This is a genomic window from Rhodovulum euryhalinum, from assembly GCF_004342445.1.
Taxonomy (GTDB): Bacteria; Pseudomonadota; Alphaproteobacteria; order Rhodobacterales; family Rhodobacteraceae; genus Rhodovulum; species Rhodovulum euryhalinum.
Window position 1 is genome coordinate 219,940 of record NZ_SLWW01000002.1, and the last position, 55,394, is coordinate 275,333.

Below are 55,394 nucleotides of genomic sequence, written 5' to 3' on the forward strand. Positions count from 1 at the left end.
CAGGAACTCGTTCAGATACCGCCGCATCGACCAGTAGTCGTAATTGTCCGGTGTGCCGAGGTTCGCAAGCAGAATGCCCACCTTCTCGCGCGGGATCTTCGGGTGGTCGGCCGGGGCATGGGCGGGGCGCTCAGCCATCGCGGCGGCGGACGCAGTGCTTTTGCTCCCGTCGTGCTTGGAGTCGAACATCGTGTCTTTTCCGGGATCTCTGTCAAACTTCAACTTGGAATTCCTCAAGCACATAAACGGATTCTGCCGGGGGTCAATCGGCGGCCGGGCCGTCCCGACCCGCGAACCCCCGCTCGCTCGTTCCCAGGGCCTCGGCCAGCCGGCTCCGCGCCGAACCGGGGCGCAAGGGCCTTGGTTGAGTGTCGGCGGGTGCCCACCCCGCAAGGTAGATCATCTCGACGGTCGCGGGGATGCGGCCATCCGGCCCGGCATGGGCATTTTCATATCGGCGGGCCGCCTCGGCGAACAGGGCACGGGGTGGCGTCCGGCGGTGGCGCGCGGCCAGCGCGTTGGTCTCGCCCATCGCGCGAAGATCGCGCAGCAGGTGGAACGGGGTTTCGTAACTGACTGTATGCGTTGTCGAATCAGCGACCGGCAGCGCGAATCCGGCGCGCTGCAACAGCGCGCCAAGGTCGCGGATTTCACCCATCGGCAGAACGCGCGGCGACAGCCCGGCGGTCAGCGCGATTTCGGCCTCGGCCAGGGCGGTGCGTAGTTCGTGCAGGCTGCGTCCGCCGAACAGAACGGCCAGGAACAGCCCGTCGGGCTTGAGCGCGCGGCGGCACTGGACAAGCTGGCCGACGGGATCGTTCGCCCAATGCAGGCACAGCGCGTGGATCACGAGATCGTGTGCCCCCGGATCCAGCGCCAGCGTTTCGGTATCGTCGACGATCACCGCCCCCGGCAGGCCTTCCTGCCAGAGTTCGGGGAAACCGGTGACCACGGCGGGCGCCGTAAAGGTTCTGTTAACCTCGGTGAGCCTTTCCTGAAGCTCGGCCAACGCGAGTCCCTGCAGGAAAGGTTCGGGCGCGCGGCGGGCGCGGGCGCGTTGGCGGATCAGTGCCGCACGGTCGGTAAGGTCAGGTGGGCTCTGCATCGGGTCTCCCGTGATCGAAACCGCAATGTAGGGTCGGGGGGACAATGTTTCAAAGCGCGCTGCGACTGATCTATCCACCCCGCTGCGTATCCTGCGGCGAGATGGTCGAGCGTGACTTTGCGCTGTGCGCGACGTGCTGGGGCCAGATGGACTTCATTTCCGGCCTGGTCTGTGATTGCTGCGGCACGCCCCTTCCGGGCGAGGAAAATGGCGAACCCGAGTATTGCGACGAGTGCCTTGCCCGCCCGCGGCCCTGGTCGCGGGGGCGCGCCGCGGTTCTCTACCGCGACAAGGCGCGCAAGCTGGTGCTGGCCTTCAAGCATGGCGACCGGACCGACCTTGCCCGCCCGGCGGCAGACTGGATGCTGCGCGCGGCCCGGCCGATCCTGAGCCCCGGCATGGTGGTGGCCCCGGTGCCGCTGCATCGCTGGCGGATGGTGACGCGGCGCTACAATCAGTCCGCCCTGCTGTCGCAGGCGATCGCCCGGAACGCGGGGTTCACCCATTGGCCCGACCTGCTGGTGCGCACGCGCAAGACCCGGGTGCAGGACGGGATGGGGGCCGAGGAACGTTTCGCCAACCTTGCCGGCGCCCTTACGGTCCACCCCCGCTATCGCGAGCGGTTGCGCGACCGCATGGTTCTGCTGGTTGACGACGTGATGACCTCGGGCGCGACGCTGTCCGCGGCGGCGGACGCCTGTCTTGCTGCGGGCGCCGACGAGGTTCGCGTGCTGGTTCTGGCCCGCGTTGCGAAAGCGCCCTGATCACCTATAGTGCACCCGAGGCAAGGGAAACGGATCATGCGACCGGTGGAAATCTACACTTCGCCCTATTGCGGCTATTGTCATGCTGCCAAGCGGCTGCTGGACCAGAAGGGGGTCAGCTATTCGGAAATCGACGTGGGGACGCAGCCCGCGCTGCGCCAGCAGATGATGGCCCGCGCCCATGGCCGCCACACGGTGCCGCAGATCTTCATCGGCGAGACCCATGTCGGCGGCTGCGACGAACTTTACGCGCTGGACCGGTCGGGCAAGCTCGACCCGCTGCTGGCGGGCTAGGGTCCAATGCGCGCGGCGCTGATCCAGATGACCTCGGGCGACCGGCCCGACGCGAACATCGCGATGGCCTGCGGTATGGTCCGCGAGGCTGCCAGCGGGGGCGCGCAGTTCGTGCTGACGCCCGAGGTGACGAACTGCGTGTCCTCAAGCCGGGCACACCAGGCGCAGGTGCTCTGCCACGAGGAAGACGACGCGATGCTGTCCGCCCTGCGCCAAGAGGCGGTCAATGGGCGCATCTCGCTGCTGATCGGATCGCTGGGGCTCAAGACGCACGATCCGGATGGGCGCTTCGCCAACCGGTCCTTCCTGATCGCACCGGACGGGTCCATCGTCGCGCGCTATGACAAGATCCACATGTTCGATGTGCAGATCACCGAGACCGAAAGCTTTCGCGAATCAGAAGGCTACCGCCCCGGCGACCGTGCCGTGCTGGCCGAGACGCCGTTCGGCAAGGTGGGGCTGTCGATCTGCTATGACCTGCGCTTCCCGCATCTTTTTCGCGCGCTTGCCCATGGCGGCGCCGAGATCCTGACCGTGCCGGCCGCCTTTTCGCCTGTGACGGGCGCCGCACATTGGGAAACGCTGCTGCGGGCCCGCGCCATCGAGAACGGCTGCTATGTGCTGGCCCCCGCGCAATGCGGGCTGCACCCGGCGACCGAGGGGCGCCCACGCCGGACCCATGGCCATTCGCTGGCCATCGCGCCCTGGGGCGAGGTTCTGGCCGATGGCGGTACCTCACCCGGAATCACCTATGTCGAGATCGACCGGCAGGAGGTGGCGCGCGCCCGGGCCCGCGTGCCCTCGATCACGCACGACCGGCCCTTTGCGCCGCCGACGTGACCGAGATCGGCGACAGTCTGGCCGTGACGCTGTTCAGCGAGATCTTCATGGCTGACCAACTGGCGCGGAACCGGATCGCGCGGGCGTTGCCCAAGGGGATGGAACTCAGCCATTTCTCGGTGTTGAACCACCTGGCCCGGATCAACGAGGAACGCAGCCCCGCGCAACTGGCCGCAACGTTCCACGTCACCCGCGGCGCGATGACCAACACGCTGAACCGTCTGGACTGGGCGGGCCATGTGCATATCCGCCCAGATTGGGACGATGCCCGGCGCAAGATGGTTTCGATCAGCCCGTCCGGCCGGTCGGCGCGCGATGTGGCGATCCAGGCGATCGCGCCCGTTCTCGCCGAGGCCGTGGCCGATATAGGCGAGGACCGGCTGCGCGCGGCGCTGCCGGTCCTGCGGATGCTGCGCCAGAAGCTGGAGGGCCGGCGCTAGGCCGGTTTGACCGACGCCGTGACGTAGTTCACGCTCAGGTCGCGGCTCGACAGCGACCAGCCCCAGGTCAGCGGGTTGAACACGAACCCGGTCCGGTCCACAGGTTTCAGCCCGGCCTGTTCCAGCAACTGGCACAACTCGTCCGGGGTGATGAATTTCGACCATTCATGCGTGCCCTTGGGCAGCCAGCGCATCACGTATTCCGCGCCCACGATTGCCATGGCGAAGCTTTTCGGGTTGCGGTTGATCGTGGAACACAGGTGCAGGCCACCCGGTTTCAGCAATTGCCGACAGGCGGCCAGGTAGGTCAGCGGGTCCGACACATGCTCGACCACTTCCATGTTCAGCACGATGTCGAATTGTTCGCCCGCCGCGGCCAGATCCTCGGCAGTGGTGTGGCGATAGTCGATTTCCAGCCCCGATTGCTCGGCATGGATGCGCGCAACGGGGATGTTGCGGGGCGCGGCGTCGGCCCCGACCACTTCGGCCCCCAGCCGCGCCATCGGCTCGGACAACAGCCCGCCACCGCAGCCGATATCCAGCAGGCGCAGCCCCTTGAACGGCGTTTCGGCCGACAGGTCGCGGTCGAACTCCGCGGCGATCTGGCGCGTGATATAGTCCAGCCGGCAGGGGTTCAGCATGTGCAGCGGCTTGAACTTGCCGTTCGGATCCCACCACTCGGCGGCCATCGCCTCGAATTTCGCGACTTCGGCGGGGTTGACGGTGGTTTCGGCTGCTTGCATCGCGCGCTCCGTTCCTGTCTTCTGTCTGCACACCCTTGGGGCGTGTCGCTCGGGCGTTATATAGGCGGCTCATGGACAAATCCGCAGGCCAAAAGCGCGCATCGCAACTTCTTTACCCGCCGGTCGATCCGTTTGACCAGCGGATGCTGGATGTGGGCGACGGCCACCGGATCTATGTCGAGCAATGCGGCCATCCCAAGGGCATCCCGGTCATAGTGCTGCATGGCGGCCCCGGCGGCGGCTGCAGCCCGGCGATGCGGCGCTATTTCGACCCCGAGGAATTCCGCGTGATCCTGTTCGACCAGCGCGGCTGCGGCCGGTCGCGGCCCCATGCCAGCGTGTCGGCCAACACGACCTGGCATCTGGTGAGCGATATCGAGACGATCCGCAGCACGCTTGGCATCGAGCGCTGGGTGCTGTTCGGCGGAAGCTGGGGCGCCACGCTGGCGCTGATCTACGCCCAGACCCATCCCGAGCGTGTGGCCTACATGGCGTTGCGGGGCGTCTTCCTGATGACGCAGGCGGAACTGGCCTGGTTCTACGGTGGCGGCGCGGGGCAGTTCTGGCCCGATCTCTGGTCCCGCTTTGCCGAGATCATCCCCGAGGACGAGCGCGCCGACATGATCGGCGCCTATCACCGCCGCCTGTTCTCGGGCGACATGATGCTGGAAACCCGCTATGCCCGCGCCTGGGCGGCGTGGGAGAACGCGCTGGCCTCGATCGACCATGACGGCCCGATGGGCGAGGCCCCGGCAGACTACGCCCGCGCCTTTGCCCGGCTCGAGAACCACTATTTCAGCAACGCAGGCTTTCTTGACCGCGACGGCCAGATCCTGCAGGACGTGGCCCTGATCTCGCATATCCCGGCGACCATCGTGCAGGGGCGTTACGACATGGTGTGTCCGCCCGCATCGGCATGGAAACTTGCCGAACGGTGGAGCCGCGCGGATCTCAGGATGGTTCCGCTGGCCGGCCACGCCCTGTCGGAACCGGGTATCAGCGCGGAACTGGTGCGCACCATGAAAGGCGTGCAGCGGCAGGCGGTGGCACTGGGGTTGTAGGCGCATGAGCGTGAATGTCCGTTTCTGGGACCGGCTGGCCCGGCGTTACGCGCGCATGCAGGTGCGCGATCCCGAGGCCTATGACCGCAAGCTGGCGATGACGCGAGCGCATTTCCCGCCTGATGCAAGGGTCTTCGAATTCGGCTGCGGCACGGGGACGACCGCGCTGAAGCACGCGCCCCATGTCGGGCATGTGACCGCCATCGACTGTTCGGCCAACATGATCGGCATCGCGCGCGAAAAGGCGGCGGCCGAGGGGATCGGCAACGCCACCTTCAAGGTCGCATCGCTGGAGGACATGCCCGAGGCGCCGGGCGCCTGGGACATGGTCATGGCGCACAACGTGCTGCACCTGCTGCCCGACCGGCAGGGCGCGCTGGCCCGCGTCAACCGCATGCTGAAACCGGGCGGGGCGTTCGTGTCCTCCACCGCCTGCGCCGCCCGCGCGCCCTGGCTGTTCCGCGCGATCCTGAAGACCGGCCACGCGCTGCGCCTGTTGCCGCTGTTCAACTTCCTGACCGAGGCGCAGCTGAAGGCCGAGATCGAGGCCGCCGGGTTCGAGATCGCCGAGGAATGGCTGCCGCCCGGCGGCCGGTCGGCGCTGTTCCTGATCGCGCGGAAGAAAAACGAACTACCGAGAGGTCCATCGTAGAGAGGGAGAGCCATGAAAGGCGAAGGCTGGAGTCTTGGCCCTGTGTGGGTTGGCCTAATTTCGTTGGTTGTTGCTACGGTCTCCTTTTTTGTTGGTGTCAATCAAGGCATTGAGGCCGCGCCAGAAGTGGCAGCAGCCGAGCGCGAAAGTGCAGAGTCATTCCAGCGCTGGGTGGAGGAAGAATCAGAAATAAGGCCTTGGTATCCTAGCGACCGATACGAGGCTTGTGACCGGATGTTTGAGTGGGCAGTGGACATCATTGATCAGGAGAGAATGGAGCAGATGCGGAACGAAGAGCCAATTGGCGATCCATATCGTGATCGCTAGCGGCTTGCGTCATTGATCCCGCCGAACAATCTCCTTGCACCTGCGGCCCATTCCGCCTATATCGCCCTCAACAACGGCGGTTCGGCCTCCACACCCGATCCTCCACCGGTGATCTTCGCACGGGCCGTTGGCCCGTTTTTTTTGTGTCTGGACGCCAGATGAACGACCTTGTCGCCAAGACCTCCATCGACCGGCGCCTCGCCGAGATCCTGACCCCCCTGATCGAGGGGATGGGATATGAACTGGTGCGCATCCGGCTTATGGGTGGCAACACCAAGACGCTCCAGATCATGGCCGAGCGCCCCGAGGGTGGCATCGAGGTGGACGACTGCGCCAGGATCTCGACCGCGGTGTCGGCCTTGCTGGATGTCGAGGACCCGATCGAGGATGCCTATACGCTGGAGGTGTCGAGCCCCGGCATCGACCGCCCGCTGACCCGGCTCAAGGATTTCGAGACCTGGGAAGGCCACGAGGCCAAGATCGAGACGACCGAACAGATCGACGGCCGCCGCCGCTTCAAGGGGATGCTGCAGGGCACCGAAGGCAACGAGGTTCTGATCGAGATCGACGGGCCTGATGGCGCGCCGGTGACCATCGGGCTGGAATTCGAGTGGCTGTCGGACGCGAAGCTGGTGCTGACCGACGAGCTGATCCGCGAGATGCTGCGGGCGCGCAAGGCGGCGGGCATCATCGACGAAAGCGACTTTGACGAGATCGAGACGGACGAGGGTTCCGTCGCGCAGGAGGACTGAGACATGGCGATTACCTCTGCCAACCAGCTGGAACTGCTGCAGACCGCCGAGGCGGTGGCGCGGGAAAAGATGATCGACCCCGATCTCGTCGTGCAGGCGATGGAAGAGAGCCTCGCCCGCGCGGCCAAGTCGCGCTACGGGTCCGAGATGGACATCCGGGTCAAGATCGACCGCAAGACCGGCCGGGCCAGCTTTACCCGCGTGCGCACCGTGGTCGAGGATGATGCGGTCGAGAGCTACCAGGCCCAGCTGACCGTGGCGCAGGCGAAACAGTATCTCGACGATCCCAAGGTGGGCGACACCATCGTGGACGAGGTGCCGCCGGTGGAACTTGGCCGGATCGCCGCGCAGTCGGCCAAGCAGGTGATCCTGCAGAAGGTCCGCGAGGCCGAGCGCGACCGGCAGTACGAGGAATTCAAGGACCGCGTCGGCACCATCATCAACGGCCAGGTCAAGCGCGAGGAATACGGCAACGTCATCGTCGATATCGGGCGGGGCGAGGGCGTGTTGCGCCGCAACGAGAAGATCGGCCGCGAAAGCTATCGCCCGAACGACCGCATCCGCTGCTACATCAAGGATGTCCGCCGCGAGGCGCGTGGGCCGCAGGTGTTCCTGTCGCGCACGGCGCCCGAGTTCATGGCCGAACTCTTCAAGATGGAAGTGCCGGAAATCTATGACGGCATCATCGAGATCAAGGCCGTGGCCCGCGATCCGGGCAGCCGGGCCAAGATCGGGGTGATTTCCTATGACAACTCGATCGACCCGGTGGGCGCCTGCGTCGGCATGCGCGGCAGCCGCGTTCAGGCCGTGGTGAACGAGCTTCAGGGCGAGAAGATCGACATCATCCCGTGGAACGAGGACCAGGCCACGTTCCTGGTGAACGCGCTGCAACCGGCCGAAGTGTCGAAGGTCGTGATCGACGAGGAGGCCGGCAAGATCGAGGTCGTGGTCCCCGACGACCAGCTTTCGCTCGCCATCGGCCGACGCGGCCAGAACGTCCGGCTGGCGTCGCAACTGACCGGGCTTGATATCGACATCATGACCGAAGCCGATGAAAGCCAGCGCCGCCAGGCCGAGTTCGAGGAACGCACCCGGCTCTTCATGGACACGCTGGACCTGGACGAGTTCTTTGCCCAGCTTCTGGTGTCGGAAGGCTTCGGCAATCTCGAAGAGGTCGCCTATGTCGATATCGACGAGCTTCTGACCATCGAGGGTGTCGACGAGTCCACCGGGGCGGAACTGCAGGCGCGCGCCCGCGACTACCTGGAAGAGCAGAACCGCAAGGCGCTGGAACATGCCCGCGAGCTGGGGGTCGAGGACAGCCTGGTTGAATTCGAGGGTCTGACGCCCCAGATGCTTGAGGCATTGGCCGAGGACGGCATCAAGACGCTGGAAGACTTCGCCACCTGTGCCGACTGGGAGCTTGCCGGCGGCTGGACCACCGTCGATGGCCAGAGGGTCAAGGACGAGGGTATCCTCGAGAAATTCGACATGTCGCTGGAAGAGGCGCAGACCCTGGTGATGACCGCGCGGGTCATGCTGGGGTGGGTCGATCCGTCGGAACTGACTGGCGAGGCCGAGGAAGAGCCCGAGTCCGAAGACGAGGAGGAGGCCGGGGCCTGATCCGGGGCGGAACGCATGACCCGTGGAGGTGCGCGAAAACCGGCTGACGAACCGGAACGGCGCTGCATCGCGACCGGCGAGGTGCAGCCCAAGGCCGGGCTGATCCGCTTTGTCGTCGGTCCCGACGACCGGATCGTGCCCGACCTGCTGGGCAAGCTGCCGGGCCGCGGTATCTGGGTCACCGCCGAGCGGACGGCGCTTGAGACCGCGGTCAGGAAGCGCCTTTTCGCCCGGGCCGCCAAGCGCGCGGTCACGCTGCCCGAAGATCTGGTCGATCAGGTCGAGGCCGGGCTGGTGCGGCGGGTGGTCGAGGCGCTGTCGCTGGCCCGCAAGGCCGGGCAGGCCGTCGCGGGCTACGAGAAGGTCAAGGGCTGGCTCGACGGGGGCGAGGCCGCCGTCCTGATCCAGGCGTCGGACGGGTCGGAGCGGGGCAAGACCAAGCTCAGACCGCCGCGTCCCGAGGGTGCCTATATCGGCTGTCTGACCGCCCGGGAAATCGGTTTGGCTTTCGGCCGGGAACATGTGATACATGGCGCGCTTGCGGCTGGCGGACTCACTGAACGTGTAGTAGAGGATGCCGCCAAGCTTTCGGGCATCCGCAAGAAGATTGGGGGCGGGACCCCCTGAAAGGGTTGAAGGCCTTATGGACGACACTGACGGCAAGAAGACACTCGGTTTGCGCGGCGGCCCGCGGTCCGGTCAGGTGAAGCAGAGCTTCAGCCATGGCCGCACGAAGAACGTGGTGGTCGAGACAAAGCGCAAGCGCGTCGTCGTGCCCAAGCCCGGAACCGCGAAATCCGGTGGGGCCGCGACGGCCGGCGTGTCGGGCAGCGATCCGGCCAAGCGTCCTGCGGGGATTTCCGATGCCGAGATGGAGCGGCGCCTGAAGGCGTTGCAAGCCGCCAAGGCGCGCGAGGTCGAAGAGGCCGCGCAGCGCGCGGCCGACGAGCGCCAGCGCGAGGAAGACCGCCAGCGCCGCCGTGAAGAGGCCGAGGCGAAGGAGCGCGAGCAGCGCGAGATCGAGGAAGCCGCCCGGCGCAAGGCCGAGGAAGAGGACGAGCGCCGCCGCGCGGAGGCCGAGCCCGCCAGCAAGCCGGCCGCCGCGCCGCCGCCCGCAGCGGTTACGGCCACGCCGATGGCCGATGCCGACAAGGGCGCGGCGAAGCCCGTCGCGCGCAAGGTCGACCGCGAGCGCGAGCGCAGCGACGAACGCACGGCCCGTGCCAAGGTCAAGGACGACGCGCGCCGTGGCGGCAAGCTGACCCTGAACCAGGCGCTCGACGGCGAGGGTGGGCGGCAACGCTCGCTTGCCGCGATGAAGCGCAAGCAGGAGCGGTTGCGCCAGAAGGCGATGGGCGGGGCCGAGTCCCGCGAGAAAGTCGTGCGCTACGTGCAGGTGCCCGAGACGATCGTGGTGTCCGAGCTGGCCAACCGCATGGCCGAGCGCGCCGCCGACGTGGTCAAGGCGCTCATGAAGATGGGCATGATGGTGACGCAGAACCAGCCGATCGACGCGGACACCGCCGAGTTGATCGTCGAAGAGTTCGGCCACAGGATGCAGCGCGTCTCGGACGCGGATGTCGAGGACGTGATCGACAGCGTCGAGGACAAGCCCGAGGATCTGACGACGCGTCCCCCGGTTGTGACCATCATGGGCCACGTCGACCACGGCAAGACCTCGCTTCTGGACGCGATCCGTGACGCCAAGGTGGTCGCGGGCGAGGCCGGGGGCATCACCCAGCATATCGGCGCCTACCAGGTGACGACGGACAGCGGCTCGACGCTGACCTTCCTCGACACGCCGGGCCACGCGGCCTTTACCTCGATGCGCGCCCGGGGTGCCCAGGTGACGGACATCGTGGTGCTTGTGGTCGCGGCCGACGACGCGGTGATGCCGCAGACCATCGAGGCGATCAACCACGCCAAGGCGGCCAAGGTGCCGATGATCGTGGCGATCAACAAGATCGACAAGCCCGCCGCCGACCCGCAGAAGGTGCGGACCGACCTGCTGATGCACGAGGTCGTGGTCGAGAAGATGTCGGGCGAGGTGCAGGACGTCGAGGTTTCGGCCAAGACCGGCGAGGGCCTTGACGAACTGCTTGAGGCGATCGCGCTGCAGTCCGAGATTCTCGAACTCAAGGCCAATACCACCCGCGCGGCGCTGGGCGCCGTGATCGAGGCCAAGCTCGACGTGGGCCGCGGCCCGGTCGCGACGGTTCTGGTGCAGAACGGCACGCTCAAGCAGGGCGACATCTTCGTCGTAGGCGAGCAGTGGGGCAAGGTGCGCGCGCTGATCAACGACAAGGGCGAGCGCGTGGAAAGTGCCGGGCCCTCGGTTCCGGTCGAGGTGCTGGGCCTGAACGGCACACCCGAGGCCGGCGACGTGCTGAACGTGGTCGAAACCGAGGCGCAGGCCCGCGAGATCGCGGAATACCGTCACGCGAAGTCCAAGGAAAAGCGTGCTGCCGCCGGGGCCGCCACGACGCTGGAACAGCTCATGGCCAAGGCCAAGGAGGACGCGACCGTTGCCGAGCTGCCCATCGTGGTCAAGGCCGACGTGCAGGGCTCGGCCGAGGCGATCGTCCAGGCGATGGAGAAGATCGGCAACGAAGAGGTCCGGGTGCGCATCCTGCACGCGGGTGTGGGTGCCATCACCGAGACCGACGTGGGCCTTGCCGAGGCATCGGGCGCGCCGGTCTTCGGCTTCAACGTGCGGGCCAACGCGCCGGCGCGGAACGCCGCGAACCAGAAGGGTGTGGAAATCCGCTATTACAGCGTGATCTACGATCTGGTCGACGACGTGAAGAAGGCGGCATCCGGCCTGTTGTCGGCCGAGATTCGCGAAACCTTCATCGGCTACGCGCAGATCAAGGAGGTCTTCAAGGTCTCTGGCGTGGGCAAGGTCGCGGGCTGTCTGGTCACCGAGGGCGTGGCGCGCCGGTCGGCGGGCGTGCGTCTGCTGCGCGACAACGTGGTGATCCACGAGGGCACGCTGAAGACGCTGAAACGTTTCAAGGACGAGGTGTCCGAGGTCCAGTCGGGCCAGGAATGTGGCATGGCGTTCGAGAATTACGACGATGTCCGGCAGGGAGACGTCATCGAGATATTCGAGCGGCAGGAGGTCGAGCGCACGCTCGCCTGAGTCTGCGGTCACCGAAGATTGGAAAGGGCGCTCCGTTGGAGCGCCCTTTCATTTCGCGTGAGTGGTGTGGTTTGGCCGCTTCAGGCGGCCTTGTTGACCGGACGGCCCTCATAAAGCCGATCGCCCACGCGGACGACGATCCGGCCATCCGGCCGGCGCGCAACAAAGGCGCCTTGAACCGATACGCAAGACCCAAGCACGATCGTTTCGATCATCTGTTCGTCCCTCGTGTAGAAACTTACCTTTTGTAATTCGGGAACGATTCGGCGCGACATTTTATTTCGCCGCAGGCCGCGCGCATGCGCGGATTCCTGCCGAAGCGGATCCAAAGGCCCCCGGTGGCCTTGTCCTCTGGCGGAACGGTTCCGCCTAAAGCAAGTCCCTCAGGAACGGGATAAGCGGCAGATCGGCCGGCGGCATCGGATAGGTGCGCAGGTCCTTCGGACGCACCCAGGCTAGCGCCTGGCCCTCGTGGCCATGCGGCTGGCCCTGCCATTTCCGGCAGACGAACAGCGGCATCAGCAGGTGGAAGTCCTCGTAGCCATGGCTTGCAAAGGTCAGTGGCGCGAGGCAGCTGGACCAGGTGTCGATCCCCAGTTCCTCTTTCAGCTCGCGCATCAGCGCCGCCTCGGGCGTCTCGCCGGGCTCGACCTTGCCACCCGGGAACTCCCAGAGCCCCGCCATCGCCTTTCCCTGGGGGCGCTGCGCAAGCAGCACCCTGCCGTCCGCATCGACCAGCGCGACCGCCGCCACGAGGACGATCTTCATGACCGGTAGTCGGCGTTGATGTCGATGTAGCGATGCGTCAGGTCGCAGGTCCAGACCGTGGCCGCGCCGGTGCCAAGACCCAGATCCACGCCGATCACCAGCTCATCGCGCCGCATGTAGGCGGCCCCCGCCTCTTCGGCATAGCTTTCCGCGACCCAGCCCTTTTCCGCGACGAGGATGTCGCCGAAGCGAATCGATAGCCCGTCCCGATCCGCCTTGGCGCCCGACTTGCCCACCGCCATCACGATCCGGCCCCAGTTCGGATCCTCGCCCGCGATTGCGGTCTTGACCAGCGGCGAGTTGGCGATCGCCATGGCGATCTTTCTGGCGTCGGCTGCGCTGGCCGCGCCGGTTACCGCGATTTCGACGAACTTCGTGGCGCCTTCGCCATCGCGCACAACCTGGTGCGCGAGATCCATCATCACCCGTTTCAGCGCGTCCTGGAACGCCCGCGCCGGCGCGCTGCGCAGGTCGGTGATCTCGGGCGCCCTGGACTTGCCGGTAGCGGCCAGAAGCAGCGTGTCCGAGGTCGAGGTATCGCCATCGACCGTGATGCAGTTGAAGGTCTCGTCGGTCAGGCGGCCCAGCATCCGTTGCAACGGTGCCTGCGCGATCCTGGCATCGGTGAAGATGTAGACCAGCATCGTCGCCATGTCGGGCGCGATCATGCCCGAGCCCTTGGCGATGCCCGCGATCCGCACCTCGTGACCGTCGATCTCGACCGTGGCCGTCGCGCCCTTGGGGAAGGTGTCGGTCGTCATGATCGCGCGCGCCGCCTGGGGCATCCCCTCGGGCGACAGCCGCGCGGCAAGATCGTCAAGGACAGCGGTGATCCGGTCATGCGGCAGCGGTTCGCCGATCACGCCGGTAGAGCTGGTGAACACGCGTGCCTCGGGCACGCCTGCCGCCCGGGCCACGCCCGCACAGATCGCCTGCACCGCCTCGACGCCCTTCGCACCGGTGAAGGCGTTGGAGTTGCCGGAATTCACCAGGATCGCCGCACCTTGGCGCGGCCCGGCCGTGGCGCCGATCTTGGCCTCGCAGTCGAGAACGGGCGCCGAGCGCGTGGCCGACCGGGTAAAGACCCCGGCAACCGCCGAGCCGGGGGCGAGCCGTGCCAGCATGACGTCCAGCCGGCCCTTGTAGCGCACGCCTGCCTCGGCGGCGGCGAACTCCACGCCGGCAATCACCGGCAGCGCGGGAAAGCCGTTCGCGGGTGCGAGTGGCGACAGCGCCGGGCCGCGGGACGCCGGTGCTGCGGTGCCCGCCAAGTCCAGCGCCTCGCGCAGCCGTGCGACTTCGCGCTTCAGCGGCTTGACCTTCGCCTTGGTGATCTTCTTTTCGAGCTTCTTCTTTTTAGACTTGGCCATCGCCGTCCCTTTCGCGCGCCTTGGACCTATTCGCCCAGCAGATCGCGGTTCTTCAGAATGGCCGGGTCGATCTCGATCTCGGTACGGGTGATCTCGGCCTCGGCCGTGTATTTCTCGAGCGCCGCCTCCATCGCGTCACGCTGAAGCTGCTGGACGATGTCCGCCCGCACCTCGTTCAGCGGGGGGGCGTCTTTCAGGCGGGTCTCGTTCAGCTTGATGATGTGCCAGCCGAACTGCGTCTCGACCGGCCCGGAGACCGTGCCGGGCTCCATGGCGAGGACGGCATCCTCGAAGGGCTTGACCATCATACCAGCGCTGAACCAGCCCAGGTCGCCCCCGTTGGGGCCCGAGGGGCCCACGGATTTCGACTTGGCAAGCTCGGCGAAATCGGCGCCGTTCTCCAGTTCGGCCAGCACGGCCTGGGCCGCCTCCTGGCTTTCGAGGAGGATGTGGGCCGCCTGGAATTCCGTCGTGGGCTCGGCCGCGGCATAGGCCGCCTCATAGGCCGTTTGCACCGCCTCGTCGGTCGCCGCCTCTTCGGCGACGCGGGCCAGTGCCTCGCCAGCGAGGTAAGACCGCTGCTCGTTCTCGAGCGAGAGCCGCGCACCCAGCGACAGTTCGGTGCCGATCTGCTCGGCCACCGCGCTTTGGCGGATCAACTGGTCAAGCACCGCCTGGTAAAGTACGTCGTCGGGCAGTTGCTGGTATTCCGCGGGCAACTGGGCACGCAGCACGATCATGTGACCCAGCGTGATCTCGGTGGCGCCGACGCGTGCCACGACGGTATCGGGACCGATCTCCTCGGCGGCGGCGGGCAGGGCGAACCCGGCCACCAGGGCAAGCACAAGCAGCGGTTTCGAGGCTTTGGGCATAGGGGCAACTCCTTTCCTGCCGCGCGCTTGGGCGACGTTGACACCATTCTGACCGGCCCTTACATCGCAGGTGGTCCTTAGGGCCGGTCCTAAGTCTTAGGCCACTTCTTATTGCCGCATCGACAGGCGGGCAAGGCGTCCGTCGAACAACATCCCTTGAGACAGCCGCCGCGGAGAGAACATGCTGGGCATCGGAACAGTCAGCCGCAAGGTCTTCGGCACGAAGAACGACCGAATGGTCAAGAAGGTGCGCCCGCTGGTGGCCCGCATCAACGAGCTGGAGCCCGAGTTCAAGGCGCTGTCCGACGAGGGGATCAAGGCGAAGACCGAGGAGTTCAAGCGCCGGATCGCAGGCGGCGAGGAACTGGACGACCTGCTGCCCGAGGCCTTTGCCAATTGCCGCGAGGGCGCGCGCCGGGCGCTGGGCCTGCGCGCCTTCGACATGCAGCTGGTGGGCGGCATCTTCCTGCACCGCGGCAACATCGCCGAAATGAAGACCGGCGAGGGCAAGACGCTGGTCGCGACGTTCCCGGCCTATCTGAACGCGCTGACGGGCAAGGGCGTGCACATCGTCACCGTCAACGACTACCTTGCCAAGCGCGACGCGGAATGGATGGGCAAGGTCTATGCCCATCTGGGCATGACCTGCGGCGTCGTCTATCCGTGGCAGCCGGACGCCGAGAAACGCGCCGCCTATCGCGCCGACATCACCTACAGCACCAACAACGAGCTGGGCTTCGACTATCTGCGCGACAACATGAAGTCCGAGCTGTCCGACATGGGCCAGCGGGGCCATTACTTTGCCATCGTCGACGAGGTGGATTCGATCCTGATCGACGAGGCGCGCACGCCGCTGATCATCTCGGGCCCCAGCCAGGACCGGTCGGAACTTTATCTCTCGCTGGACAAGGTGGTGCCCGATCTGACCGAAGAGCATTTCAAGCTCGACGAGAAGGTGCGCAACGTGACCTTCACCGAGGACGGCAACGAGTTCATGGAACAGCGGCTCCATGAGCTTGGCATCCTTCCCGAGGGTCAGTCGATGTACGACCCCGAAAGCACCACCATCGTCCACCATGCGCAGCAGGCGCTGAAGGCACACAAGCTGTTCCAGCGGGACAAGGACTACATCGTCCGCGACGGCGAGGTGATGCTGATCGACGAATTCACCGGCCGGATGATGCGGGGCCGCCGCCTGTCCGAGGGCCTGCATCAGGCCATCGAGGCCAAGGAAGGCGTGCAGATCCAGCCCGAGAACGTCACGCTCGCGTCGGTCACGTTCCAGAACTATTTCCGCCTCTACGAGAAACTCGCCGGGATGACCGGCACCGCCGTGACCGAGGCCGAGGAATTCATGCAGATCTACGGCCTGGGCGTGGTTGAGATCCCGACCAACCGCCCGGTGGCGCGCCGCGATGAACACGACGCCGTCTATCGCACCGCGCGCGAGAAATACGAGGCCATCGTCGAGACGATCAACGAGGCTTACAAGCGCGGCCAGCCAATCCTGGTCGGCACGACCTCGATCGAGAAATCCGAGATGCTGTCGGCCCGGCTCAAGGCGGCGGACATCCCGCATAACGTGCTGAATGCCCGCCACCACGAGCAGGAGGCCCAGATCGTCGCCGATGCAGGCCGGTTCGGCGCAGTGACCATCGCCACCAACATGGCCGGCCGCGGCACCGACATCCAATTGGGCGGCAATGTCGAGATGAAGGTGATGGAGGCGCTCGCCGCCGACCCCGAAGCCCATCCCGACGAGATCCGGGCCCGGATCGAGGCTGAACATGCCGACGAGAAACGCCAGGTGCTGCACGCTGGCGGCCTGTTCGTCCTCGGCACCGAGCGCCACGAATCCCGGCGCATCGACAACCAGTTGCGTGGCCGGTCGGGCCGGCAAGGCGACCCGGGACGGTCGGCGTTCTTCCTGTCGCTCGAAGACGACCTGATGCGGATCTTCGGGTCGGAACGGCTGGACAAGGTGTTGTCGACGCTGGGAATGAAGGAGGGCGAGGCGATCGTCCATCCCTGGGTGAACAAGTCGCTGGAAAAGGCCCAGGCCAAGGTCGAGGGGCGCAACTTCGACATCCGCAAGCAGTTGCTCAAGTTCGACGACGTGATGAACGACCAGCGCAAGGTCATCTTTGGCCAGCGACTGGAGATCATGCAATCCGCCGACCTGTCCGAAATCGTCCAGGATATGCGCCACCAGGTGATCGACGATCTGGTGGAAACCTACATGCCGCCCAAGACCTATGCCGACCAGTGGGATACCGACGGCCTGCGCGAGGCGTTGATCGACCGGTTGAATCTTGACGCCCCGGTCGCCGTCTGGGCCGACGAAGAGGGCGTGGATGACGACGAGATCCGCGAGAGGCTGTATACCGCCTCCGACGAGTCGATGGCGGTCAAGGCCGCGCAATTCGGCCCCGAAACGATGCGCAACATCGAAAAGCAGGTGCTGTTGCAGACGATCGACGGCAAGTGGCGCGAACATCTGCTGACGCTGGAACATCTGCGATCGGTCGTGGGATTCCGCGGTTATGCACAGCGCGACCCGCTCAACGAATACAAGACCGAGTCCTTCGCGTTGTTCGAATCGATGCTGAATGCACTGCGTGAGGAGGTCAGCCGCAAGCTTGGCCAGATCCGTCCCCTGACCGAGGAAGAGCGCGGCGCGATGCTGCGCCAACTTGCCGAGCAGCAGCAGCGCATGACCGAGGCCGCGGAGCAAGGCACCGCCGAACATGCCGATGAGCCCGCACAGGCGCCGCAGATGGCCGAAGGCTTTGACGATACAAGGCCGGAAACCTGGGGCAACCCGGGGCGGAACGACCCGTGCCCCTGCGGATCGGGACGCAAGTTCAAGCATTGCCACGGTCAGCTCGTCTGACTCAGCTTCGCCCGGCGGTCGTCGCCGGTTTCCCGCAAGGCTGCCACGTCCTCGCCGCTTTTCCCGCTTAACCAGGATGCAATCTTGGTACGGCAGGAAAGAGCCATGGGCAGACGAAGAAAACTGTGGCTTCTGGCGATCGGGCTGGCCTTGCCGGGCCTGGTGGCCCTTGGCCGGCACATGGACCTTGGCGACCCGATTTCGGTTGGCGAACCGGCCCATCGCTCCGCATCGCTATCGGGCCTCGAACCTCTGGCTGCGCGCGCCGGGGGCCTGCCCACCCTGCCCGACGACCCGGCCGGTCCTGCGGTCCTGCACCCGATCCCCGTTCGTCTTGCCATCGGAACAGACGACCTTGTGACCGGCGCGCAACTCGCCATGCCGGCCTATGGCGTCTCGGGCCTGCCTTGCCGCCCCAGCCTTGTGGCCACCCCGATCGGCGCGGCGGTGGTGCGGCTGGTCCTGTCGGCGCCCTGTCGCCCCGGCAGCCGCGTCACCGTTCACCACGATCTGATCAGTTTCACCGAACGGACCGACCAACTGGGCCTACTTAGTGTCGAACTGCCTGCGATGACCCCAACTGCCGCCTTCCTGGCCGAGTTCGACGACGGTGTCACGGTGCGCGACACGGTCTCGGTTCCCGCGGCAGCCGGGCTGACCCGGGCCGCGCTGATCACGCGGGGCGATAGCGGCATGCACCTTCACGCCTTCGAGGCGGGCGCCGGGTTCGGCGGCGGCGGCCATGTCTGGGCTGACGCACCCCGGGGTGATGGCGCTGCGGGGACGATTCGCATCCTCGGCGATCCTGCAGTCGAGAACGGACACCGGGTCCAGATCTACACCGCCCCGGCCGCTACCCCCGTCCCCCGCCTGTCGGTCGAGGTCGAGGTGACCCGGGCCAACTGCGGCCGGCGGGTCGAGGCCGAAACCGTGCTTCCCGACGCTGACGGGCGAATGGGTACGGGGGTCGTCACCTTCACCCTGCCAGGATGCGAGTCGGTGGGGGAATTTCTGGTGTTGAAAAACCTGCCCCAAGGCCGGAAACTCGCCACGAACTGAGGCGGTCCGGTCCCTGCAGACATGCGTTTTTTCGGATGCGCGGTGGTCCTCGCCGCGCTGTGTCATTCCTTCTGCCCCTCCCCCGCTCGCGCGCAGGACGTCACGCTGACCTCGCGCGACGGGTCGGTCGAGATTAGCGGCACGCTGATCGGCTTCGATGGCGAGTTCTACAGGGTCGATACGATCTATGGGCCCCTGACCCTGGACGGTCAGGGCGTGGTCTGCACTGGTCCCGGCTGCCCGGACATGGAGGCACATGTCGCGCGATTCCGCCTGTCCGGCGCGCCCGCTCTGGGCGAGGTGCTAATCCCCGCGCTGATCGAGGCCTATGCGGTCCAGCGCGGGCTTGCCGTCACGCGGGACCGGGCCGGGACGGATACATCCTTGGTGCTGACTGACAGCGATGCGGGGTACGCGGTGGCCGAGATCGCCGTGGGGGTTGGCAGCACCGAGGAAGGCTTTGCCGATCTGCTGGCCGATGCGGCGGACATCGTGATGGCCGCGCGCGAGCCCCGGCCCGAAGAATTGCGGCGGCTGGTCGAGGCAGGTTATGGCGACCTGTCCGATCCGGCGCGGCGCCTTGTCGTCGCGCTGGACGCGATCGTGCCGGTGGTGGCGCCGGGCCAGCCCGTTCAGGCGCTGGCCATCGACGACCTGATCGGCATCGTCACGGGCAAGATCGTCGACTGGGCGGCGCTGGGCGGCCCTGACGCCCCGGTGAGCGTGCATCTTCTCGACCGGCAGAACGGGATGCAACAGGCGGTGGTGCTGCGGCTCCTCTCGGGGGCGCCGCCCGCCCCGTCGGCCCGGCGCCACAAGGGCACGGCCGCGCTTGCCCAGGCGGTGGCGCGCGATCCCCTGGGGATCGGCCTGACCCGGCTTTCGGCGCTCGGCGCGGCGCAGCAAGTGCCGCTGATCGGCGGCTGCGGGATGCGCCTTGTTGCCACGCGCCAGTCGGTCAAGACCGAGGACTACCCCTTTGTCGCACCGCTGTTCCTGTACACGCCCGCGCGCCGTTTGCCGCTTTTCGCGCGCGAGTTCCTTGACTGGCTGGACACGCCCGCGGCGCAACTGGTGATCCGGCGGGCGGGCTTTGTCGACCAGTTGGCCGATACCATCCCCTTCGGCCGCCAGGGTGACCGGCTGGGCCAGGCGATCGCCACGGCCGGCCCCGAGGTGCCGCTGTCCGAGCTTCAGCGCCTCGTGGCGGTGCTGTCGGGGGCCGAGCGGCTGACCAGCACCTTCCGGTTCCGCGAGGGCGGGTCGGCCGAGCTTGACGCGCAGTCCTACGGCAATGTCGGCGCGCTGGCCCGGGCGGTCGAGGCAGGACGGTTCGACGGGCGAGAGTTGATTTTCGCGGGCTTCAGCGATGGCGAGGGGCCGGCCGAGGCCAACCGCCGCCTTGCCCGGACGCGGGCCGAGGCGGTGCGGGACGCCGTGCGTGCCGTGGCAACGGCCGCGGATCCTTCGCGGGTAAAGCTGCGGGTCGAGGCCTTTGGCGAGGCGTTGCCCATCGCCTGCGACCAGAGCGCGTGGGGCGGGATCATCAACCGCCGGGTCGAAGTCTGGCTGCGCTAGCGGCTACAGATAGCCCTCGGCCCGGAAACTCAGCTCGCGCTCCTTGCCGACGATGAGGTGATCGTGCAGCACGATCCCGAGCGCGGTGCAGCCCATCGCGATCTGCTCGGTCATCAGGATGTCCGACTCAGACGGCGTGGGATCGCCCGAGGGATGGTTGTGCACCAGGATCAGCGCCGAGGCATTCAGTTCCAGCGCGCGCTTGACGACCTCGCGGGGGTAGACCGGCACATGGTCGACGGTGCCGCGCGCCTGTTCCTCGTCGGCGATCAGGACGTTCTTGCGGTCGAGAAACAGGACGCGGAACTGTTCGGTCTGGCGATGCGCCATCGACGCATGGCAGTATTCAAGCAGTGCGTCCCAACTGGAAATCACCTGGCGGTGCATGACGCGGGCCCGCGCCAGCCGGTGTGCCGCAGCCTCGACCAGCTTGAGTTCGACCAGCACCGACTCGCCCACGCCCTTGACCTCGCGCAGCCGGGCCACGGGCGCCGACAGGACACCGTTGAAATCGCCGAAGGTCTCCAGCAGCGCGCGGGCCAGCGGTTTTACGTCCTGCCGCGGGATGGCGCGGAACAGCACCATCTCGAGCAATTCGTAATCCGGCATGGCATCGGCCCCGCCCTCCATGAAGCGGGTCCTGAGCCGCTGGCGGTGGTCGCGCAGGTAGGATGGCAGCCGGTCGCCCCGCGACAGCGGGACGGGCTGCGCGTCGGCGAAGATCGGCAGCGGCGGCTCGGAGAAACGCGTGGTGTCATTCGGGCGAGTCATCGCCCCGAGCCTAGGGAAATCATCCTGAACGAAGCGTTAACGCCGCAGCGGATTTTGCGGCGTCAGCTCTTCATCCCCTCCCAGAAGCTCTTGACCTTGCGGAAGAAGGACGACCCCTCGGGGTTGTTCTCCTCGCTCAGTTCCTCGAACTCGCGCAGCAGCTCTTTCTGCCGGGCCGTCAGGTTCACCGGGGTTTCCACCGCAAGTTCGATCAGCAAATCGCCATGCCCGCCACCCCGAAGCGCCGGAATCCCCTTGCCGCGCAGGCGCATCTGCTTGCCCGACTGGCTGCCCTCGGGCACCTTCACGCGCGACCGGCCGCCGTCGATCGTGGGCACCTCGATCTCGCCGCCAAGCGCGGCGGTGGTCAGCGACACCGGCACCCGGCAGAACAGGGTCACGCCATCGCGTTCGAAGATCGGGTGATCCGCCACCTCGATGAAGATGTAGAGATCGCCCGGTGGCCCCCCCCTCAGCCCCGCCTCGCCCTCGCCGGCCAGGCGGATGCGCGTGCCGGTCTCGACGCCCGGGGGGATGTTGACCGACAGCGCCCGGTCTTTCTCGACCCGGCCCGCGCCGCCGCAGGCCTTGCAGGGATTCTTGATGATCTGGCCCATGCCGCCGCAGGTCGGGCAGGTCCGTTCCACGGTGAAGAAGCCCTGCTGGGCCCGCACCTTGCCCATGCCTGAACAGGTCGGACAGGTGGCCGGTTCCGCGCCGCCCGCGGCCCCCGTGCCGCTGCAGATGTCACATGCGACCGAACCGGGCACGTTGATCGTCTTTTGCAGGCCGCGATAGGCGTCCTCCAGCTTGATGCGCAGGTTATAGCGCAGGTCGGATCCGCGGGTGGCCCGCTGCCGCCCGCCCGGGCCGCCGCCCATGAAATCGCCGAACAGGTCGTCGAACACGTTCGAGAAGGCCGAGGCGAAATCGCCGCCACCGCCAAAGCCCGGTCCGCCCGGGCGTGGCCCGCCACCCATGCCGCCTTCGAAGGCGGCATGGCCGAAGCGGTCATAGGCGGCCTTCTTGTCGGGATCCTTCAACGCCTCGTAGGCCGCGTTCACTTCCTTGAACTGGGCCTCGGCGTTGGGGTTGTCCGAGTTTCGGTCGGGATGCAGTTCCTTGGCCTTCTTGCGATAGGCCTTCTTGATCTCGTCGGCCGAGGCGCCGCGGGCGACGCCGAGAACCTCGTAGAAATCGCGCTTTGCCATCAGCTATCCCTCTGTCCGGAACACGCGGGCCGGCCCGGTTTCCCGGACCGGCCGCCTGACATCCGGTCGTGTCCTACGAGCGCTTCCTGTCGTCGTCCAAGTCCTCGAACTCGGCATCGACGATGCCCTCGTCCACGCCACTGGGACCGTCGTCGTCATGGGCGGCGCCTTCGGCCTGCTGCTGCTGGGCCTTGTAGATCGCCTCGCCCAGCCGCATCGCCGCCTCGGAGACGTTCTGGATGCCGCCCTTGATCTTGCCGACATCCTCGGTTTCCAGCGTGTCCTTGAGCGCGGCGATGGCCAGTTCGATCGCCTCGACGGTCGAGGGGTCGACCTTGTCGCCATGCTCCTCGATCGACTTCTCGGTCGAATGGACAAGGCTTTCGGCCTGGTTGCGGGTCTCGACCAGTTCGCGGCGCTTCTTGTCCGCCTCGGCATTCGCCTCGGCGTCCCGGACCATCTTGTCGATCTCGTCGTCCGACAGACCGCCCGAGGCCTGGATCGTGATCCGATGCTCCTTGCCGGTGCCCTTGTCCTTGGCGCTGACCGACACGATGCCGTTCGCGTCGATGTCGAAGGTCACCTCGATCTGCGGCATGCCGCGCGGCGCGGGCGGGATGTCTTCCAGGTTGAACTGGCCCAGCATCTTGTTGTCAGCCGCCATTTCACGCTCGCCCTGGAACACCCGGATCGTCACGGCGTTCTGGTTGTCCTCGGCGGTCGAGAAGATCTGCGACTTCTTCGTGGGGATCGTGGTGTTGCGGTCGATCAGGCGGGTGAACACGCCGCCCAGCGTCTCGATCCCCAGCGACAGCGGGGTGACGTCCAGCAGCACCACGTCCTTGACGTCGCCCTGCAACACACCCGCCTGGATCGCGGCACCCATCGCCACGACCTCGTCGGGGTTCACGCCCTTGTGGGGTTCCTTGCCGAAGAACTTGGTCACCTCCTCGATCACGCGGGGCATCCGGGTCATGCCGCCGACAAGGACCACCTCGTCGATATCCGAGGTCGACAGGCCCGCATCCTTCAGCGCCGCCTGGCAGGGCTTGATCGAGTTCTTGATGAGATCGCCCACCAGACTTTCCAGCTTGGCGCGCGTCAGCTTCATCACCAGATGGAGCGGCGTGCCCGAATCCTTGTTCATCGAGATGAACGGCTGGTTGATCTCGGTCTGGCTGGAGGACGACAGCTCAATCTTGGCCTTCTCGGCGGCTTCCTTGAGCCGCTGAAGCGCCATCTTGTCCTTGGACAGGTCGACGCCGTGCTCTTTCTTGAACTCGTCGGCCAGGTAGGCGACGATCCGCATGTCGAAATCTTCACCGCCAAGGAAGGTGTCGCCGTTGGTGGATTTCACCTCGAACAGGCCGTCGTCGATTTCCAGGATGGTGATGTCGAAGGTGCCGCCGCCCAGGTCATAGACCGCAATGGTACGGGTTTCCTTCTTGTCCAGGCCATAGGCCAGCGCGGCCGCCGTCGGCTCGTTGATGATGCGCAGCACCTCTAGGCCCGCGATCTTGCCGGCATCCTTGGTCGCCTGGCGCTGGGCGTCGTTGAAATAGGCGGGTACGGTGATGACGGCCTGCGTCACGGTCTCGCCGAGGTAGCTTTCGGCGGTTTCCTTCATCTTCTGCAGGATGAAGGCGGAAATCTGGCTGGGCGAATACTTTTCGCCGCGCACCTGCACCCAGGCATCGCCATTGCCGCCATCGACAATGGTATAGGGGACGTGCTTGCGGTCCTTCTCCACCTCGGGGTCGTCGGCGCGGCGCCCGATCAGGCGCTTGACCGCGAAGACCGTATTGTCGGGGTTGGTGACCGCCTGCCGCTTGGCCGGCTGGCCCACGAGGCGCTCGGTTTCGGTGAAGGCGACGATCGAGGGGGTCGTCCGCGCGCCTTCGGAATTCTCGATCACCCGGGGTTGCGAGCCGTCCATGATGGCGACGCAGGAGTTCGTGGTCCCAAGGTCGATCCCGATGACTTTGGCCATGTCTGTTACCTCTTCTTCGGCGATGTTGAGGAGAACAGACCCTGAAAAGGCCTCTGCCCTCCGATCCCAGAATTCGGCCGGGAACTTGTCCCGGCCCCATGTCTCGGGCGTATATAAGGAGGGGTCCGGAGCCCTGCAAGCATGGCTTGTGACAGAAATGTGAGCGTGGTGAACGATGTCCGAAACAGGTCAAAGCGGTCGTCCGGCGCCCGGACTGGTGGTCCGCGGGGTCGAGCTCTACCCGGGCTGGCTGGACCCGCCCGCCCAGCAGGCGATGGTCGAGGCGCTGCGTGCCGTGGTTGCCGCCGCCCCGCTGTTCCAGCCCGAGACGCGGTTCGGGCGCAAGATGAGCGTGCGGATGACCTCGGCCGGGCGGTTCGGCTGGGTGTCGGACCGGCGCGGCTATCGCTACGCGCCGATGCATCCCTCGGGCGGGGCCTGGCCGCCGATCCCGGCCCCGGTTCTGGCGGTCTGGGACGCGATCACCGGCCTCGACCGGCGGCCCGATTGCTGTCTGCTGAACTACTATGCCGAGGGCGCGCGGATGGGGATGCATCAGGACCGGGACGAGGCCGATTTCGGCTGGCCCGTGCTGTCGATCTCGCTGGGCGACCAGGCGCTGTTCCGGATCGGCAATCTCGATCGCGGCGGGTCGACCGAAAGCCTTTGGCTGAGCTCGGGCGATGTACTGGTGATGGGGGGCGAGGCAAGACTTGTCCACCACGGCATCGACCGGGTGCGCGCGGGGTCATCGACGCTCTTGCCCGGCGGCGGACGCATCAACCTGACGCTCCGGGTTGTGGACTAGCATCCGGTCCGGAGGGGGCCGCCCTTTGCGACCCCCCGGGGGCAAGGCTTGTCTCGTTGCGCCACGCCGGACGGCCGGCCGACCTGACCGGCCGGATCTGCCTCTATGGCTGGACCGTGACGGCGATCGGCTCGGACATCACCGGGGGGTCGTGCGGCAGATGCGCCGCATCGCCAAGCAGCAGCCACAGCGAATGTTCGCCCGCGGGCAGGTCCAGCGTCACCTCGGTCTGGCCGCCCCCGAAATGGATGTGGGCGTCGTCGGCTGGTACGGCCACCGAGAAATCGTAGTCCTCCTGCGGAACGTTGATGATGAGGTGGTGGTGGCCCGTCCCCTCGGCCATCGTCCCCGCGGGGGCGACGCCCATGCCTTCCAGACCGAACCGGATCGTCACCGGGTTCGAGACGGTGGCGCCATTCTCGGGGCTGATGATGTAGGCGCGGGCTCCCTCGGGGGCTGGCGTTCGGTCCTGCGCCGCGGCGGGCAGCGCCAGCGTGGCGCAAAGCGCGATGGCGCCGGGGCGCAGCAGTGTAGTGCGGATCATGGCAGACTCCTCCCTGTCTGACGATGTCTGTCCCCCGAGATCCTCTTGCGGGATCGTGATGACCGGAAGAATAGGCCGGGCCGCCCGCCGTTCAATCCTCGGCGGGGGCGGCCGGTGCGCGGGGCGGGATCGGGATCCACAGCCCCGTGACATGCACGTCCACCAGTTCGTCGCAGTGGAACAGCGTGTAGGTGAAGATCGTCTCGGGCTTGCGCATGATCCGCGGCCCCGAGGTCAGCAGGCCGGCCGGTTGCGGGCGCACGCCGGGCTGCATCCGCGGGCCATGGATCCGCTGGGCGGGCGAGACCACAACCTCGGCCAGGGGCAAGCCGGGACCGAAGGCGCCGGGCCGGATCAGGATCGGCAATGCCTCGGGATGGCAGGCCAGAAACGCCTCGTCCAGAACGTAGCGGTCCAGCCAGACGATGCGCTTGAACGGTCCGCGGCGGGTACGGACCCGGTCTCCGACGCGCAGCGTCTGCGCCGGGAAGTCGCCGAAATCGGTCGTGATGCGGGTCATCGGGCCAAAGCCGGGCAGAGTCCATGCCGGGGGCTGACACCGCGTGCCGGACGCCTGTCCCGGCGCAGAGAGTGGGGCGGCGGGGCTGGACACGCCCCTGGTGGAATACGGGTCGGACATCGTCTGCCTTCACGCCGTGGCTGCCGCAATGCTACGCGTCCGCCAATCGAGGGCGGTACCCGCACTGCGTTGGGGTGCACAGGACCGAACAAACCGAAGGCCCGTGCACCCCAAGCAACCACACCACTGGTTACAAGCCCCGAAGGGCCCCCACCCGGGACCGGACGATGCCGTCCCGCGGGTGAGTACGCTCTCGGAATAGGTCAACTCTCGGGTGGAGTCCTGCCGCTTTGTGGAGCTTTGGTGACGTGGCTTCCACAAGGCCGCGAAAGCCGTTTCGGGCCTGTCGTCGCAACGGCGACAGTTGGACCACGCAACCTGACGGAAAGTCAGGTCGATGCCGGTGCCATCCCTGTTTTCGTTTCCCGATGATCAACAATGGATGATGGCAGTTTCGCCACCTTTCGGTCGTTCGCGAAGCGTGGACAAACCGTTTCCGGCGATTTTTCGACGTCTCTTCGGAAAATCCAAGGGGATTCCCTGCCGCACGGACCGCGACTCACCCCAACCACTGCGCCGCCTGACCGCTTCCCCCCCGCGCCGGTTTCGCCTATATGCGCTCCACCATGGCAAAAGCGAAATCCGATCCCAACTACAAGGTGATCGCCGAAAACCGGCGGGCGCGCTACGATTACGCGATCGAGGACGACCTCGAATGTGGGATCATGTTGCAGGGCTCCGAGGTCAAGTCGCTGCGCGAGAACGGCGCCAACATCGCCGAAAGCTATGCCAGCGTCGAGAACGGCGAGTTGTGGCTGATCAACGGCTATATCCCGCCCTACGAGCAGGCCAAGACATGGGGCCACGAGGAACGGCGCCGCCGCAAGCTTCTGGTCAGCCGCAAGGAACTGGCCCGACTCTGGTCCGACACCCAGCGCAAGGGCTACACGCTGGTGCCGCTGGTTCTGTATTTCAACCACAAGGGCGTGGCCAAGCTGAAGATCGGCATCGCCAAGGGCAAGAAGACCCAGGACAAGCGCGCCACCGAGGCGCAGCGTGACTGGCAGCGCCAGAAACAACGCCTGTTGAAGGACCACGGCTGATCGCCTTGCCAGGCGGGCGGCACCGTTTTAAGTGGGAACGGTGCTGCGCGAGGCGGAGGGGTGCATGGCCTGTGACGATCCGAAGACGCTGGTCTCGACCGAGTGGCTGGCGGCCCACCTGAAGGACCCCGACCTGCGCATCCTCGACGGGTCATGGTACCTGCCCACGATGGGCCGGGATGGCCGCGCGGAATACGCCGCCGCCCACATCCCCGGTGCGCGGTTCTTCGACATCGACGAGATGTCGGACCAGCGGTCCGAGATCCCGCACATGGCACCCCCGGTGGAAAAGTTCATCAGCCGGATGCGCGCGATGGGCGTGGGCGACGGCCACCAGGTCGTGGTCTATGACGGTGCGGGGCTGTTTTCGGCCGCGCGGGTCTGGTGGACCTTCCGGCTGATGGGCAAGACCGACATCGCGGTGCTGGACGGCGGGTTCCCGAAATGGCTGGCCGAGGGGCGCCCGGTCGAGGACATGGCGCCCATGGTGCGCGACCGGCACATGACGGTGCAGCGCCAGGCGCATCTGGTCAAGGACGTGACCCAGGTGGCGGCGGCCTCCAAGCTGGGCGATCACGAAATCATCGACGCCCGCAGCCCCGGCCGCTTCGAGGGCCGCGAGCCCGAACCGCGGCCGAACCTGCGGTCGGGTCACATTCCGGGGTCGAAGAACGTGCATTTCGCCACGCTCCTGAACCCCGACGGCACGATGAAGTCGCCCGACGCTCTGCGCGCGCTGTTCGCGGCCGCGGGCGTGGACCTGAAGAAGCCCGCGATCACGTCCTGCGGGTCGGGGGTGAACGGGGCGATGCTGAACCTCGCGCTGGAACTTGTGGGCCACCGCAACCACGCGCTTTACGACGGGGCCTGGACGGAATGGGGCATGTATAACGATCTGGCGGTCGAGACGGGGCCTGCGAAATGCTGAACCTGCTGTCCCCGCAGACGCCCGACAAGATCATCGGCCTGATGCAGGCCTTCCGGGCCGATCCGCGAACGGACAAGATCGACCTGGGCGTGGGGGTCTACCGCGACGACGAGGGCCGGACCCGGGTGTTGCGTGCGGTCAAGGCCGCCGAGGAACGGCTGTGGCGCAGCCAGGACACCAAGGGCTATGTCGGGATCGAGGGCGATCCGGCTTTCCTCGACGCGATGCGGGGGCTGGTGCTGGGCGGTTCCGTGGCGCCCGAGCGGGTGGCGGCGGTCGCCACGCCCGGCGGCACGGCGGCGGTGCGGATCGCGCTTGACCTGGTCCGGCTGGCCAACCCCAAGACGCGGGTCTTCGTGCCCGATCCGAGCTGGCCGAACCATGCGGCGATCATCGGGTTCGTCGGCCTCGAACGGGTGGATTACCGGTACTACGATGCCGTGGGACGGACGCTCGACATGGCCGGCCTGCTGGCCGACCTGGAACGGACGGGGCCCGGCGATGTCGTGATCCTGCATGGCTGCTGCCACAACCCGACCGGGGCGGATCTGAGCGCGCGGGACTGGGCCGAGGTGGGCAAGGTGCTGGCGCGGACGGGTGCGCTGGTGATGGTGGACCTCGCCTACCAGGGGTTCGGCGCGGGGATCGAGGCGGATGCGGCCGGGCTGCGCGCGCTGGCGGCCAGCCTGCCCGAGATGCTGGTCGCGGTGAGCTGTTCCAAGAATTTCGGTCTTTACCGTGAACGGGTTGCGGCGATTCTGGCGGTGTCGGCCGATGCGGCGACCGCGGGGTTGGTGCGGGGCAACCTGTCGAACCTGAACCGGCAGACCTATGCCTTTCCGCCCGACCATGGCGCGCGGGTCGTCACCGAGATATTGGGGGACGCGGCGCTTTGCGATCAATGGATGGTTGAGCTCGACTCGATGCGGTTCCGGATGCAGGAGTTGCGCACGGCGCTGGCTGAAACCCTGCGCGACATCAGCGGATCGGACCGGTTTGCCTATCTGGCGGGGCAGCGGGGCATGTTCTCGCTGTTGGGTGCCAGTCCCGTGCAAGTCGCGAAAATGCGTGACGAAAAAGGGGTTTACGTGATCGGGGATAGCCGGATGAACGTGGCCGGCCTGACCGAGGCGAACATCCCGCGGGTGGCCGAGGCGATGCTGGCTGCGGGGCTTTAGGGCGCCGCGACCGATTATCGGAATTCCATATGGCAAAACGGCGGGGCCTTGGCCCCGCCGTTCGCGTTTCGCACGACCCCTTCGGATCAGCTGTGATAGGCCGCCTCGCCGTGGCTTGTGAGGTCGAGGCCCTGACGCTCGCTGTCGCTGTCGACCCGCAGGCCCACGGTCATGTCCACGAGCTTGTACAGGACCAGCGAGACCAGGCCGCACCACACGATGGTGACGCCCACGGCCTGTGCCTGGATGATGGTCTGGCCGATCGCCGAATAGTCGTCGCCACCCTGGCCGCCGAACATCGAGCCGCCGAACAGGCCGGTGCCCAGCGCGCCGACGATGCCGCCGATGCCGTGGATGCCGAACACGTCCAGGCTGTCGTCATAGCCGAACTGGTGCTTCACCTTGGCCACGAAGAGATAGCAGATCGGCGACACGATCAGACCCAGGAGGATGGCGCCCATCGGACCCAACTGGCCACAGGCCGGGGTGATGGCAACCAGACCGGCGACCATGCCCGAAGCCGCGCCCAGCATCGAGGCCTTGCCGCGCAGCAGTGCCTCGACCGCCGACCAGGACAGAATCGCCGCCGCTGTCGCCACGAAGGTGTTGATGAAGGGCAGGCCGGTGAAGCCGTTGGCCTCGAGGTTCGAGCCCGCGTTGAAGCCGAACCAGCCGACCCACAGCATCGAGGCCCCGACCATGGTCAGCGTCATCGAGTGCGGCGCCATGTTGTCCTTGCCCATGCCGATCCGCGGTCCGATCAGGATCGCGCCCACCAGGGCCGCCACGCCGGCGTTGATGTGCACCACGGTGCCGCCCGCGAAGTCAAGCGCGCCCATGTTGAACAGCAGGCCCGCGCCATCCCAGACCATGTGGGCGATCGGGAAGTAGACGAAAGTCGACCACAGCGCCACGAACAGCAGCACCGCCGAGAACTTGACCCGCTCGGCGAAGGAGCCCACGATCAGCGCCGGCGTGATGACCGCGAAGGTCATCTGGAACGCGATGAAGACATATTCGGGAATCACCACCCCATCGGTGAAGGTAGCCGCCGTCGAATCGGGCGTCACGCCCGACAGGAACAGCTTGCCGAGGCCGCCCCAGAACGGTGAGGTGCTGCCGCCGAAGGCGAAGGAATAGCCCCAGAAGACCCAGATCACCATCATCATGGCGGAGATCAGGGTACATTGCATCAGGACCGACAGCATGTTCTTGGTGCGCACGAGGCCGCCATAGAACAGCGCAAGACCCGGCATGGTCATGAAGAGGACCAGGATCGTCGCGGTCATCATCCAGGCGACATCGCCCTTGTCCATGGTTTCGCTTACCTCGGCCACGGCCTCGACGACCTCTTCGACCACGGTGGTATCCTGCGCGAGGGCAGGAAGGGCCGCAGCCGCGGCCAATGCCGCCGCGAGGCCCAGGGTTTTCTTGATGTTCATCATCTTCCTTGTCTCTCTATCCCTGAAATTCGCGCGTCAGATCGCGTCTTCATTGGTTTCGCCGGTCCGCACGCGCACCGCCTGGTTCACGTCGAGGACGAAGATCTTGCCGTCGCCGATCTTGTCGGTCTTGGCGGTCTTCGCGATCGTCTCGACGACCTGATCGGCCATGGCGGACGACACGACGATCTCGAGCTTGACCTTGGGGACGAAGTTCACGGCGTATTCCGCGCCGCGGTAGATTTCCGTGTGGCCGGACTGGGAGCCGAAGCCCTTGATCTCGGTCACCATCATGCCGCGCACGCCAATGGCGGTGAGCGCTTCCCTCACCTCCTCCAGCTTGAACGGCTTGATTGCAGCAATGATCAGTTTCACGTCATGACCCTTCCGGTTCTGGCAGGCGGTCCTGCGGGATTTCACGAGGCAAGGAGGGGCCGCAGGGGCGGGGGAGACAAGAAAACCCCGGCGTCGGGGGCGGGTGAGGCGCGGAAGTTTGCACATTTTTTGCACATAAAGATTTGGACGATTAATTTTTATGCGTAAATGAAAGGGCCCTTGCGCGTGCCTGGGAACTCCACATTGCCGTGCGGGCGGGGTATGGTGCCGAGAGGCAGGCAGAACAATCGGAACGGCAATGAGCAGCAAGGGCCGCAGAACACCGCCGCTGGTGGCGGAACGGCGCTATACCGGCAAAAAGGCGCCCGCCAAGAAGCGCGCGCCCACGCGCCGCGGATCGGGCGGCGGCCGGCGGCGCACGGCGCGCCGGCACAGCAATCCAGTGGTGGCGGCGATCACGGGGCTGTTTCGCTGGATCCTGCGGCTTGTCTGGCGCATCGGCTCGCGGCTGGCGCTGATGACGGCATTGGTGGTTGGGCTTGCGGTGCTGTACTTCCACGTCCAGCTTCCGCCGGTCTCGGCGCTGCTGGACGGGCGCAACCGCGGGTCGGTGACGCTTCTGGACCGGCATGGCGAGGTCTTTGCCTGGCGCGGTGAACAGTTCGGCGGGCAGATCAGCGCCGGCACCGTGGCGCCCGCCCCGAAACACGCGGTCATCGCCACCGAGGACCGCCGCTTCTATCGCCATTTCGGGGTGGACCCGCTGGGCGTTGCGGGGGCGGTGCGGATCAACCTGTCCGAGGGGCGGGGGCCGTTCTCGGGCCATGGCGGGTCGACCATCACGCAGCAGACCGCCAAGCTGCTGTGCCTGGGCGTGGCCTATGACCCCAAGCAATGGAAGAGCGAGGCCGAGTACGAGGCCGATTGCCGCCGCACCACCCTGGGCCGCAAGGCCAAGGAGGCGGTCTATGCGATGGCAATGGAGGCCAAGTATACCAAGGACGAGATCCTGACGATCTATCTGAACCGCGCCTATCTGGGCGCCGGGGCGCGCGGGTTCGAGGCCGCGGCGCAACGCTATTTCGGCAAGTCGGCGAACCAGGTGACGCCGTCCGAGGCGGCGATGCTGGCGGGGCTGCTGAAGGCGCCGACGACCTATGCGCCGACCAACAACCTGGAACGCTCGCGCAACCGGGCGAACCTGATCCTGGGGCTGATGCAGGACCAGGGCTATCTGAGCGCCAAGGACGCGGCGATCGCCAAGGCCAACCCGGCGGTGCTGTCGCAGGCGGCCGAATCGCGCTCGGGCGGGTATTTCGCCGACTGGGTGATGGGCGCGGGCCCCGATTTCCTGACCCGGGACACCACCGAGGACGTGATCATCCGCACGACCTTTGATGCGCGGCTGCAAAAGGCCGCCGAAGACGCGCTGCGGGACGTGTTCGAGACCAAGGTCAAGCCGGGGTCGAAGGCCGAGGCGGCGATCGTGGTGATGTCGGCGGATGGCGCGGTCAGGGCAATGGTCGGCGGGCGCAAGACCAGTATCGGCGGGTTCAACCGCGCGACCATGGCGCTGCGCCAGACCGGGTCGGCGTTCAAGCCCTTCGTCTATGCCGCGGCGCTGGACCTTGGCTTCACGCCGAACGCGACCGTGGAGGACGAACCCTACACGATCAACGTGCCGGGGTCGGGGCGCTATTCGCCCGAGAACTATGACCGCCGGTTCCACGGACGGGTGACGCTCACCGAGGCGCTGCAACATTCCTACAACATCCCCGCGGTGAAGGTGTCGGAATCGGTCGGGCGCGAGAACGTGCGCCGGATCGCGGCCGATTTCGGGCTGGACAGCGACCTGGCGCTGGGCCCGGCGCTGGCGCTGGGGGCCTCGGAATCGACGCTGATCAACATGACCGGCGCCTATGCGGGCATCCTGAACGGCGGGTCCAGCGTGACGCCCTACGGGCTGGTGGATCTGCGGCTGAAGGGCGAGCGCGAGCCGCTGATGGGCCAGGACGGCGGCATGGGCGAACGGGTGATCTCGGAACGCGCCGCCCGCAGCCTTGTCTACATGATGACCCGGGTGATCGAGGCCGGCACCGGGCAGCGCGCGAAACTGCCCGGCTGGCAGGTCGCGGGCAAGACCGGCACCACCTCGGCGGTGCGCGACGCGTGGTTCGTGGGCTTTACCGCCGAGTATGTGGCGGGCGTCTGGATGGGCTATGACGACAACACGCCGATGTCAGGGGTCACCGGCGGCGGGCTGCCCGCCGACATCTGGCGCGAGGTCATGGTGCGGGTGCATGACGGGCTGACGCCGCGGCCGCTGCCCATGCTGGTGCCCGAGCCGCCGGAGAACGCCCCGCGGCAGGAGGCCCGGCCGCATGGCGAGGCCCGCCCGGGTGGCGGCGACATGGCCGAACGCATCCTGCAAGAGGTGCTGGGCGTGATCCTGGGAACGAACCGGAACTGAAATCCGCGCCCCGCCCGGGCCTCAGCCCATGCGGCGCAGGTCCTGGATCAGCGCATCCAGATTGCCGCGGCGCTGGTCGAGCAGGGCGCCGATCTCGGTGCGCTCGGTCGCCAGCATGTTCACGCCTTCGATGAAGATGTTGAAGAACAGGTCGCGCCCGGACCGGTCGGAGACCAGGAACACCACGTCGAAGGGCGCCTGGCCGCGCAGCATTGCCGTGGTCTTGACCTCGTGGAAATTCTTGTAGGGCCGCGCCTCGCGCACCTTGAGTTCGCCGCCGATGAATTCGCGGAAGCGGCGTCCATACTTGCGCGAGATATAGCCCTGGAAGGCGCCGGTGAAGGCGCGCATCTGCGCCGCGCTGGCCGAGCGCGCGGCCACCCCCAGCGCCGAACGCGCGATGATCGGCACGTCGGCGTAACGGGCAAAGATCCGCTCGAACTCGGGCAGCATCTGCGCCTCGGACCGGCCGGAATTGATGACGCGGTTGATGTCGCCGATGACCCGGTCGATCAACTGAGCGGCCTGATCGGTGGTCAGGGCGTCCGCCCCGCGCGGCAGCGCCAGCAACACACCCGCGCCAAGACCGGCGGCCAGCAGGTGGCGGCGGCGGGGATCAGCGGGCGGGAACGTCGGCATAGGGGTCCTCATACGGGTCGAAATAGTTCGGCTGGGCGCCGCGGCCAAGCTGGAACCGCCGGTTCTGAAGATAGATCTGGCGGCTTTGCGCATAGCTGTCGGCACTGTCGTAGAGAATCGAGTCGACCAGGTCGCGCCGTTCGTAGCGCTGGTTGAGCCCCGACAGTGCCCGCGAGCCCGCCGCCGTGTCGCGCTGGTCGGCATGGGGCAGGTGGCGCAGCGGGTTCATCGCGAAGTCGACCACGCGGCCCAGCGTGTCGCGACCGGTCGAGGGGCCGAGTACCGGCAATTCGACATAATCGCCCTCGGCCACGCCCCAGACATGCAGCGTCTCGCCAAAATCGGTCGTGATCGCGGTCGCGCCCATCGCCGTTGCGGGATCGAACAGACCGCCGATCCCGATGGTCGAGTTGATCAGGAAGCGCGTGGTGTTCTGCGCCGCATCGCCAGGGCGCAGTTGCAGCAGGCTGTTGATCACCGCGCCCGGCAGCGACAGGTTCGAGGCGAAATTGCCAAGGCCGGTGCGCATGGGGCGTGGCACCACGCTGCCATAGGCGATGGACGCCGGGCGAACCACGGTCCGGTCGAGCGCCACGTTCGCGCGGTGCATCTCGCGGTTCTGCGCCTCGTGCGGATCGGACAGGCCGGTGGGAATCGGCGCGGCACAGCCGGCCATCAGGACAAGCGCCAGAGTTGCCGCAAGAAGGCGCGGCCGGTGAGACGGGACTATCGCGAACCGGGACAAGGGCGGAATCCGGACCAGACCTAGACAACCGGGCTACCGAACCATGCCCGGCCCCGGATCTCAAGGCCCAAGACCCCGACCTTGACAGGGAAACGTCTTCATTTTTCGGTTTCGCCCGGCCGGACCCGGCTGTAGCGTCGGCAGCCAACAGGAACAGTCTCCCGGAGAGCACCCATGAGCGGACGAATCGAGGCCCGGCTGGCCGAGCTTGGCGTCACCCTGACCGAGGCCCCGGCCCCGGCGGCGAACTATGTGCCCTATGTCGTCTCGGGCGACCTGGTGTTCGTCTCGGGCCAGATCGCGATGGAAAAAGGCACCTTCATCACCGGCAAGCTGGGCGCCGACATGGACGTGGCGGCGGGTGCTGCAGCGGCGCGGACCTGCGCGATCAGCCTGCTGTCCCAGGTCCGGGCGGCCTGCGGCGGCGATCTGGACCGGCTGCAGCGGGTGGTCAAGCTGACCGGTTTCGTCAACTCCACCCCCGAGTTCGGCGACCAGCCGAAGGTTGTGAACGGCGCGTCCGATTTCCTGGTCGAGGCGCTGGGCGATGCCGGGCGCCATTCGCGCTCCGCGGTCAGCGCGGCGTCGCTGCCCTTTGGCGTGGCGGTCGAGATCGAGGGCATCTTCGAAATCCGATGACCGCGCTGCCCCCGGCCTTTCTGGCCGCGCCGATCGCCCACCGGGCATTGCACGACCGCACGGCGGGCCGCCCCGAGAACTCGATCGAGGCGGTGCGCGCGGCGGTCGCAGCGGGCTTTGGCATCGAGATCGACATCCAGCCCGCCCTGGACGGGGCGCCGATGGTGTTCCACGATTACGACCTGAAGCGGCTGACCGGCGCCACGGGGGCCATTTCCCAGCGCAGCCGGGCGGAACTGCGCGAGTTGCCGCTGCTGGGCGGGGTCTGCGCGATCCCGACGCTAGAAGACGTGCTGGACGAGGTCGCGGGCCGGGTACCCCTGCTGATCGAGATCAAGGACCAGGACGGCGCGATGGGGCGCGGCGTCGGTCCGTTGGAACGCGCGGTGGCGCGGGTGCTGGCGGGCTATGACGGGCCCGTTGCGCTGATGTCTTTCAACCCCCATTCGGTGGCGGAGCTGGCCGAGGCCGCCCCGGACATCCCGCGCGGGCTGACCACCTGCGCCTATCAGCGGCCGGGCTGGCCCGCCCTGCCCGGCCCGGTGCGCAGGCTGCTGCGCGCGATCCCCGATTTCGACAGAGTCGACGCCGCGTTCATCTCGCATCGCTGGTCCGACCTCGCGCGGCCGCGGGTGGCCGAACTGAAGGCGCAGGGCGCGGCGATCCTGTGCTGGACGACCCGCAGCCCAAGGGACGAGGCCGCGGCGCGGTCGGTCGCGCAGAACGTCACCTTCGAGGGCTATGTCCCGCCACTGGCTTGACCCGGGCGGGCCCCGGCCCATCTGACCCCGAGGCAGGGGAGCAGGGATGACCGCGGCGCAGGTGGAAATCGAGGTCTTGTCGTCGCTGGCGCAGATCGCGCCCGGGGACTGGGATGCCTGCGCCTGCCCCGAGGCCACGGGCGGCGGTCGGCCCGACGATCCGTTCACCACGCATCGGTTCCTGAAGGCGCTGGAGGACAGCGGGTCGGTCGGCCCGGGCACCGGCTGGCATCCTCAGTACCTGGTCGCCCGGCAAGGCGGCGCGGTCATCGCCGTCGCGCCGCTTTACGCCAAGACCCACAGCCAGGGCGAATACGTCTTCGACCACAACTGGGCCCATGCCTATGAACGGGCGGGCGGGCGGTATTACCCCAAGCTGCAGATCGCGGTGCCCTTCACGCCCGCCACGGGCCGGCGGTTCCTGGTGCGTCCCGGGGCCGAAGACACGGGGATGGCGGCGCTGGTGCAGGGCGTGGTCAAGCTGGCCGCGCAGAACCGCATTTCCTCGGTCCATGTCACGTTCTGCACCGGGGCCGAGGCCGGGGCGGGGGTTGCCATGGGGCTGATGCACCGCGTCACCCAGCAATTCCACTGGGAAAACCACGGCTATGCCGATTTCGACGGCTTTCTCGAGTCGCTGTCTTCGCGCAAGCGCAAGAACATCCGCAAGGAACGCGCCACCGCGCAGGGATTCGGCGGCACGATCACGGCCTATGCGGGCGATGCGATCCGGGCCGAGCACTGGGATGCGTTCTGGCGGTTCTACCAGGATACCGGCGCGCGGAAATGGGGCACGCCCTACCTGACGCGGGCGTTCTTCGACCGGGCGCACGAGACGTTGCGGGGCGACATGCTGCTGGTGCTGGCCGAACGCGACGGGCGGGCGGTGGCGGGTGCGCTGAACTTCATCGGGCGGTCGCGGCTTTACGGCCGCTACTGGGGCTGCATCGAGGACCATCCCTGCCTGCATTTCGAACTGTGCTACTATCAGGCCATCGACCACGCCATCGCCCGGGGTCTCGACACCGTCGAGGCCGGGGCGCAGGGCGCGCACAAGCTGGCCCGCGGCTACCTGCCGGTGGCGACCCATTCGCTGCACTGGATCGCCGATCCGGGGCTGCGGGCCGCGGTCGGCCAGTTCCTGCGCGCCGAGCGCGACGCCGTCGAGGAAGAGATCGAGGTGCTGACCGACTATGGTCCGTTCAGGAAAACCGTGACGGAGGAGACATGACCGACAAGCTGACCGAGGCCCAGCGCGCGGCCGACCTGGCCCCCCTTCTGGCGGCGGGCTGGCGCATGGTCGAGGGCCGCGATGCCATCGCCCGGACCTACAATTTCGCGAATTTCGTCGAGGCCTTCGGCTTCATGGCCCGCGCCGCGCTGTGGGCCGAAAAGCTGAACCACCACCCCGAATGGTTCAACGTCTACAAGACCGTCGAGGTCACGCTGTCGACCCATGACGCGGGCGGGCTGACGATTCTGGACGTGGAACTGGCCCGCCGGATGGACGCGCTGGCCTGAGGGGGATGCGGAGGAGTGGGTAGGTTTGAGCCCATGTCGACAGATGCCACATGGGTCGCGAACGACCGGTTTGCCGCAGACGTGAGAACCGGCGGGGTCATATTTGCAGAGATCCCTTGTCACAAACATTTCCAAGCCAAGTGCCCGCTAATTATTATCATTCCACCTCATCTGACTTAATCAGCTCTGGATCGACGTGGTCGGTTAGCATCTTGCAAAGGACGACATCGACCGCCAAGAGCAGGCCGTCAGCGGAGTCTATGTCTTTGAGAACTTCTGCGTTGAGACAGAAGTCTTGTCTCGGGTTGTGAACTAATTCGTGGCGAAGAGAAAAAATCCTCTTTAGGCTATTCAGGTATTCCGGCTCAAAGCAGACTGCGGTCTCTGGCCGATCCTTTATTCGTATTTTTAGGCCAATAGCTTCTCCCCAAACACTCTTGCCCAGAAATTTTGAAAAGACCCTATCTATCTTGTCTGTGTTTTGAAACGACGCATCGCTCGAAACCAGTTCAAGAGGATGAATCTGCCGCTTATAGATGTCGATCAAGTCTTCGATGTCATACTTTATGTTGTGGATGTTCTTTAGTTTGGGGATAAAAAAATCTGGGGCGCACTGCCTAAAAATAGCGTCAAGCATGTCCCTGAAATAGACTTCGACATGCGTCACGAACGTAATGACGACACTTCGCTCCAGAAGCTTAGAATGTGTGCTCGCTGTTGTATTCTCGAGCAAATCCTTTCCTGCCTCTTTGCACTGGTCGACCGCATCTCGAAGGTTTCGATAGGGACGCGAGTGCCTAAGCGCTCGTGTCTCGCGATTTGAAAGAACTTCATCAAAATCCGGCACGCAACGCTCCTGTTAGACGTTAATATGATATTCTCTCCAATTGGTCTTGTATGCAAGTAGCAAGAACTTGGACGAGGCGCGGACATCTCGACTTGGCAAGGTGGTGTCGTGCCAGCCATGTGAGCGGCCATTGGTGCCAGAACCATGAACGGCAGCAAAGTCCCGCAAATCGCCCCCCCCACCCGTCCCGCCCGACGCCTGATCTCGCGCCGGGCAGGCAGGCCGGTTGACCTGCGGGGGGTGGCGTCAGATCGCCTCGAGCATCGCTTCGCCCGCCGACACGCCACATTCGCCGGGGCTTTCTTCCAGGTTCAGCACCTTGACCACCCCGTCCTCGACCAGCATCGCATAGCGTTTGGACCGCGACACCAGGCCCACCGGCAGCGCGGTGAAATCCAGGCCGATCGCCTTGGTAAAGGCGCCGTCGGGGTCGGACAGCATGGTGATCCCGGCGGCGGTGGCGCCGGTGGCCTCGCCCCAGGCCTTCATCACGAAGGGGTCGTTGACGGCGACGCAGATCACCTCGTCCACGCCCTTGGCGGTCAGCTTGTCCATCACCCGCACGAAGCTGGGCACGTGCGCCGAGTGGCAGGTGGGGGTAAAGGCGCCGGGCACGGCAAAGATCACGACCTTGCGGCCCTTGACCCTGTCGGACAGCGGCACCTCTTGTGGCCCCTCGGCGCCGAGCCGGATGAAGGTGGCCTCGGGCAGGCGGTCGCCGGTGGAAATCGTCATCTTTGTCCCTCCTCTTGGATTGCAAACGGTTTCACCCGTCAGATAGGGTCTGGCCCGGATCATGCCAGAGCGGAAGGCCCAATGTCCCACATCGTCATCATCGGCGCCGGTCAGGCGGGCGCGGCGCTGGCCGCGAAGCTCAGGGCGTTGAACCATGCCGGCCCGATCACCCTGATCGGCGAAGAGGCCGCGCCGCCCTACCAGCGGCCGCCGCTGTCCAAGAAATACCTGCTGGGCGAGATGGCACTGGAACGGCTGTACCTGCGCCCGCCCGAATTCTATGCCGAGAACGGGATCGAGTTGCACCTGGCCGAGACGGCGGTGGCGGTCGACCGCGCCGATCGCAGGGTGATCGCGGGCGGCAGGGCGATTGCCTATGACCAGCTTGCGCTGACCACGGGCGCGGTGCCGCGCCGGCTGCCCGGGGCCATTGGCGGCGAACTGGCGGGCGTGCATGTGGTCCGCACGCTGGCCGACGTGGACGCGATGGCGCCCGACTTCCTGCCCGGCGCGCGGGTGCTGATCGTGGGCGGCGGCTATATCGGGCTCGAGGCCGCGGCGGTTGCCGCGATGAAGGGGCTGGAGGTCACGCTGGTCGAGGCCGCCGACCGCATCCTGCAACGGGTGGCCGCGCCCGAAACATCAGCCTGGTTCCGCGCCCTGCACCGCGCCCACGGGGTTGACCTGCGCGAGGGGACGGGGCTGGTGCGGCTGATCGGCGAGGGGCGCGTCACGGGGGCGGAACTGACCGACGGCACCGTGCTGGAGGTGGATTTCGTCATCGCGGGCATCGGCGTGACGCCCGCCACGGAACTGGCCGAGGTCGCGGGGCTGGCCACCGAGAACGGCATCGCGGTGGACGCGATGGGCCGGACCTCGGACCCGCGGATCTGGGCGGCGGGCGATTGCACCAGCCTGCCCTTCCGCGGGGAACGCATCCGGCTGGAGAGTGTGCAGAACGCCATCGACCAGGCCGACGCGGTGGCGGCCAACATGCTGGGCGCCGGGGTGCCTTATGACCCGAAACCCTGGTTCTGGTCGGACCAGTATGACGTCAAGCTGCAGATCGCGGGGCTGAACACCGGGTATGACCGCGTGATCCTGCGCGCCGGGGACCGCGAGGGCAGCGTGAGCCACTGGTATTACCGCGGCGCGGAGCTGCTGGCCGTGGACGCGATGAACGACCCGCGCGCCTACATGACCGCCAAGCGGCTGATCGAGGCGGGCCGCTCGCCCGACCCTGCGACGGTGGCCGCGGGCGATCTCAAGGCGCTGATGGCGGCGTGAGGATCATTGCGGGGCGATACCGGGGCCTTGGCCTTGCCTCGGTCGGCAAGGGCGATCCGGGCGCGCATCTGCGGCCGACCGCCGACCGGGTGCGCGAAAGCCTGTTCAACCTGATCGTGAACGGGGGCTATGGCGACCCGGTCACGGGCGCGCGCGTGCTGGACCTGTTCGCGGGCACCGGCGCGCTGGGGCTCGAGGCGCTGTCGCGGGGGGCGGCGCAGATCACCTTTGTGGAGGACGGGGCCAGGGCGGCCGCGCTGATCCGCGAGAATGTGGCGAAATGCCGGGCCGCGGGCGAGACGGCGCTGATCCGGCGCGATGCGACGCGGCTGGGCGCAAATCCCGGCGCGGCGTTCGACCTGGTGTTCCTCGACCCGCCCTATGGCAAGGGGCTGGGCGAACGGGCGCTGGCCGCCGCGCTGGCGGGCGGCTGGATCGCGCCGGGTGCGCTGATCGTCTGGGAGGAAGGCGTCGAGGTCGTGCCGCCCGGGGACCTCGTGCCGCTGGATACAAGGCGCTATGGCGATACCGTGATCTCGATCCTGCGCCACGGCTGATCCCGCTTGCGGCGCCCCGGGCGGGTCCCCATTTTCTCCCGCATGACCGAGCTTGCCCCCGATACCGATGCCGCCCTGATCGCCGCTGCCCGTGCCTATTTCGCCGAACGGCGGGCGCGGGTGCCGGGTTTCGTGCGGGCGCGGTTCGGGATTCGCGGCACGTTCGGGCTGCACCGGCATGCGCTGGGCTGGGACATCGTCCGGGCGCCGGTCAACGTTCTGCTGTCGCCGGTGCTGATCCTGTCGCGGATCGGCGGGCATGCGGCGGGGCGGCTGGGGGCGCGCGAGGCGTCCGGCTGGCTGTTGTCACGGCGCGTGCTGTTGCCGACCGCGGTGGCGCGGGCGGCCGAGCGGGCGATCGCCGTGGACCTTCTGGAACTGCCCTGGGGCGGACCCGGCGAGGCGAGCGAGGCCGACGCGCTGGCCCGCGCGATGCTGGCCCAGCCCGCGCTGGCCCGGCTGATCGCCGAGCGGCGCGAAGCGGGCGCGCTGAGCGCGCGGGCGCTGTCGGATTATGGCGGCGCGCGCTCGGCGGTGGCCGAGATGACCACCGCGCTGGGCACGCTGGGCGCTGGCGCGATCGCGTTCCAGTCGCTGACGCCGGGAATGGTGTCCTTCGCACCGGGACTGGCCGCGGTGCTGGCGCATCAGGCGGCGGTGGCGGCCTTTCCGCTGGGCGGACTTCTGGGAACGGCCTGGTACGGGATGTTTCCGGCCGCGGTGTCGCCCTGGCTGACGGCGGGTCTTGTCCTGGGCCTGATGGGGCTGGGTGCGCTGGTCGCGGCCTTTGCGGGGCTGATCGCGGATCCGGTCCAGACCGCGCTGGGGCTGCATCAGCGCCGCCTGAACCGCCTGATCGACGCGATGGAGGATGCCTTTACCGGCGAGGGGAAACGCGGCTTCGCCGTGCGCGAGCATTACCTTGCGCGTCTGCTCGATCTGTCGGATGCGGGCGTCGCGGCGATCCGGATGCTGACGCCCTGAGGCGCGTCAGCCGGCCTGGAACATCGGGAAGGTCACGCCCAGCGCCCAGGCCAGGAACAGCCCCAGCCCGATCCCTGCACCCGCAGGCCGCGAACTGGCGCGGCCGACCCAGCCGCCCATCATCCCGAACAGCAGGAAGAACAGCAGCACCACGGGCAGGATCACCAGCAGGAAGAACAGCCGCTCGAAATCGAGCGCGGTGGCGAGTCCCAGCGACACGAGAAACGCGCCGCGCGCGACCAGGCTGCGCCACAGCGGCGCGCGCCCGCCCTCGACCATCAGCGCATCGGACAGCATGTAGGGCACCGTGCCCAGCGCCATCGCCGCGATGATCGAAAGGCGGATCGGGATCGGGTAGAAGCTGGTGACATAGCGGTCCATCGCCAGGCCGAAGACGCAGATCCCGTAGAAGGCGACAAGCCCGGCAAGGACCAGGATGCGGCCCACCTCGTCCCGGCCCGGCCAGCGCACCTCGCCCCACCACCACAACAGCGCCAGCGCCAGCGCGCCGTAGGCGGCAAAGTGCAGCGCCAGGTATTCGGCAACCAGAACCGGGAAGAGATGCGTTTCGACCGGCGACAGCGCCAGCGGCACCACCACCGCGGGCGCCAGCGCCACGATCAGGAACCGGCGGCGCGGCAGCGGCTCGGGGCGCGGTGCCTCGGCCCGGTCGCGCAGCCGGGCAAGTGGCCAGCCCAGGGCCACGATTCCCGCCAGCAGCAGCGCGATCCAGCCGCCCATCCGCGCGACCGGCCCCTCGCTCTGGCGCCCGAAGGTGGCATCGAGCCATTCCCGCATCTCGCGCAGCATGAAGGGTGACCAGATCACGCCGACATGCTCGACATCGGGGGCCAGAACCGCGCGGCGGCCGGTGCCCTCGGCCGGGTTGCCCACGGTTTCGCCGAATCCCGCCCCGGGGTCGGCCAGATCCAGCGCGGCGCGGGCGTCGGGGATCAAACGGCCTTCCCATTCGCCCTGCACCATCAAGAGGTTCGGCGGCTCGGTCGCGGTGATCGAATCGTTCGACATCGACACGCCGACGGTGGCCGCCAGGCGGTCGTCCACGCGGGCCTGCCGGATCGCGATATAGCTGCCCATGGAATGGCCCATGATCGCCACCCGGCCGTCGGCCCAGGGCTGGGCCAGGGCGGCGTCGATCACCCGTTCCGTCTCGGCCATCAGCAGGATCGCGGTGCCCTCGGGGCTGTCCAGATCGCCCGACATCGGCACCGGGTTGCGGCCGTGCCCCTCGTAGTCGAAGGCGACCGCGGCATAGCCCGCGCGCGCCAGCGTCAGCGAGGTCGCCTGCATCAGCGGGCGCGAGCCCGCGAATCCGTGCGAGACGATGACCACCGGCGCGGGCGGTGCGTCGGGCAGCCGGTAGACGGTGGCGGGCGTCGTGCCGGTGCCGGGCACGGGTTCGATCAGGATGCCCGCGCGCTCGGCCTCGAGCTGCCAGACCGACAGGGCGATTGCCAGAACGGACAGGATTGCCACAGCCCAGCGGGCGGGGGTCAGCCGCCAGGCGAACCGGTGATGCGTCACCTCGGCATGGGTCGTCATCTGCGGCACTTTCCTTTTGCCAGTCCGGTCGAGGTCAATCTAGCGCTGGATCGGCCGCGGACAGGGGGTGCGCCTCAACCGCAGGTCGGGTGGAACAGCCCCGCCGGCGAGAGGGTGAAGATCTCGCACCCGTCCGCCGTGACGCCGACCGAATGTTCGAACTGCGCGGACAGCGACTTGTCCCGGGTCACGGCCGTCCAGTCGTCGCCCAGCACACGGGTCTCGGGGCGGCCGAGATTGACCATCGGTTCGATGGTGAAGAACATGCCCTCCTGCAGCATCGGCCCCGCGCCCGGCTGACCGTAATGCAGCACGTTGGGCGGCGCGTGGAACACCCGGCCCAAGCCGTGGCCACAGAAATCGCGCACCACGCTCATCTTGTGGGCTTCGACATAGGTCTGGATCGCGTGGCCGATATCGCCGAAGGTGTTGCCGGGGCGGACCGCCTCGATCCCCTTCATCAGCGCGTCATGGGTGACCTGGATCAGGGACTGCGCCTTGCGCGACAGCTTGCCGGCGGCATACATCCGGCTGGTGTCGCCATACCAGCCGTCGACGATCACGGTGACGTCGACATTCAGGATGTCGCCGTCCAGAAGGGCATCGTCCTTGCGCCGTTTCTCGAGGTCCCTGGAAATCGTCTCGGTCCCGCTTTTCGGAATCGGCTCGCCCGGGATGCCGTGGCAGACCACATGGTTGACCGAGATGCAGCTGGCATGGCGGTAGCCCTTGTAGCCGATGGTCGCCGAGGTCGCGCCCTTGGCCTCGACCAGGTCCGTGATCGCGCGGTCGATCGCGCCGGTGGTCTGTCCGGGGCGGATCAGCGGGGCGATCTCGTCCAGGATCTCGGCCGCGACACGGCCGGCCGTCTGCATCCCGGCGAAATCTTCGCGGTCATGGATGCGGATATTGTCCTTTGTGCGCCGGCCGCGCGATCTGTCGTCCACGAGCAACTCCTTGGCCTTTCGCGCGAAACATAAGTCCACGCGGCGACAAAGGCCAGAGCGGGCTAGGGCTGCGGCGCAAGGTTCACCGGCAGGGGATGGGCCAGCGTCACGCCGTCCGGGCCGATCCGCGTGGCATGGCACAGCATCTCGACCCCGGCGGCCTGCGCTGCCCGTGCCGCGGCGGCATAGGCGGGGTCCAGATCCGCGGCCAGCCGGAACCGTGCGCAGTCGGTGCGCTGGACGAGATACAGAACTGCCGCGCGATGCCCGGCCTGTGCCATGCGGGCCAGTTCCGCCATGTGGCGGGCGCCGCGTGCGGTGACGCTGTCGGGAAATTCGGCCCAGTCGTCCGTGCGGCGCAGATGCACGTTCTTCACCTCGAGATAGGCATCAGGCAGGCCGGGTCCCGACAGCAGGAAATCGACGCGGCTTTTCTCGCCATAGGCGACCTCTGGCCGCAGGGTCGGATAGTTGGCCAGCGCGGTCACCCGGCCTGCCTCCAGCGCCTCGCGCACCACCCGGTTCGCCAGCCCCGCGTCGATCCCCGCCCAGTGGCCGCCGGGCAATTCGGCCAGCCGCCAGCCAAAGCGCAGCTTTTTCCGGGGGTCGTCGTTCGGTTCCAGCCAGACGCGCAGGCCCGGGTCCTTCAGCCCCATCATCGACCCCGGGTTCGGGCAATGGGCGGTGACCGCGTCGCCGCTGTCCAGCGTCACGTCGGCCAGGAACCGGTTGTAGCGTCGGATCAGCCGACCCGGCACGAGGGGGCTTTGAAAGCGCATGGGACGCTCCTATACCGGGGCAAGACCCCGGACAAGGAGGCGGAACATGGGCAACCCAACCGCGGCAATGCTGGTGATCGGCGACGAGATCCTCTCGGGCCGGACACGCGATGCGAACATGCATTTCCTTGCGGGCGAACTGGTCAAGCATGGCATCCGGCTGGCCGAGGTGCGGATCGTCCCCGACATTCCCGGCCGCATCGCCGAGGCGCTGAACGCGCTGCGCGGGGGTTATGACACGGTGTTCACCTCGGGCGGCATCGGACCCACCCATGACGACATCACGGCGGATGCGGTGGCGGCAGCGTTCGGCGTTCCCATCGACGTGCGCGAGGATGCGCGCGCGCTGATGGCAGAATACTGCGACAAGATGGGGCGCGAGCTGAAAGAGGCGCGCCTGCGCATGGCGCGCATCCCCGAGGGTGCCAAGCTGATCGAGAACCCGATCTCGGCCGCGCCGGGATTCACCATCGGCAATGTCCACGTGATGGCGGGCGTGCCGTCGATCTTTCAGGCGATGGTGGCCGGCGTGCTGCCGACCTTGACGGGGGGTGACGCGCTGTTGTCGCAGAACCTGACCGTGCAGCGGGCCGAGGGCGATATCGCGGCCACGTTGCGCACGCTGGCCGACGCGTTCCCCGACCTGTCGATCGGGTCCTATCCCTTCGTGCGCGATGGGGTCTATGGCACGAACATCGTGATCCGCGGCACCAACGGCGCGCGGATCGACGCGGCGATGGCGCAGCTGTCGGCGCTGTTTCCCGAGGCCGCGGCGTGACGCCCGACCGGCTGTTCGCGGCGCAGGAGGCGACCTGGCCGCCCGCCGCGGCGACGCGGATCGGCCCCTGGTGCATCCGCGACGGGCAGGGCGGCGGCAAGCGCGTCTCGGCGGCAACGGCCGAGGGGCGGGTCACCGAGGCGGATATCGACGCGGCCGAGACGGCGATGGAAGGTCTGGGTCAACCCGCGCTGTTCATGGTCCGGCCGGGGGACGAGGCGCTGGACGCGCTGCTGGCGGGGCGCGGCTACACGGTGGTCGACCCGGTGGCGGTGCTGGCCGCCCCGGTCGCCAGGATCGCGGCGGACCCGCCCCCGGTCACCGCCTTCACGGTGTGGGAACCGCTTGCCATCATGGACGAACTTTGGGCCGAGAACGACATCGGGCCGGCCCGCCGCGCGGTCATGGCCCGGGTGAACGGGCCGAAGACCGCCCTGCTGGGCCGCCAGAACGACCGCGCGGCGGGGGCAGGCTTCGCCGCGATCCATGACGGTATCTGCTTCGTCCATGCGATGGTGGTCGCGCCCGGGCACCGTCGGCAAGGGACCGCCGTCAACATGATGCGGGCGGCTGCCATGTGGGCACAAGATCAGGGGGCAACCGATCTGGCCGTGCTGGTGACCGAGGCGAATGGGGCGGCGCGCGCGCTCTATGCTTCCTTGGGGCTCGAGAATGTGGGACAGTACCATTACAGGATGAAAGTGCCACAAATGGCCTGAGCAGTGACCGAGAAACGCGACCTTCCCACGGCCCTCGACCTGCCTCCGGTCGATCCGCTGCCGCCCGAGACGCGAAAATATTTCGACCTCTGCACCGAAAAGCTGGGGCTCGTGCCGAATGTGCTGCGCGCCTATGCCTTCGACATTGCCAAGCTGAATGCGTTTTCGGCGATGTATGGCGACCTGATGCTGGGGCCGAGCGGCCTGACCAAGCTGGAACGCGAGATGATCGCGGTGGTGGTCTCGTCGATCAACCGGTGCTGGTATTGCCAGGTGGCGCACGGCGCGGCGGTGCGGGAACTCTCGGGCGATCCGGCGCTGGGCGAGGCGATGGTGATGAACTATCGCGCGGCACCGTTGAATGAACGCCAGCGCGCGATGCTGGATTTCGCGGCCAGGCTGACCGAGGAAAGCCACAAGGTCGAGGAGGCCGATCGCCAGCGCCTGCGCGATCAGGGCTTTTCCGACCGCGACATCTGGGACATCGCGGCGGTCACCGGCTTTTTCAACATGTCGAACCGGATCGCCTCGGCCAGCGGCATGGAACCGAACGAGGATTATCATGGCGCCCACAGATGACGGTGCCGCATCCTCTGGTGCTTGCCGCGCTGGCGGCGCTGGCCGCCACCGGCCCGGCACGGGGGCTGACCCTGCCCGACCCCGCGACTCTGGCCGCCGAGGAGATCGTTGCGCACACAACCGTCGCGATCCCGGTCGGCAGTTTCGACGGGACGCGGGTGCCAATGATCGAGGCCGAGGGCGCGGTGACGCGCCGGGCCTGGCACGCCCCCCTGAAAGGGCGAACAACGCTGCAGGTTCTGGCGCCCCTGCGCGACCAGCTGTACGCTGAGGGGTTCCTGCCGATCCATGAGTGCGGGGCCGAATCCTGCGGCGGGTTCGATTTCCGGTTCGCGACCGACACGCTGCCGGAACCGGCCATGCATGTCGATCTTGGCGATTTCCGGTTTCTCTCGGCGCGGCGACTGGGGTCGGCGGGCTCCGCCTACGTGACGCTGATGGTCAGCCGGTCGAGCGCGCGGGCCTTCGTGCAGGTGACGCGGGTGGGACCGGCCGAGGATCCCGCGCCCGACGCGGTGTCGAGCAAGAGCAACGGCGCCGGTGCGGCGCTGGCCGAGGACACGCCTCTGGCCGACCGGCTGGACCTCGACGGCCACGCGGTTCTGGCCGATCTCGACTTCGCCACCGGCTCGGCCGCGCTGGCCGAGGGCGAATTCGCCTCGCTCGCGGCGCTGGCGCGCTACCTGGCGAACAACCCGGATCGCGCGGTGATGCTGGTGGGCCATACCGATGCGGTCGGTGCGCTGGACAGCAATATCGCGCTGTCGCGCAAGCGGGCCGAGGCGGTGCGCGGTTACCTGATCGACCGGCTGGGCGTGCCCGCGTCCCGGGTTGCGGCCGGGGGCGCGGGCTATCTGGCGCCGGTCGCCAGCAACCGGACCGAAGCGGGCCGGATGCAGAACCGCCGGGTCGAGGTCATCCTGACCACCGCGGAGTGAGGGCGGGCGCCGCGCGGCCCCATGGGTTTCGCCCTGGCTGTCGCCAAGGCGACCCGCCGGGGGCTTTGCCCCCGGACCCCCAGAGTGTTTCAGCCAAGAAGAAGCCGCCGCTGCGGCACCATCGGCCTGGTCCGGGCCGGGCCGGCGGGGGGCAACGGACGGATCGGTTGCGGGCCGAGGGGCCGGCCGGAGCGTTCAGATCACCGCGTCTTCGCCGGAGAACTGCTCGACCAGGAAGTCGATGAAGGCGCGCACCTTGGGCTGGGTGAAGCGGCCCGGCGGGTAGACCGCGTAGATGCCGAGCTTTTCCAGCGGCAGGCCGGGGATCGCCTCTTCGACAAGGCCCTTTTCCATCGCGTCCCTGAACAGGAAGCTCGGCAGATAGGCGATGCCGAGGCCCGAGATCGCGGCGTTCAGCAGCGACTGGCCGTCATTTACCGTCAGCCAGCCCGCGGTGCGCACCTGGCGCCTTTCGCCCGAGGGCGCGGTGATCTTCCAGACATTGCCGCTGGCCTGGTTGGAATAGTGCAGAAGCTTGTGTTCGTTCAGGTCGTCGATCTTTTGCGGGCGGCCGTATTTCTGGAAATAGCCCGGTGAGCCGATCATCCGCCGGGCGGTTTCGGCCAGCTTGCGGGCACGCAGCGTGCTGTCCTCAAGCTCGCCCACGCGGATCGCCATGTCGAAGCCTTCCGAGATCAGTTCCACATAGCGGTTGTTCAGCACCATGTTCACGGTGATGTCGGGGAATTGCTGCAGGAAATCGCCGAGGAGTGGCGACAGGTGATTGACCCCGAAATCGGTCGCGACCGAGATCCGCAACAGCCCCGAGGGTGCGGACTGCATCGAGGTCACCAGCGCGTCGGCCTCGCCGGCATCGTTCAGCACCTTGCGGGCTCGGTCGTAATAGGCGAGCCCGATTTCGGTCGGGCTGACGCGGCGGGTGGTGCGGTTCAGCAGCCGCGCGCCGAGCCGAGCCTCGAGCGAGGAGACATGCTTGGACACGGCGGATTTGGAGATCCCCATCTTCTTGGCGGCATCGGTGAAGCCGCCCTGGTCCACCACTGTGGCAAAGGCCTCCATCTCGGTCAGTCGGTCCATCGGAACATCCTTGGTCACACCCCCGTGCAGGCCCCGACACTCCGCTGCAATTCGGGCAGGAATTTGGAAGGCGCTCGACAATAGTTGGATGATAGCCACATCGTCACCCGGGGGGAAACCCGCGGGACGCGCCCGCAGGCGGACCGGCCGGGCACTCGAGTTATTGATCTTAAATGGATGCGGCCAGGCGTGCGCCCTGGTCGATGGCGCGCTTGGCGTCCAGTTCCGCGGCAATGTCCGCGCCGCCGATCACGTGGTGAACGATCCCGGCCTCGGCCAGCGCCGCGGCAAGGTCGCGCTCGGGTTCCTGCCCGGCACAGAGCACCACGTTGTCCGCCGTGACCAGCCGCCGCGCGCCGCCTTGCGTAATCTCGATGCCCTCGGGCGTGATCCGGTCGTAGGTCACGCCCGCCAGCATCTCGACGCCCTTCATCTTGAGCGCGGCGCGATGGATCCAGCCCGTGGTCTTGCCCAGGCGTTTGCCCGGCGCCTCGGGCTTGCGCTGCAACAGCGTCACCTGCCGCAGCGGCGGCGCGGGGCATGGCCCACCGGGCACCAGACCGCCGCGATGGATCGCCGGGTCGCCCACGCCCCATTCGGCGCGCCAGTCCACCGGGTCCAGCGTCGGGCTGTCGCCTGTCACCAGGAACTCGGCCACATCGAAACCGATGCCGCCCGCCCCCACGATGGCGACACGCGGGCCGACCGGGGCGCCCCGGGCCAGAATGTCGGCATAGCCCAGCACATGGGGCAGATCCTGACCCGGGATGCCGGGATCGCGCGGCGTGACGCCGGTGGCGACGATCACCGCGTCAAAGTCCGCCAGCGCCGCCGCGCCGGGCGCCGTCGACAGGCGCAGATCCACCCCGCGCCGGTCCAGCATCGTCCGGTACCAGGCGACAAGGCCGTGAAACTCCTCCTTGCCGGGGATGCGGCGGGCCATGTCGAGTTGGCCGCCGATCTGGTCGGCCTTGTCGAACAGAGTAACGGCATGTCCGCGCCCGGCGGCCACCAGCGCGGCGGACAGGCCTGCGGGCCCAGCCCCCACCACGGCGATCCGCCGGGGCATTGCTGCGGGTTCGTAGCGCAGTTCTGTTTCGAAACAGGCGCGCGGATTGACGAGGCAGGTCGAGACCCTGCCAGCAAAGGTGTGGTCGAGACAGGCCTGGTTGCAGGCGATGCAGGGGGCGATCTCGCAGGCCCGGCCCGAAGCGGCCTTGGCGACGAAATCCGCGTCGGCCAGCCAGGGCCGCGCCATCGAGACCATGTCGGCACAGCCTTCGGCCAGCACGCGTTCGGCCACCTCGGGCGTGTTGATCCGGTTCGAGGTGATCACCGGGATGCCGACCTTGCCCATCAGCTTTTGCGTGACCCAGGCGAACCCCGCCCGCGGCACCGAGGTGGCGATGGTCGGCACGCGGGCCTCGTGCCAGCCGATGCCGGTGTTCAGGATCGTGGCGCCCGCCCGTTCCACGCGCTGCGCAAGTTCCACCACCTCGTCGAAGGTGGCCCCGCCGGGGACAAGGTCGATCATCGACAGCCGGTAGATCAGGATGAAATCGTCGCCCACCGCCGCGCGCACGCGGGCCACCACCTCCAGCGGCAGGCGCATCCGGTTCTCGTAAGCCCCGCCCCAGCGGTCGGTGCGCCGGTTGGTGTGGGTCACCAGGAACTGGTTCAGGAAATAGCCCTCGGACCCCATCACCTCGACCCCGTCATAGCCCGCCTCGCGGGCGCGGGCGGCCGCCGTGGCGATGTCGGCGATCTGCTTCTCGATGCCCGCCTCGTCCAGTTCCCGCGGCGGGAAGGGCGAGATCGGCGATTTGATCGCACTGGGGGCGACGCAATCGGGGCCATAGGCATAGCGGCCCGCATGCAGGATCTGCATCGCGATCAGGCCGCCCTCGTCATGCACGCGGGTTGTCACGCGGCGGTGGTTGGCGATGTCGTCCGCGGTGTAAAGGCCCGCCGCGCCGGGGAACACGCCGCCTTCGGGGTTCGGCGCCATGCCGCCGGTGACGATCAGCCCGGCCCCGCCGCGGGCGCGCAGCCCGTAGAACTCGGCCACCCGGTCCCAGTCGCCGCGTTCCTCCAGCCCGGTATGCATCGAGCCCATCAGCACGCGGTTCTTCAGCGTCACGAAGCCCAGGTCGAGCGGCGCCAGCAGATGCGGATAATCGGTCATGCGGTCCTCCCCATCCGGCAGAATGGCGGCGCGCGGGCGCGCTGTCACGGCCGACGCGGCGTCATCGCAGACCGGGGCCTACATCGTCTCGATGCAGTGGCGGCGGAACGCCTTCTTCAGCATGTCGAGTTCGGCGCGCAAAAGCTCGATCTCGGCGCGGATGTCATGGTCGAGCGGTGCGCCGGCAAGGATGGCGAAACTGTCCAGCGTCGCGCCGCTGGCCCGGTCGCGGATCAGGAAGGTCTGCACCCCGTCGGACAGCAGGTCGGCCGGAATCGGCACGGCGACGGCGAAGCGGCCAGCGCGATATGGGTCGGGGGTCAGGCGCAGCCCGGCGATCGGCCGGTCCAGATGCACCACCTCGATCGCGGGCGCCCCGGTGTGGGGCTCGACATCCAGCACGCCCTCCCACACGCCTGCGCGCAGGCGTGTGCCGGTCAGGCGGATCGTGCCTGCGGCCATCTCGCTCACAGCTCAGCCCTTGGCCTGCGGCTCAGCGTGACGTCGCGCAGGGTGATCTGGTTCATCTGCGGCCCCTCGAAGATCAGGTCGAGCCACATCTTCTCGACCCGTCTTTCGTTCAGGTCGGTATAGCCAAGGTCGAACTCGACCACGGCTGCGGACGTGTCCTTGGGCAGTTCGCGGACAAGCTGTTCGGTATTCGGCCCGTGCCGGACATTGAGCCGGGCAAAGATATCCAGCGGCGTCTCGGCCTCGATCACGGTTTCGAGCCGGATCAGATGCCGCCGCCGCAGGCCCGCGACGCCATCCGCGGGCAGGTCGATCGCCAGCGACAGGAAGGTTCCGTCGAAGCGGAACACGTCAAGGCGCAGGCCATGGGGTGCCAGATCCTCGGCGCGGGTGTTCCGGATCTGACGCAGGGTCAGTTCCGGGCGGATGCAGTCGTGGAAGATCCGCGCCTCTGTGCCGAACTGGGTCCGGTTGCCGACCGCCGCTGCCCCGGCGGGCGACAGCGGACCACGGAAGATCTCGGGCCGCCACGCCCAGTCACAGCCCAACGGTCTGCGCACGCCCCGTGCCGCATCCGGCGGCTGGTTCAGCCGGCCATCCGCGGCATGGATCACCCGGTCGACCCGGCGGCGCAGCTGCGCCGCGCGCGCCCGCAGCGGCCTGAGGTCGGCCACGTCCAGCGTCCCGGCGCGGTCGGCCGCCCGCCCCCAGGCGGCCAGCGCGTGGCGGAACAGGAACCTGTCGAACAGGGTGGCGGGCTTCGCTTGCATGGGCGGGCTGCTCGGTCGGTGTGTTGATCGGGTGCAGTGCACACCGCCGCCGGTTTCACCCGGGTAAACGTTCGCGCGGCAAAAAACCGAAAAAACGACGCAATCCGGGCGGCTGTGGCCGGGTAGCGGGCTCTGCCACCGCGGTTGCCTCGGGCGAGGGGGTGGCGGCAGGTTCGCCGGGGGCGAGCCTGGCGCTTGCCGTGCGGATGCGGTCCGCGAACTCCCGCAGCACCGCCAGCGCCGCCTCGTCGCTGATCGGGGTGGTTTCGAAGCCCACCACCGAGGCGGTCACGATCCGGCCGTTCACCTCGAAGATCGCGCGCCAGTGATCGTCCCTCAGCCCGGCCTTCAGCCCCGCGCTCCGGTCACGGGCGCGCAGGAAGAACAGCCCGTCGCGGTCGAACATCTGGTCCACCGTGACACTTGCGGCCCGCCCGTCACGGGCCAGTGCCGCGCGGCCCTCGTCGGACGAGAAATAGCGTGCAAGTACCAGCGCCCGGTCCTCGGGGCTGCCGCCGGGCCCCGGGTTGGCGGCGACCGAGGCGGTCAGCAGCGCATCCGTCGCGGGCGTGGGGGCGGTCCGGCGGCCGGTGATCGCGGCGCAGCTTGCCATCAGCACGAAGGCGCCGTTCTCACCGTCGCGGGTGGCCGTGCCGTCGATGCAAAAGCCGCGCGGGCCCGCGATCGCCACCACGCCGTCCGAGAGCGTCACCTTCTGGGGGGCGGCGCGCGAGGCGGCAAAACCGCCAAGCCCCGCCGTCGCCCCGGGGCCGCCACCGACACAGCCCGCAAGCGCCAGCGCCACAAGGCCGGCCGCGATTGACCGGCCCCGGGGCAATGGATCAGAGATCCATGTAGACATGCTTCTCCTGGGCGCCGCCCGGATGGGTGACCGCTCCCTTGCGGGTGGAGCCGACAAGCCGGGCGTATTTCCACAGCGCGCCCGAGGCATAGATCGTGTCCTTCGGCCCGGCCCACGCGGCCTTGCGCGCGGCCAGTTCCTCGTCGGACAGCGCGACCGACAACTCGCCCGTGATCGCGTTGATGGTGATCACGTCACCATCCCGGAGCAGCGCGATCGGCCCGCCATGGGCCGCCTCGGGGCCGACATGGCCGACGCAGAAGCCGCGCGTCGCGCCCGAGAAGCGGCCGTCCGTGATCAGCGCGACCTTCTTGCCCATGCCCTGGCCGGACAGCGCGGCGGTGGTCGCCAGCATCTCGCGCATGCCGGGGCCGCCGGCGGGACCCTCGTTGCGGATTACGATGACCTCGCCTTCCCTGTAGCTGCGCGCCTTGACCGCCTCGAACGCGTCCTCTTCACATTCGAAGACACGGGCCGGGCCGGTAAAGACCTGCTGTTCCTTCTCCATGCCGGCGACCTTGACGATGGCCCCGTCGGGCGCAAGGTTGCCCTTCAGCCCGACGACGCCGCCCGTGGGCGTGATCGGCGCGGCCGAGGGATAGATCACGCGGCCATCGGCCTCCCGCGTGACCATGTCGATTTCCTCGCCGATGGTGCGGCCGGTGGCGGTCATGCAGTCCTCGTGGATGAGGCCCGCCTTCTTCAGTTCCTTCATCACGACCGGCACGCCGCCGACTTCGTACAGATCCTTGGCGACGTATTTGCCGCCCGGTTTCAGGTCGACGAAATAGGGCGTGTCGCGGAAGATGTCGCAGACGTCGAACAGGTCGAAGTCGATCCCCGCCTCATGCGCGATGGCGGGCAGGTGCAGCCCGGCATTGGTGGACCCGCCGGTGCAGGCCACCACGCGGGCGGCGTTTTCCAGCGCCTTGCGGGTCACGATGTCGCGGGCGCGGATGTTCTTCTCGATCAGTTCCATCACCTTGCGGCCCGACGCCTCGCAATACTGGTCGCGCGATTCGTAAGGCGCGGGCGCGCCGGACGAGTTGGGCAGCGCCAGCCCGATCGCCTCGGAGACGCAGGCCATGGTGTTCGCCGTGAACTGGCCGCCGCAGGCGCCCGCGGACGGGCAGGCGACCTTTTCCAGCGCGATCAGCGCCTCTTCGGACATGTTGCCGGCCTGGTTCTGGCCGACCGCCTCGAACACGTCCTGCACGGTGACATCGCGGCCTTCGTGCCGGCCGGGCAGGATCGAGCCGCCATAGATGAAGACCGACGGGACATTCAGCCGCACCATGGCCATCATCATCCCCGGCAGCGACTTGTCGCAGCCCGCCAGCCCCACC

The 55,394-nt window shown here is 67.5% G+C and carries 57 protein-coding genes (2 of these 57 only partly in view); 30 read left to right on the plus strand and 27 right to left on the minus strand.

Annotation, left to right across the window (positions count from 1 at the left end; all coding sequences use genetic code 11):
- Together hemH and EV655_RS03370 are read right to left on the minus strand one after the other, a co-directional pair.
- Positions 1–138: the 5' end (the start) of a ferrochelatase gene (gene hemH / locus EV655_RS03365; protein WP_132541820.1), read on the minus strand. It extends 906 nt beyond the left edge of the window; only the first 138 of its 1,044 coding nucleotides appear in the window; it begins with the start codon at positions 136–138; its stop codon lies beyond the left edge, outside the window.
- Between the two features lie 124 nt (positions 139–262).
- A complete protein-coding gene (locus EV655_RS03370) occupies positions 263–1,105 on the minus strand; it encodes a methyltransferase domain-containing protein (RefSeq protein ID WP_132541823.1) in 843 nt (280 codons plus the stop codon).
- Between the two features lie 44 nt (positions 1,106–1,149).
- Here EV655_RS03370 and EV655_RS03375 point away from each other — a divergent pair, with 44 nt between their 5' ends.
- From EV655_RS03375 to EV655_RS03390, 4 genes are read left to right on the plus strand one after another with little or no spacing between them, the layout of a single operon-like run.
- On the plus strand, positions 1,150–1,869 hold the full coding sequence (locus EV655_RS03375) for a ComF family protein (protein ID WP_132541826.1): 720 nt from the start codon (positions 1,150–1,152) through the stop codon (positions 1,867–1,869).
- Positions 1,870–1,905: 36 nt separating this feature from the next.
- Positions 1,906–2,163, plus strand: a complete 258-nt coding sequence (grxC, locus tag EV655_RS03380; protein ID WP_132541829.1) for a glutaredoxin 3 — start codon at positions 1,906–1,908, stop codon at positions 2,161–2,163.
- Between the two features lie 6 nt (positions 2,164–2,169).
- A complete protein-coding gene (locus EV655_RS03385; protein ID WP_132541832.1) occupies positions 2,170–3,003 on the plus strand; it encodes a carbon-nitrogen hydrolase family protein in 834 nt (277 codons plus the stop codon).
- Positions 3,004–3,050: 47 nt separating this feature from the next.
- Entirely contained in the window at positions 3,051–3,443 is a 393-nt protein-coding gene (locus tag EV655_RS03390) for a MarR family winged helix-turn-helix transcriptional regulator (protein WP_165905262.1), read from the plus strand.
- On the opposite strand, the gene ubiG is transcribed toward EV655_RS03390, so the two are convergent.
- Positions 3,440–4,186 (minus strand): bifunctional 2-polyprenyl-6-hydroxyphenol methylase/3-demethylubiquinol 3-O-methyltransferase UbiG, encoded by a 747-nt coding sequence (ubiG, locus tag EV655_RS03395; RefSeq protein ID WP_132541838.1) that lies wholly within the window; start codon positions 4,184–4,186, stop codon positions 3,440–3,442. The genes EV655_RS03390 and ubiG overlap by 4 nt on opposite strands.
- A 71-nt stretch (positions 4,187–4,257) precedes the next feature.
- On the opposite strand from ubiG, the gene pip reads away from it, so the two are divergent.
- The 7 genes from pip to infB all read left to right on the plus strand — a co-directional run bounded on the left by pip (position 4,258) and on the right by infB (position 11,743).
- Entirely contained in the window at positions 4,258–5,247 is a 990-nt protein-coding gene (pip, locus tag EV655_RS03400; RefSeq protein ID WP_132541841.1) for a prolyl aminopeptidase, read from the plus strand.
- A 4-nt stretch (positions 5,248–5,251) separates the two neighbouring features.
- Positions 5,252–5,899 carry a class I SAM-dependent methyltransferase gene (locus EV655_RS03405; RefSeq protein WP_132541843.1) on the plus strand — a complete coding sequence of 216 codons (648 nt, stop codon included), beginning with the start codon at positions 5,252–5,254 and terminating at the stop codon, positions 5,897–5,899.
- Between the two features lie 12 nt (positions 5,900–5,911).
- The gene (locus EV655_RS03410) at positions 5,912–6,226 is read left to right on the plus strand and encodes a hypothetical protein (RefSeq protein WP_132541845.1); all 315 of its coding nucleotides are present in this window, start codon (positions 5,912–5,914) and stop codon (positions 6,224–6,226) included.
- A gap of 158 nt (positions 6,227–6,384) precedes the next feature.
- A complete protein-coding gene (gene rimP, locus EV655_RS03415) occupies positions 6,385–6,978 on the plus strand; it encodes a ribosome maturation factor RimP (protein WP_132541847.1) in 594 nt (197 codons plus the stop codon).
- Positions 6,979–6,981: 3 nt separating this feature from the next.
- Positions 6,982–8,601, plus strand: coding sequence for a transcription termination factor NusA (gene nusA / locus EV655_RS03420; protein WP_132541849.1), 1,620 nt, complete (start codon positions 6,982–6,984; stop codon positions 8,599–8,601).
- A 15-nt stretch (positions 8,602–8,616) separates the two neighbouring features.
- Positions 8,617–9,228 (plus strand): RNA-binding protein, encoded by a 612-nt coding sequence (locus EV655_RS03425; RefSeq protein ID WP_132541851.1) that lies wholly within the window; start codon positions 8,617–8,619, stop codon positions 9,226–9,228.
- A gap of 16 nt (positions 9,229–9,244) precedes the next feature.
- Entirely contained in the window at positions 9,245–11,743 is a 2,499-nt protein-coding gene (infB, locus tag EV655_RS03430; RefSeq protein ID WP_132541853.1) for a translation initiation factor IF-2, read from the plus strand.
- An 80-nt stretch (positions 11,744–11,823) separates the two neighbouring features.
- On the opposite strand, the gene EV655_RS18995 is transcribed toward infB, so the two are convergent.
- From EV655_RS18995 to EV655_RS03445, 4 genes are all read right to left on the minus strand, one after another.
- Positions 11,824–11,958, minus strand: coding sequence for a hypothetical protein (locus EV655_RS18995; protein ID WP_279389325.1), 135 nt, complete (start codon positions 11,956–11,958; stop codon positions 11,824–11,826).
- Between the two features lie 154 nt (positions 11,959–12,112).
- Complete coding sequence (gene mutT, locus EV655_RS03435; protein ID WP_132541855.1) at positions 12,113–12,511, minus strand: 8-oxo-dGTP diphosphatase MutT; 399 nt, start codon at positions 12,509–12,511, stop codon at positions 12,113–12,115.
- Positions 12,508–13,881, minus strand: a complete 1,374-nt coding sequence (argJ, locus tag EV655_RS03440) for a bifunctional glutamate N-acetyltransferase/amino-acid acetyltransferase ArgJ (protein WP_132541857.1) — start codon at positions 13,879–13,881, stop codon at positions 12,508–12,510. The genes mutT and argJ overlap by 4 nt, the downstream gene beginning before the upstream one ends.
- Positions 13,882–13,907: 26 nt before the next feature.
- On the minus strand, positions 13,908–14,753 hold the full coding sequence (locus EV655_RS03445) for a peptidylprolyl isomerase (RefSeq protein WP_132541859.1): 846 nt from the start codon (positions 14,751–14,753) through the stop codon (positions 13,908–13,910).
- 181 nt (positions 14,754–14,934) lie between these two features.
- Between EV655_RS03445 and secA the strand changes: the two genes are divergently transcribed.
- From secA to EV655_RS03460, 3 genes are all read left to right on the plus strand, one after another.
- Complete coding sequence (gene secA / locus EV655_RS03450; protein WP_132541860.1) at positions 14,935–17,646, plus strand: preprotein translocase subunit SecA; 2,712 nt, start codon at positions 14,935–14,937, stop codon at positions 17,644–17,646.
- A 105-nt stretch (positions 17,647–17,751) separates the two neighbouring features.
- Complete coding sequence (locus tag EV655_RS03455; protein ID WP_132541862.1) at positions 17,752–18,705, plus strand: hypothetical protein; 954 nt, start codon at positions 17,752–17,754, stop codon at positions 18,703–18,705.
- Between the two features lie 21 nt (positions 18,706–18,726).
- Positions 18,727–20,283, plus strand: a complete 1,557-nt coding sequence (locus EV655_RS03460) for a phosphate ABC transporter substrate-binding/OmpA family protein (protein ID WP_132541864.1) — start codon at positions 18,727–18,729, stop codon at positions 20,281–20,283.
- Between the two features lie 3 nt (positions 20,284–20,286).
- Here the strand turns inward: EV655_RS03460 and radC are convergent, their stop codons facing one another.
- The 3 genes from radC to dnaK form a co-directional block, all read right to left on the minus strand.
- The gene (gene radC / locus EV655_RS03465) at positions 20,287–21,054 is read right to left on the minus strand and encodes a RadC family protein (RefSeq protein WP_132541866.1); all 768 of its coding nucleotides are present in this window, start codon (positions 21,052–21,054) and stop codon (positions 20,287–20,289) included.
- Positions 21,055–21,116: 62 nt separating this feature from the next.
- Complete coding sequence (gene dnaJ, locus EV655_RS03470) at positions 21,117–22,265, minus strand: molecular chaperone DnaJ (protein WP_132541868.1); 1,149 nt, start codon at positions 22,263–22,265, stop codon at positions 21,117–21,119.
- A 73-nt stretch (positions 22,266–22,338) separates the two neighbouring features.
- Positions 22,339–24,279, minus strand: coding sequence for a molecular chaperone DnaK (gene dnaK / locus EV655_RS03475; RefSeq protein ID WP_279389327.1), 1,941 nt, complete (start codon positions 24,277–24,279; stop codon positions 22,339–22,341).
- 151 nt (positions 24,280–24,430) lie between these two features.
- Between dnaK and EV655_RS03480 the strand changes: the two genes are divergently transcribed.
- The gene (locus EV655_RS03480; RefSeq protein ID WP_132541871.1) at positions 24,431–25,063 is read left to right on the plus strand and encodes an alpha-ketoglutarate-dependent dioxygenase AlkB family protein; all 633 of its coding nucleotides are present in this window, start codon (positions 24,431–24,433) and stop codon (positions 25,061–25,063) included.
- Positions 25,064–25,166: 103 nt separating this feature from the next.
- Here the strand turns inward: EV655_RS03480 and EV655_RS03485 are convergent, their stop codons facing one another.
- Both EV655_RS03485 and EV655_RS03490 read right to left on the minus strand, forming a co-directional pair.
- On the minus strand, positions 25,167–25,607 hold the full coding sequence (locus EV655_RS03485; protein WP_132541873.1) for a DUF4399 domain-containing protein: 441 nt from the start codon (positions 25,605–25,607) through the stop codon (positions 25,167–25,169).
- Positions 25,608–25,698: 91 nt separating this feature from the next.
- The gene (locus EV655_RS03490) at positions 25,699–26,127 is read right to left on the minus strand and encodes a Hint domain-containing protein (RefSeq protein ID WP_165905255.1); all 429 of its coding nucleotides are present in this window, start codon (positions 26,125–26,127) and stop codon (positions 25,699–25,701) included.
- A gap of 686 nt (positions 26,128–26,813) precedes the next feature.
- Here EV655_RS03490 and smpB point away from each other — a divergent pair.
- The 3 genes from smpB to EV655_RS03505 all read left to right on the plus strand — a co-directional run bounded on the left by smpB (position 26,814) and on the right by EV655_RS03505 (position 29,396).
- Positions 26,814–27,290 (plus strand): SsrA-binding protein SmpB, encoded by a 477-nt coding sequence (gene smpB / locus EV655_RS03495; RefSeq protein ID WP_132541877.1) that lies wholly within the window; start codon positions 26,814–26,816, stop codon positions 27,288–27,290.
- A gap of 64 nt (positions 27,291–27,354) precedes the next feature.
- A complete protein-coding gene (gene sseA / locus EV655_RS03500) occupies positions 27,355–28,218 on the plus strand; it encodes a 3-mercaptopyruvate sulfurtransferase (protein WP_132542127.1) in 864 nt (287 codons plus the stop codon).
- Positions 28,212–29,396, plus strand: coding sequence for an amino acid aminotransferase (locus tag EV655_RS03505; protein WP_132541879.1), 1,185 nt, complete (start codon positions 28,212–28,214; stop codon positions 29,394–29,396). Before sseA ends, EV655_RS03505 begins: the two co-directional genes overlap by 7 nt.
- A gap of 86 nt (positions 29,397–29,482) precedes the next feature.
- Here EV655_RS03505 and EV655_RS03510 read toward each other — a convergent pair whose 3' ends face one another.
- On the minus strand, positions 29,483–30,841 hold the full coding sequence (locus tag EV655_RS03510) for an ammonium transporter (protein WP_132541881.1): 1,359 nt from the start codon (positions 30,839–30,841) through the stop codon (positions 29,483–29,485).
- 33 nt (positions 30,842–30,874) lie between these two features.
- Entirely contained in the window at positions 30,875–31,213 is a 339-nt protein-coding gene (locus EV655_RS03515) for a P-II family nitrogen regulator (protein WP_132541883.1), read from the minus strand.
- Positions 31,214–31,472: 259 nt separating this feature from the next.
- On the opposite strand from EV655_RS03515, the gene EV655_RS03520 reads away from it, so the two are divergent.
- Complete coding sequence (locus tag EV655_RS03520) at positions 31,473–33,644, plus strand: transglycosylase domain-containing protein (protein WP_132541885.1); 2,172 nt, start codon at positions 31,473–31,475, stop codon at positions 33,642–33,644.
- A 21-nt stretch (positions 33,645–33,665) separates the two neighbouring features.
- Here EV655_RS03520 and EV655_RS03525 read toward each other — a convergent pair whose 3' ends face one another.
- Both EV655_RS03525 and EV655_RS03530 read right to left on the minus strand, forming a co-directional pair.
- Positions 33,666–34,283: an ABC transporter substrate-binding protein gene (locus EV655_RS03525; protein ID WP_132541887.1), complete on the minus strand. Its 618-nt coding sequence runs from the start codon at positions 34,281–34,283 to the stop codon at positions 33,666–33,668.
- Positions 34,261–34,959 carry an MlaA family lipoprotein gene (locus EV655_RS03530; protein ID WP_132541889.1) on the minus strand — a complete coding sequence of 233 codons (699 nt, stop codon included), beginning with the start codon at positions 34,957–34,959 and terminating at the stop codon, positions 34,261–34,263. Before EV655_RS03530 ends, EV655_RS03525 begins: the two co-directional genes overlap by 23 nt.
- 243 nt (positions 34,960–35,202) lie before the next feature.
- Here EV655_RS03530 and EV655_RS03535 point away from each other — a divergent pair, with 243 nt between their 5' ends.
- The 4 genes from EV655_RS03535 to EV655_RS03550 are packed head-to-tail and all read left to right on the plus strand — an operon-like array spanning position 35,203 to position 37,949.
- Positions 35,203–35,667: a RidA family protein gene (locus tag EV655_RS03535; RefSeq protein ID WP_132541891.1), complete on the plus strand. Its 465-nt coding sequence runs from the start codon at positions 35,203–35,205 to the stop codon at positions 35,665–35,667.
- Positions 35,664–36,428: a glycerophosphodiester phosphodiesterase family protein gene (locus EV655_RS03540; protein WP_132541893.1), complete on the plus strand. Its 765-nt coding sequence runs from the start codon at positions 35,664–35,666 to the stop codon at positions 36,426–36,428. The genes EV655_RS03535 and EV655_RS03540 overlap by 4 nt, the downstream gene beginning before the upstream one ends.
- Positions 36,429–36,474: 46 nt before the next feature.
- Positions 36,475–37,659, plus strand: a complete 1,185-nt coding sequence (locus tag EV655_RS03545) for a GNAT family N-acetyltransferase (protein ID WP_132541895.1) — start codon at positions 36,475–36,477, stop codon at positions 37,657–37,659.
- Complete coding sequence (locus tag EV655_RS03550; RefSeq protein WP_132541897.1) at positions 37,656–37,949, plus strand: 4a-hydroxytetrahydrobiopterin dehydratase; 294 nt, start codon at positions 37,656–37,658, stop codon at positions 37,947–37,949. Before EV655_RS03545 ends, EV655_RS03550 begins: the two co-directional genes overlap by 4 nt.
- A gap of 157 nt (positions 37,950–38,106) precedes the next feature.
- Here the strand turns inward: EV655_RS03550 and EV655_RS03555 are convergent, their stop codons facing one another.
- Both EV655_RS03555 and EV655_RS03560 read right to left on the minus strand, forming a co-directional pair.
- Positions 38,107–38,796 (minus strand): HEPN domain-containing protein, encoded by a 690-nt coding sequence (locus EV655_RS03555; protein ID WP_132541899.1) that lies wholly within the window; start codon positions 38,794–38,796, stop codon positions 38,107–38,109.
- 246 nt (positions 38,797–39,042) lie between these two features.
- Positions 39,043–39,531, minus strand: a complete 489-nt coding sequence (locus EV655_RS03560) for a peroxiredoxin (protein ID WP_132541901.1) — start codon at positions 39,529–39,531, stop codon at positions 39,043–39,045.
- Positions 39,532–39,612: 81 nt separating this feature from the next.
- On the opposite strand from EV655_RS03560, the gene EV655_RS03565 reads away from it, so the two are divergent.
- Genes EV655_RS03565 through EV655_RS03575 form a run of 3 tightly spaced genes read left to right on the plus strand, consistent with a single transcriptional unit; the run spans position 39,613 to position 42,359 of the window.
- Entirely contained in the window at positions 39,613–40,818 is a 1,206-nt protein-coding gene (locus EV655_RS03565) for an NAD(P)/FAD-dependent oxidoreductase (RefSeq protein WP_132541903.1), read from the plus strand.
- Positions 40,815–41,375 (plus strand): 16S rRNA (guanine(966)-N(2))-methyltransferase RsmD, encoded by a 561-nt coding sequence (gene rsmD, locus EV655_RS03570; RefSeq protein ID WP_132541905.1) that lies wholly within the window; start codon positions 40,815–40,817, stop codon positions 41,373–41,375. The genes EV655_RS03565 and rsmD overlap by 4 nt, the downstream gene beginning before the upstream one ends.
- 42 nt (positions 41,376–41,417) lie before the next feature.
- On the plus strand, positions 41,418–42,359 hold the full coding sequence (locus EV655_RS03575; protein ID WP_132541907.1) for a DUF6635 family protein: 942 nt from the start codon (positions 41,418–41,420) through the stop codon (positions 42,357–42,359).
- A gap of 6 nt (positions 42,360–42,365) precedes the next feature.
- Here the strand turns inward: EV655_RS03575 and EV655_RS03580 are convergent, their stop codons facing one another.
- The 3 genes from EV655_RS03580 to sfsA all read right to left on the minus strand — a co-directional run bounded on the left by EV655_RS03580 (position 42,366) and on the right by sfsA (position 45,648).
- Positions 42,366–43,922, minus strand: coding sequence for a dienelactone hydrolase family protein (locus EV655_RS03580; protein WP_132541909.1), 1,557 nt, complete (start codon positions 43,920–43,922; stop codon positions 42,366–42,368).
- A gap of 74 nt (positions 43,923–43,996) precedes the next feature.
- A complete protein-coding gene (gene map / locus EV655_RS03585) occupies positions 43,997–44,869 on the minus strand; it encodes a type I methionyl aminopeptidase (RefSeq protein WP_132541911.1) in 873 nt (290 codons plus the stop codon).
- A 62-nt stretch (positions 44,870–44,931) separates the two neighbouring features.
- Entirely contained in the window at positions 44,932–45,648 is a 717-nt protein-coding gene (gene sfsA / locus EV655_RS03590; RefSeq protein WP_132541913.1) for a DNA/RNA nuclease SfsA, read from the minus strand.
- Positions 45,649–45,694: 46 nt separating this feature from the next.
- Here sfsA and EV655_RS03595 point away from each other — a divergent pair, with 46 nt between their 5' ends.
- From EV655_RS03595 to EV655_RS03610, 4 genes are read left to right on the plus strand one after another with little or no spacing between them, the layout of a single operon-like run.
- The gene (locus EV655_RS03595; RefSeq protein WP_132541915.1) at positions 45,695–46,426 is read left to right on the plus strand and encodes a competence/damage-inducible protein A; all 732 of its coding nucleotides are present in this window, start codon (positions 45,695–45,697) and stop codon (positions 46,424–46,426) included.
- Positions 46,423–47,145, plus strand: coding sequence for a GNAT family N-acetyltransferase (locus EV655_RS03600; protein ID WP_132541917.1), 723 nt, complete (start codon positions 46,423–46,425; stop codon positions 47,143–47,145). Before EV655_RS03595 ends, EV655_RS03600 begins: the two co-directional genes overlap by 4 nt.
- A gap of 3 nt (positions 47,146–47,148) precedes the next feature.
- A complete protein-coding gene (locus EV655_RS03605; RefSeq protein ID WP_132541919.1) occupies positions 47,149–47,724 on the plus strand; it encodes a peroxidase-related enzyme in 576 nt (191 codons plus the stop codon).
- On the plus strand, positions 47,721–48,662 hold the full coding sequence (locus tag EV655_RS03610; RefSeq protein WP_132541921.1) for an OmpA family protein: 942 nt from the start codon (positions 47,721–47,723) through the stop codon (positions 48,660–48,662). Before EV655_RS03605 ends, EV655_RS03610 begins: the two co-directional genes overlap by 4 nt.
- A 195-nt stretch (positions 48,663–48,857) precedes the next feature.
- Here the strand turns inward: EV655_RS03610 and EV655_RS03615 are convergent, their stop codons facing one another.
- The 6 genes from EV655_RS03615 to ilvD all read right to left on the minus strand — a co-directional run.
- Entirely contained in the window at positions 48,858–49,760 is a 903-nt protein-coding gene (locus tag EV655_RS03615) for a LysR family transcriptional regulator (protein ID WP_132541923.1), read from the minus strand.
- A gap of 169 nt (positions 49,761–49,929) precedes the next feature.
- Positions 49,930–51,945: an NADPH-dependent 2,4-dienoyl-CoA reductase gene (locus tag EV655_RS03620; protein WP_132541925.1), complete on the minus strand. Its 2,016-nt coding sequence runs from the start codon at positions 51,943–51,945 to the stop codon at positions 49,930–49,932.
- Positions 51,946–52,023: 78 nt separating this feature from the next.
- On the minus strand, positions 52,024–52,407 hold the full coding sequence (locus tag EV655_RS03625; RefSeq protein WP_132542129.1) for a hypothetical protein: 384 nt from the start codon (positions 52,405–52,407) through the stop codon (positions 52,024–52,026).
- A 5-nt stretch (positions 52,408–52,412) separates the two neighbouring features.
- Positions 52,413–53,186 carry a DUF6478 family protein gene (locus EV655_RS03630; RefSeq protein WP_132541927.1) on the minus strand — a complete coding sequence of 258 codons (774 nt, stop codon included), beginning with the start codon at positions 53,184–53,186 and terminating at the stop codon, positions 52,413–52,415.
- A gap of 55 nt (positions 53,187–53,241) precedes the next feature.
- Complete coding sequence (locus EV655_RS03635) at positions 53,242–54,048, minus strand: hypothetical protein (RefSeq protein WP_165905256.1); 807 nt, start codon at positions 54,046–54,048, stop codon at positions 53,242–53,244.
- Positions 54,029–55,394, minus strand: partial view of a dihydroxy-acid dehydratase gene (gene ilvD / locus EV655_RS03640; RefSeq protein WP_424511296.1) — the 3' portion only. It continues 368 nt past the right edge of the window; 1,366 of the gene's 1,734 nt are visible here — the last part of the coding sequence; the start codon falls outside the window, past its right edge — the gene reads right to left on this strand; the stop codon is at positions 54,029–54,031. Before ilvD ends, EV655_RS03635 begins: the two co-directional genes overlap by 20 nt.

Bases quoted from the DNA above. Each gene is read 5' to 3' on its own strand.
- EV655_RS03370 (WP_132541823.1), bottom strand. From the start codon at position 1,105: ATGCAGAGCCCACCTGACCTTACCGACCGTGCGGCACTGATCCGCCAA.
- EV655_RS03375 (WP_132541826.1), top strand. From the start codon at position 1,150: ATGTTTCAAAGCGCGCTGCGACTGATCTATCCACCCCGCTGCGTATCC.
- grxC (WP_132541829.1), top strand. From the start codon at position 1,906: ATGCGACCGGTGGAAATCTACACTTCGCCCTATTGCGGCTATTGTCAT.
- EV655_RS03385 (WP_132541832.1), top strand. From the start codon at position 2,170: ATGCGCGCGGCGCTGATCCAGATGACCTCGGGCGACCGGCCCGACGCG.
- EV655_RS03390 (WP_165905262.1), top strand. From the start codon at position 3,051: ATGGCTGACCAACTGGCGCGGAACCGGATCGCGCGGGCGTTGCCCAAG.
- ubiG (WP_132541838.1), bottom strand. From the start codon at position 4,186: ATGCAAGCAGCCGAAACCACCGTCAACCCCGCCGAAGTCGCGAAATTC.
- pip (WP_132541841.1), top strand. From the start codon at position 4,258: ATGGACAAATCCGCAGGCCAAAAGCGCGCATCGCAACTTCTTTACCCG.
- EV655_RS03405 (WP_132541843.1), top strand. From the start codon at position 5,252: ATGAGCGTGAATGTCCGTTTCTGGGACCGGCTGGCCCGGCGTTACGCG.
- EV655_RS03410 (WP_132541845.1), top strand. From the start codon at position 5,912: ATGAAAGGCGAAGGCTGGAGTCTTGGCCCTGTGTGGGTTGGCCTAATT.
- rimP (WP_132541847.1), top strand. From the start codon at position 6,385: ATGAACGACCTTGTCGCCAAGACCTCCATCGACCGGCGCCTCGCCGAG.
- nusA (WP_132541849.1), top strand. From the start codon at position 6,982: ATGGCGATTACCTCTGCCAACCAGCTGGAACTGCTGCAGACCGCCGAG.
- EV655_RS03425 (WP_132541851.1), top strand. From the start codon at position 8,617: ATGACCCGTGGAGGTGCGCGAAAACCGGCTGACGAACCGGAACGGCGC.
- infB (WP_132541853.1), top strand. From the start codon at position 9,245: ATGGACGACACTGACGGCAAGAAGACACTCGGTTTGCGCGGCGGCCCG.
- EV655_RS18995 (WP_279389325.1), bottom strand. From the start codon at position 11,958: ATGATCGAAACGATCGTGCTTGGGTCTTGCGTATCGGTTCAAGGCGCC.
- mutT (WP_132541855.1), bottom strand. From the start codon at position 12,511: ATGAAGATCGTCCTCGTGGCGGCGGTCGCGCTGGTCGATGCGGACGGC.
- argJ (WP_132541857.1), bottom strand. From the start codon at position 13,881: ATGGCCAAGTCTAAAAAGAAGAAGCTCGAAAAGAAGATCACCAAGGCG.
- EV655_RS03445 (WP_132541859.1), bottom strand. From the start codon at position 14,753: ATGCCCAAAGCCTCGAAACCGCTGCTTGTGCTTGCCCTGGTGGCCGGG.
- secA (WP_132541860.1), top strand. From the start codon at position 14,935: ATGCTGGGCATCGGAACAGTCAGCCGCAAGGTCTTCGGCACGAAGAAC.
- EV655_RS03455 (WP_132541862.1), top strand. From the start codon at position 17,752: ATGGGCAGACGAAGAAAACTGTGGCTTCTGGCGATCGGGCTGGCCTTG.
- EV655_RS03460 (WP_132541864.1), top strand. From the start codon at position 18,727: ATGCGTTTTTTCGGATGCGCGGTGGTCCTCGCCGCGCTGTGTCATTCC.
- radC (WP_132541866.1), bottom strand. From the start codon at position 21,054: ATGACTCGCCCGAATGACACCACGCGTTTCTCCGAGCCGCCGCTGCCG.
- dnaJ (WP_132541868.1), bottom strand. From the start codon at position 22,265: ATGGCAAAGCGCGATTTCTACGAGGTTCTCGGCGTCGCCCGCGGCGCC.
- EV655_RS03480 (WP_132541871.1), top strand. From the start codon at position 24,431: ATGTCCGAAACAGGTCAAAGCGGTCGTCCGGCGCCCGGACTGGTGGTC.
- EV655_RS03485 (WP_132541873.1), bottom strand. From the start codon at position 25,607: ATGATCCGCACTACACTGCTGCGCCCCGGCGCCATCGCGCTTTGCGCC.
- EV655_RS03490 (WP_165905255.1), bottom strand. From the start codon at position 26,127: ATGACCCGCATCACGACCGATTTCGGCGACTTCCCGGCGCAGACGCTG.
- smpB (WP_132541877.1), top strand. From the start codon at position 26,814: ATGGCAAAAGCGAAATCCGATCCCAACTACAAGGTGATCGCCGAAAAC.
- sseA (WP_132542127.1), top strand. From the start codon at position 27,355: ATGGCCTGTGACGATCCGAAGACGCTGGTCTCGACCGAGTGGCTGGCG.
- EV655_RS03505 (WP_132541879.1), top strand. From the start codon at position 28,212: ATGCTGAACCTGCTGTCCCCGCAGACGCCCGACAAGATCATCGGCCTG.
- EV655_RS03510 (WP_132541881.1), bottom strand. From the start codon at position 30,841: ATGATGAACATCAAGAAAACCCTGGGCCTCGCGGCGGCATTGGCCGCG.
- EV655_RS03520 (WP_132541885.1), top strand. From the start codon at position 31,473: ATGAGCAGCAAGGGCCGCAGAACACCGCCGCTGGTGGCGGAACGGCGC.
- EV655_RS03525 (WP_132541887.1), bottom strand. From the start codon at position 34,283: ATGCCGACGTTCCCGCCCGCTGATCCCCGCCGCCGCCACCTGCTGGCC.
- EV655_RS03530 (WP_132541889.1), bottom strand. From the start codon at position 34,959: ATGGCCGGCTGTGCCGCGCCGATTCCCACCGGCCTGTCCGATCCGCAC.
- EV655_RS03535 (WP_132541891.1), top strand. From the start codon at position 35,203: ATGAGCGGACGAATCGAGGCCCGGCTGGCCGAGCTTGGCGTCACCCTG.
- EV655_RS03540 (WP_132541893.1), top strand. From the start codon at position 35,664: ATGACCGCGCTGCCCCCGGCCTTTCTGGCCGCGCCGATCGCCCACCGG.
- EV655_RS03545 (WP_132541895.1), top strand. From the start codon at position 36,475: ATGACCGCGGCGCAGGTGGAAATCGAGGTCTTGTCGTCGCTGGCGCAG.
- EV655_RS03550 (WP_132541897.1), top strand. From the start codon at position 37,656: ATGACCGACAAGCTGACCGAGGCCCAGCGCGCGGCCGACCTGGCCCCC.
- EV655_RS03560 (WP_132541901.1), bottom strand. From the start codon at position 39,531: ATGACGATTTCCACCGGCGACCGCCTGCCCGAGGCCACCTTCATCCGG.
- EV655_RS03565 (WP_132541903.1), top strand. From the start codon at position 39,613: ATGTCCCACATCGTCATCATCGGCGCCGGTCAGGCGGGCGCGGCGCTG.
- EV655_RS03575 (WP_132541907.1), top strand. From the start codon at position 41,418: ATGACCGAGCTTGCCCCCGATACCGATGCCGCCCTGATCGCCGCTGCC.
- EV655_RS03580 (WP_132541909.1), bottom strand. From the start codon at position 43,922: ATGACGACCCATGCCGAGGTGACGCATCACCGGTTCGCCTGGCGGCTG.
- sfsA (WP_132541913.1), bottom strand. From the start codon at position 45,648: ATGCGCTTTCAAAGCCCCCTCGTGCCGGGTCGGCTGATCCGACGCTAC.
- EV655_RS03595 (WP_132541915.1), top strand. From the start codon at position 45,695: ATGGGCAACCCAACCGCGGCAATGCTGGTGATCGGCGACGAGATCCTC.
- EV655_RS03610 (WP_132541921.1), top strand. From the start codon at position 47,721: ATGACGGTGCCGCATCCTCTGGTGCTTGCCGCGCTGGCGGCGCTGGCC.
- EV655_RS03615 (WP_132541923.1), bottom strand. From the start codon at position 49,760: ATGGACCGACTGACCGAGATGGAGGCCTTTGCCACAGTGGTGGACCAG.
- EV655_RS03620 (WP_132541925.1), bottom strand. From the start codon at position 51,945: ATGACCGATTATCCGCATCTGCTGGCGCCGCTCGACCTGGGCTTCGTG.
- EV655_RS03625 (WP_132542129.1), bottom strand. From the start codon at position 52,407: ATGGCCGCAGGCACGATCCGCCTGACCGGCACACGCCTGCGCGCAGGC.
- EV655_RS03630 (WP_132541927.1), bottom strand. From the start codon at position 53,186: ATGCAAGCGAAGCCCGCCACCCTGTTCGACAGGTTCCTGTTCCGCCAC.
- EV655_RS03635 (WP_165905256.1), bottom strand. From the start codon at position 54,048: ATGTCTACATGGATCTCTGATCCATTGCCCCGGGGCCGGTCAATCGCG.